Consider the following 46,280-nt stretch of genomic DNA (forward strand, 5'->3'; position numbering starts at 1 on the left):
GCCGAGCCGGTGGTGGCGCGGCTGACCCAGCCGCCGCTCGACGTCTCCGCCATGGATGGCTGGGCGGTGCGGGCGGCCGACGTCGCTTCCGTCCCCGCGACCCTGCGCCGGATCGGCGAAGTGCCGGCCGGCGGCCGCTTCGAGGGCACGGTCGGTCCCGGGCAATGCGTCCGCATCTTCACCGGCGCGCCGCTGCCCGACGGCGCCGACGCCGTGGTGCTGCAGGAGGACACCGATTCCGAGGGCGAGCGGGTCACCGTGCGCGAGGGCGTCGCCGCCGGTCGCCATGTGCGCAAGGCCGGACTCGATTTCCGCGCCGGCGACGTGCTGCTGCAGCCCGGCCGGCGCCTGACCGCGCGCGACATCGGCATCGCCGCCTCGGCCAACCATCCCTGGCTGCATGTGCGCCGCCGGCCGCGCGTGGCGGTGCTGGCGACCGGCGACGAGATCGTGCTGCCGGGCGAGGCGCTGGGGCCGAGCCAGATCGTCAGCTCCAACAGCCATGCGCTGGCCGCCCTGATCCGCAGCTGCGGCGGCGACCCGGTCGATCTCGGCATCGCCCGCGACAATGCCGAATCGCTGGCGGCGCTGGCCGCGGGCGCCCGCGGCGCCGACCTGATCGTCACCACCGGCGGCGCTTCGGTCGGCGAGCACGACCTGATCCGCTCGGTGCTTGGGGAGCGCGGCCTGGCGCTCGATTTCTGGACGATCGCGATGCGGCCGGGCAAGCCGCTGATGTTCGGCCGACTCGGCGACACGCCGCTGCTCGGCCTGCCCGGCAACCCGGTCTCGACCATGGTCTGCGGCTGGCTGTTCCTGCGCCCGGCGATCTGGGCCTTGCAGGGGGCCGCGGCGCCGGACAATCGCGTGACTGCGGCGCTGGGCCGCGACCTGCCGGCCAATGACCGGCGCGAGGATTATCTGCGGGCGCGGATTGAGCGGAGCGGTTCCGGCTATGTCGCCACTCCGTTCCCGGCCCAGGACAGCTCGATGCTGTCGCTCCTGGCGGCCGCCGACGGGCTGGTAGTCCGCCCGCCTCATGCGCTCGCCGCGGCGCGCGGCGAGGCGGTCGAGGCGGTGCTGTTCGGCGACGGGATCTGACGCGGCGATCGTTACAAGGAAGTAAAGAACCGAGGGTGCCACAGTTAGGCGCTTGTGTTTTTGTTTTGTTCCTCCTAATGTTCTCTCCAGGGATTCGGCCGCGCCGCGGCCCCTGCGAACGGAGGATGCCTTGCTGACGCGAAAGCAACAGGAGTTGTTGTTGTTCGTTCACCGCCGTCTGGAGGCGGACGGCGTCAGTCCTTCCTTCGACGAGATGAAGGATGCCCTGGCCCTGAAGTCGAAGTCCGGCATCCATCGACTGATCACCGGCCTCGAAGAGCGCGGATTTATTCGGCGACTGCCGCATCGGGCGCGGGCGCTGGAGGTGCTTCGTCTGCCGGACTGCCTGAAGTCGGACGCACCGACGGCGGCGCCGGCCGAGGATGACAACGTTGTCCCTTTCCGGCCGCTGCGCTCTGATGCCGTTCTGCCCGGCCGCAAGCTGGAACGCGCCGATCTCAACAACCCCGAGCTCGGCGTCCGCCTGCCGCTCTACGGCCGGATCGCCGCCGGCATGCCGATCGAGGCGCTGCGGGACCAGTCCAACTACGCCGAGGTGCCGGCCTCGCTGCTCGGACCCGGCGAGCACTACGCGCTCGAAGTCGCCGGCGACAGCATGGTCGAGGCCGGAATCCTGGACGGCGACACCGTCATCATCCGGCGCTGCGACGCGGCCGATCCCGGCACCATCGTCGTCGCCCTGGTCGACGACAACGAGGTGACGCTGAAGCGGCTGCGCAAGAAGGGCGCCTCGGTCGGGCTGGAGGCCGCCAATCCGGCCTACGAGACCCGCTACCTGCCCACCGACCGCGTTCGCATCCAGGGGCGCCTGATCGGGTTGCTGCGGACCTATTCTTAGGCTCCTGCTCCCCTGCTCGGGTGGATCGTGATCGCGTGAGGCGCTCCAGCAGCGGCCGGGCCGGCGGCGCCGAACGGGTCACGGCGCAGCAGGTCGCGGCGGCAGCCGGCGTGTCGATCTCCGCCGTCTCCCGTACCTTCACCAAGGACGCCAGCGTCTCGCCCCGGATGCGGGCCCGGGTCCTGGCGGCGGCGGAGGCGCTGGGCTACCGCCCCAACCAGCTGGCGCGCAGCCTGATGACCGGCCGGACCGAGCTGGTCGGGCTGGTCTCGAGCCATTTTGCCAATCCCGCCTTCATGGATGTGTTCGACCTGTTCACGCGGGAGCTGCAGCGCCGCGGGCTGCGGCCGCTGATCGCCAACCTGTCGGAGGATGGCGGCGCCGATTCCGCTCTCGACATGATGCTACAATACAATGTCGACGCCGTGCTGATCGCCACCTCCGCACCGCCCGAAGGCTTCGCCGACTCCTGCGCCCGCGCCGGGCTGCCGGTGGTGCATGTGTTCGGCCGGGCGGGGGCGGCAGTGCCGGTGGTGACGGTCGACAATGTCGCCGGCGGCCGCCTGGTCGCCGGAGCGATGCTGGCGCGCGGCCTGCGGCAGTTGGCCTTCCTCGGCGGGGCCGAAACCGATTCGTCGTCGATCGACCGTGCCGCGGGCTTCGCCCAGGGGCTGGCGGCGGCCGGCCTGCGGCCCTTGGCCGTGGACTTCGCCGGCGATTATTCGCATGAGCATGGCCGCCGCGGCATGCACGCTTTGCTCGACCGGCTCCGGCCGCAGGCGGTGTTCTGCGGCGACGACATCCTGGCGCTCGGCGCCCTCGACGCCTGCCGCGAACGCGGCCTGGCGGTGCCGGGAGAGATCGGCATCGTCGGCTTCGACGACATGCCCTTGGCCGCCTGGCCCGGCTACCGCCTGACCACGGTCCGCCAGCCGATGGCCGAGATGGTGCGCCACGCCATCGACCAGATCGCCGCCCGCCTGGCCGATTCCGACCACCCGATCCAGGGCCGGCTGTTCGACATCGCCCTGGTGGAACGGGACAGCCTTTAGGCGCCGGTCCGCAGCCCCTCCAGGTACCGCATCAGCTGCCGCGCGCAGGCCTCCAGCGGCGTGACGTCCTGCTGCGCCTTGGCCTGGGCCATTGCCCCGGAATAGGTGGCGACGATGAAGGCGGCGAGGTCGTCGGCATCTGCTTCGGCCAGCCGGCCGGCTGCCTGGTCGGCGCGCAGCCGGGCCGCGATCGCCGCTCGCCACTCCTCGAACACCGCCTGCATTGCCGAACGGAACTCCGGATCGGCCAGGGACAGCTCCAGCGCCAGGTTGTTCAGCGGGCAGCCGGACACGGCGCCACGCTGCCGCAACCCAGCGGCAATGCCGTCGAGCACACCGGCGATACCGTCGAGGGCATCCGGCGCCGTGCGCACCGGTTCGATCCAGGTCTCGTCCACCGCCGCCGCCACCCGGTCGCGGATCACGGCGAGGCCGAGCGCCTTCTTGGTCGGAAAGTGATGGTACAGCGCGCCGCCCGTCACCCCGGCCTCGCGCATCAGCTCATGCATGCCGGTGGCCTGGTAGCCGCGAGTCTGGAACGCCTGCGCCGCCACGTCCAGCAGGCGCCGGCGCATGCCTTCGGGGTCGTAGCTGCGCTTTTGCCTGCTCTCGGTCATTGCCCATCATACCATATTGACTCAACCGGACAATCAGTCTGTTTTAGAACAGGACAACCAGTCTGTTTCGACGATGGGAGGCGATCATGCAAGCTGGGACCTTCAGTCCGATCGTGGAGCTGCGGCGCTACACGCTGCATCCCGGACAGCGCGACGTTCTGATCACGCTGTTCGACCGCGAGTTCGTCGAGACGCAGGAGGCGGTCGGGATCGAGGTCATCGGCCAGTTCCGCGATCTCGATGCGCCCGACCACTTCGTCTGGCTGCGCGGCTTTCCGGACCTGCGGTCGCGGACCGAGTCGCTGCGCGCCTTCTATGGCGGGCCGGTGTGGCAGGCGCATCGCAGCGCCGCCAACGCCACCATGATCGATTCGGACGACGTGCTGCTGCTGCGGCCGGCGCATCCGGATTCGGGCTTCCGGCTCGGCCGCGACCGCCCTGCCCCGGGCGGCGAAGCGGGCGGGATCATCGTCGCCACCACCTGGCATCTTCGGCCCGAGGCCGAGGCCGGATTCCCCGCGATCTTCGAGACCATGCTGGTGCCGATGCTGGGCGATGCCGGCGTGCCGATCCTGGCGAGCTTCGTCAGCGAGCATGGCGAGAACGGCTTCCCGGCCCTGCCGGTGCGCAAGGATGCACGGGTCTTCGTCTGGTTCTCGCGCCTCCCGGACCGGGCCGCCCATGAGCGCCGCGCGGCAGTTCCCGGCTTCGCCGAGGCGCTGCGGCCGCATCTCGCCCGGCCGCCGGAGGTCGCGCTGCTGTCGCCGACGGCCCGGTCGCGCCTGTGCGGCTGAACCTCACACATCCGCGATCCGCACCCAGGCCCGCTCGCGGGCCGAGCGCAGAGCGGCGGCGGTGACGCGGTCGACCTCCCAGCCGTCGCGGAAGGTCGGCCAGACCCGGCGGCCAGTCGCCACCGCCTCGAGGAAATCGCGCGCCTCGATCGCGATCTGCTCGTTGTAGCCCGTGCCGTGGCCGACGCCCTGGTTGAAGGCCAGGTAATCGGGATGCGCCGGGCCGGTGAGCAGGCGCTGAAACCCCTGGCGTGCCGCCGGCCGCGCGGAACCGTACAGCCAGAGCTCGTTCTGGTTCTCCTGGTCGAAGGCCAGGGCGCCCTTGGTGCCGGTGATGCGGTAGGTGTAGCCCATCTTCCGCCCGGCGGCGACGCGGCTGAAACTGAGCGAACCGGTGGCGCCATTGGCGAAGCGCAGCAGCATCTGGCCCTGGTCGTCATTCTCCACCCGCTCCTCGCCTTCGGGCCCTGGCCGCGTCGTCCGGACGATATTCAGGTCGGCGACCAACGATTCGATCGGCCCGACCAGCCGCAGGCAGGCGTTGACGATGTGCGGCCCGACATCGCCCAGCGCCCCGGCCTCGGTGCCGGTGGCGATCCGGGTGCGCCAGGAGGCCGGCGCCCGCGGATCGTGCAGATAGTCCTCGACATGCTCGGCGGTGACCTGGATCACCTCGCCGATCTCGCCGGCATCGATGATCTGCTTCGCCAGCTGACTGGCCGGGGTGCGGATGTAGTTGAAGCCGACCATGGTGGCGACGCCCGCGTCCTCCGCCGCGTCGACCATGGCCTTGGATTCGGCCGGGTCGCAGCCCAGCGGCTTCTCGCAGAGCACCGGCTTGCCCAGGCGCAGCGCCTCGGTCGCCATCGCCAGATGGGTGCGCGGCGGGGTGGCTATGATCACGGCGTCGACCGCCGGATCGGCCACCAGCGCCTGCCAGTCGGCGGTCGACCGGTTCCAGCCCCAGGCTCTCGCATGCGCCGCGGCGCCATCTTCCGTGGTGCTGCAGATCATCTCGCAGACCGGGACCAGCGGCGGCTGGAACGCCGTGCGCACCAGTTGCAGCCCGATGCTGTGCGCCTTGCCCATGTAGCCGGCGCCGATCAGCCCGATCCGAAGCGTCCCCGTCATTCGCCGTCCTCCCTCGGTGGCATCTTACCCGACCTTAACGGCCTCCATCCGATTTGCAAGCGCTTGCAAATCGGATTACGCTGCTTCATCCGACAGGGAGGAACGGCATGAAGATCTACACACCGGAGACGCTCGACCCGGCCGCGATCGCGGCGGAGCTGCTGGACGGCTCGGGCGCGGTGCTGCTGCGCGGCCTGTTCACGCCGGCGGAGATCGCCGATGCGCGGGCCGTGGTGATGCGCGAATCCGAAGGTGCTGCCCCCAAGGTCACGCATTTCCAGGGCGCGGCCGAGCAGGAGGGCAAGATCGCTTTGCAGCGCCGGGTGTGGAACCTGCTGGCCAAGGGCGAGGTGTTCTCGCGCATGGCGGCGCATCCGGCGCTGATGGCGGTGATGCGCGCCTTCCTCGGCAGCGAGTTCATCATGGGCTCGATCGCGGCCAACCGAATCCTGCCCGGCGGCCCAGGCCAGGAACCGCATATCGATTACCCCTACTGGGACCTGCACAAGCCGGAATCGCATCCGGTCAGGATCAATGCGTCCTTCCCGCTGAACGCCCAGGCGACCATCCTGCTCGACCCCTTCACCGAAGAGACCGGCGCCACCGCTTATGTGCCGGGCACGCAGAAGGAGTTGCGCTACCCGGCCGAGAGCGACCGCTTCCACGAGCGCTGCACCCGCATGCTGGGCGAGCCGGGCGACACGGTGGTGTTCTTCGGCGCGGTCTGGCACTGCGCCATGCCGAACCGGTCGCGGCAGGACCGGTCGGCGATCCTGATCCAGTACCTGCCGAAATTCGTGAAGCCGATGGAGGACATGCCGGCCGCCCTGCCCCGCGCCTTCGTCGAGCAGGCCAGCCCCGACCTGCGCCAGCTGCTGGGGCTGAACTACCCCTATCCGGAGGTGCTGGACGCAGCCAAGGCCGGCAATGCCGAGGGCCGCACGATGGCGACGGCGCGCTGACCGGTCACTCGGGCGCCGCCGCCCGGAACGGGGCCGGCGCCCAGGGGCGGTCGCCGACGGCCTCCGCCACCGTGGCGATCTCCGGCTCCGGGCCGGACAAGTCGACCGCGATGCTGCCGCTGCGGCGCAGGTCGAAGCGATCCCAGACGCCGAAGCGCGGCCGGCACCAGCGCGGCGCCACCAGACCGGTGATCACCAGATCGGCCGCGGCGCAGTCGTCGTCGAAGCCCTCGCCGCTACGGGTGAAAGCCACCGTGGCGTCGCCGAAGCGGTAGAGGCAGCCGCGCGGGTCGCAGGCCAGCCGCCCGCCGGCGGCCGTCCCCTGCTGCGGCCAGGGCTCGTCCTCCGCCGCGGCCTCGACCCGCAGCCAGATCTCGCGGATAAAGCGCTCGCTGCGGCGGGTCGAGAAGGCCAGGCCGCCCTCCGGCACCCGCACCGCCGCCAGCCGGCCGGTGCCGTCGACCAGGATCTGCGGCGACGGCGCGGTCAGCGCCGCGACCAGCACCAACGGCAGCGCCAGCAGGCCCAGCAGGCGCAGTCGTCCTCCGGCCAGGCACAGCCACAGCCCGCCGACGGCGCCGGCGACCAGCCCCCAGGCCGGAATCGCCGGCACCGCGAAGGCGGCCAACGGCCAGGACGAGACGGTGTTCGCCACCCACAGCATCGCCTCGATGCCCCAGCCCAGCAGCGGCAGCACCCAACCGTCGAGGCCCAGCAGCATGGCCGGATAGGCCAGCAGCACGCAGGGCATGATCCACAGCGATGTCAGCGGGATCGCCATCAGGTTGGCCGCCACGGCCAGCGGGGCGAAGCGCTGGAAATGGAAGATGGCGAAGGGCGTGGTCGCGACGGTGGCGACCAGCGTGGTCAGCACGATGCCGCCAAGATAGAACAGGACCCGGCGCATCGGCCCGGCCTCCGCCCGCCAGCCGGCGAGATGCGGCCGCAGCGCCTCATAGGCGGCGATCAGCGCGATCACGGCGGCGAAGGACATCTGGAAGCTCGGCCCGGGCAGCGCCTCCGGCACCACCAGCAGCACGGCGGTGGCGGCCAGGGCGACCAGCCGCATCGAGATCGCGACCCGGTCGGCCATCACCGCCAGCAGCACCACGCCGGTCATGACGCAGGACCGCACCGTCGGCACTGAGGCGCCGACCAGGATGGTGTAGCCGACGATGCCGAGCAGGGCGATTCCGGCCGCCCATTTCTTGATCGGCCGGCGCAGCGCCACGGGCTCGATCAGCGCCAGGCCCAGTCGGATGCCGCCGAGCAGCAGGATCGCCACCAGGCTGATATGGATGCCGGAGATCGACAGCAGATGGGCCAGGCCGGAATCGCGCATCGCCTGATTGGCCTGATCGCTGATCCCGGCGCGCTCCCCGGTCAGGAAGGCGACGGCGATGGCCCCGGCGTCGCCTTCCACCTGGGCCCGCACCCGGGCGGCGATCCCGTCCTGCAGCCGGGCCAAGCTGGACGGCGCTGCATCGTCGTCGTTCAGCCGCTCGACCGCGCCCATGGCGAAGCCGGTGCCGCCGATGCCCTGGAAGAACAACTGCCGCCGGAAGTCGAAGCCGCCCGGATAGGCCGGCCCATCGACCGGCGCCAACGTCGCCCGCACCCGGATCCGCTCCCCGGCCGCGGGCACCTCCTGGGCTCCGAGCAGCCGCAGCCGTACGGCCGCCGGCGTCGCCTCGGGTACCAGCCCCTCCAGCGTCAGGTCGCCGAGCACGACGCGCACGCCCTGCGGCAGCAGATCGACCGTCTCGACCGTGCCGGTCACCAGGCCGCGCCGCTCGCGGTCGAGCAGCGGCGCCGCCACCGCCCGGGTGCGCAGCTCCGCCGCCAGGAACCCCACAGCGACGGCCAGCAGCAGCGCGGCGAAGCACAGCGCCCGCGGCCGGCGGCGCAGCAGCAGGGTGAGCAGGCCGGACAGGACCAGCGCGCCCAGCCCCGCCGCCAGCGGCGGCTCCGACGGCAGCGCGAAATAGACGCCGATGCCGGTGCCGAGGCCACAGGGCACCAGCAGCACCAGCCGGCGCCGCACGCCGCCTGCCAGGGCGTCGAGCGCCCCCGCCCAGTCGATCCCGTCCGAACCCAGGCGGCGCAGCGACGCCCGCACAGCCTCCGGGATGCCGACCGATGCCCCCGCATTAGCCATCGCCCGAAGGCCTATGCTATGGACCTGTCGCACTGATCCTAGCAGCCCTTCTGGAATTTGGCCCATGACGGTCGTGACCCGCTTCGCTCCCTCCCCGACCGGCTACCTGCATATCGGCGGGGCCCGGACGGCCCTGTACAACTGGCTCTATGCCCGCCATCACGGCGGCGTCTTCCGCCTGCGCATCGAAGACACCGACCGCGCCCGCTCCAGCGAGGATGCGGTGCGCAAGATCATCGACGGGCTGGCCTGGTTCGGGCTGGATTGGGACGAGGAGATCGTGTCGCAATTCGAGCGGCGGGAGCGGCACGCCGAGGTGGCGCGCAAGCTGCTGGCCGAGGGCAAGGCCTATCACTGCTGGCTGCAGCCGGCCGAGCTGGAGGCGCTGCGCGAGAAGGCCAAGGCCGAGGGCAAGCCCTGGGCGTACTACACCAGCTATTGGCGCGATCGCGACCCGGCCGAGGCGCCGAAGGGCCTCGACCCGGTGATCCGGCTGCGCGCGCCGCGCACCGGCGAGACCACGGTCGAGGATAAGGTCCAGGGCCCGGTCACGGTGCAGAACGACCAGCTCGACGACATGGTGCTGCTGCGCGCCGACGGCACGCCGGTCTACATGCTGTCGGTGGTGGTCGACGACATCGACATGGGCATCACCCAGATCATCCGCGGCGACGACCACCTGACCAACACCTTCCGCCAGGTGCAACTGTACAACGCCATCGGCACGACCCCGCCGGACTTCGCCCATATCCCGCTGATCCACGGGCCGGACGGGGCCAAGCTGTCGAAGCGGCATGGCGCGCTCGGCATCGAGGCCTATCGCGACATGGGCTATTTGCCGGCGGCGCTGCGCAACTATCTGCTGCGGCTCGGCTGGGGCCATGGCGACGAGGAGGTGATCCCGACCGAGAAGGCGATCGAGTGGTTCGACCTCGACGGCGTCGGCCGGTCGCCCTCGCGGCTCGACTTCGCCAAGCTCGAGAACCTGAACGGCATCTACATGCGCGAGACGCCGGACGCCGAGCTGCTGGAGCGGATCACGCCGAATCTGGAGACGGCGCTGAGCCGGTCGCTGGTCGATGCAGACCGCGCCATCCTGCTGTTGGCCATGACCGGGCTGAAGCAGCGTGCCAAGACGCTGGTCGAGCTGGCGGACAGCGCGCTGTTCTATCTCCGCTCCGGCCCGCTGCCGATCAACGAGGCGGCGCAGAAGATCTTGGCCGGCGATGCCCGGGCCCTGCTCGGGCGGCTGCTGGCGGCGCTGTCCGGCCTGAACGACTGGACCGAGGCGGCGCTGGAGGCCGAGGTCAACCGCGTCGCCGAGGCCGAGGGGCTGAAGCTCGGCAAAGTGGCGCAGCCGCTGCGCGCGGCATTGACCGGATCCAACGTGTCACCAGGTATCTTCGAGGTGGCCGCGATCCTCGGCCGGGACGAGACGCTGCGGCGGATCCGCGATGCTGCCGACGCTCATTAAGGAGCTTCGGCAACTCATTGATCCGGTTTCGAAATTCTGAAAAAGCCTAAAAAACAGGCGATCGAAATCTGTCGTCGGGAGGGCCCAAGTCGCGTTGATCTTGCTCCGCCGCGCGACTATCCTCGCGGCCGACGGAGCGGATGACCTGCGTTTCCAGTACGAAGCCCCCGCTCAAGGACATCGTCATGCCCGATACGAAGACCCCCGTGGCGCAGAAGACCGTCACGCTGACCGACAACTCGACCGGTAAGTCGGTGGAGTTGCCCGTGATCGACGGGACCATGGGCCCGAGCGTCATCGACATCCGCAAGCTTTACGCCGAAACCGGGATGTTCACCTACGACCCCGGCTTCACCTCGACCGGCTCCTGCGACAGCCAGATCACCTTCATCGACGGCGACGAGGGCATCCTGCTGCACCGCGGCTACGCCATCGACGACCTGGCGGAGAAGAGCAACTTCCTCGAGGTCTGCTATCTGCTGCTGCATGGCGAGCTGCCGAATCCGGCCCAGGCGGCGGAGTTCGAGCACACCATCACCCGCCACACGATGGTGCATGAGCAGATCCACCATTTCTACCGCGGCTTCCGCCGCGACGCCCATCCGATGGCGGTGCTGTGCGGCGTCACCGGCGCGCTGTCGGCCTTCTATCACGACTCGACCGACATCCATGACCCGCGCCAGCGCGAGGTCGCGTCGCACCGGCTGATCGCCAAGCTGCCGACCCTGGCCGCCATGGCCTACAAGTACTCGGTCGGCCAGCCCTTCATGTATCCGCGGAACGATCTCAGCTTCGCCGAGAACTTCCTGTACATGACCTTCGCCGTCCCGGCCGAGCCGTACAAGGTCAGCCCGGTGCTGTCCCGCGCCATGGACCGCATCCTGATCCTGCACGCCGACCACGAGCAGAACGCCTCGACCTCGACCGTGCGGCTCGCCGGCTCCAGCGGCGCCAACCCCTTCGCCTGTATCGCTGCCGGCATCGCCTCGCTGTGGGGCCCGGCCCATGGCGGCGCCAACGAGGCGGTGCTGAAGATGCTGGGCGAGATCGGCACGAAGGACCGCGTCGGCGAATTCGTCAAGCGGGCCAAGGACAAGGACGACCCGTTCCGGCTGATGGGCTTCGGCCACCGCGTCTACAAGAACTACGACCCGCGCGCCAAGGTGATGCGCGCCACCTGCTACGAGGTGCTCGAGGAGCTCGGGGTCAAGGACCCGCTGCTCGACCTGGCCATGGAGCTGGAGAAGATCGCGCTCGAGGACGAGTACTTCGTCGAGCGGAAGCTATATCCGAATGTCGATTTCTATTCGGGCATCATCCTGAAGGCGATGGGCTTCCCGACCAGCATGTTCACCGTGCTGTTCGCCGTGGCCCGCACCGTCGGCTGGATCGCGCAGTGGACCGAGATGATCGGCGACCCGCACCAGAAGATCGGGCGGCCGCGCCAGCTGTTCACCGGGCACACGCAGCGAGACTTCGTTCCGCTGAGCGAGCGTGGCTAAGCGAGGCGCCCAGATCGACCGCACCGGCCCGCGCGCCCCAGGGCGCCCGGGCCGGCCCGTCGGCATTTCGACCATGCCCCGGCAGGTGCCCCGGGCCGCGAACGCGAACCGGGCGCCGCTGCGCGTCAAGCTCCGCACCGCCGCCGCAATCGCCGCGGTTCTGGCCGGGGCGGCATTGCTGACTTGGCTGTTCTCCTGAACTTCAGCCTTCCGCGGGCTGGATCGGGAACAAATCCGCCCCCCCGGCCTTGACGGTGCACAGCCATCCGGCGTCGTCGCGGAGAGCCCCATGACAAAGCTGATCTGCCTCTTGTTGGTCGCGGCAGGCCTTGTGAGCGGCTGCGTCTATGCCGGGGACGGCCATCCGCGCGGCGGCTACGGCAACAATTTCTGCCCGCCCGGACAGGCCAAGAAGGGCAATTGCTGACCGGCTGCGATCAGGCTCGCTTTCGCCCCCGCCGGATCACGTCGAGCACCACCTGGGCGGCCCGATCGCCGGGCACGGCGCCGTCCGGCAACAGCATCATCCGCGCCACCTCGTCATAGGCCGCGCGCTGCGCCGCGACCGCCGTCGGATCGGTAAGCAGCGTGTCGATCGCCGCCGTCAGCTTCTCCGGCGTGCAGTTCTCCTGCAGCAGCTCCGGCACCGCAGGGCGGTCCAGCATGATGTTGACCAGGTTGGCGTATTTGGTCGTGAGCATGCGCCGCACGACGAAGGCCGAGACCGGGTTGACGCGATAGGCGATCACGCTTGGCACCCGGGCCAGCCCCAGCTCCAGCGCCACGGTGCCGGAGGCAGCGAGGGCCGCGTCGCTGGCGGCGAAGGCGTCGTATTTCTCGCCGTCGCCCTCGATCACGATCGGCGCGCCGGGCCAGGACGCAACCGCCTCGCGCACCGGTGCCGCCACGGTGTCGACCGTGGGCACGGCCAGGCGCAGCCCGGGATGGCGGGACGCCAGCGCCCGCGCCGTCTCGCCGAACACCGGCAGCAGCCGCTGGATCTCGCCGCGCCGGCTGCCGGGCAGCACGGTCAGCAGCTTCGCGTCCGGCGCGATGCCGTGCGCCTGGCGGAAGCGGGCGCCGTCGCCCTGCCCCGCCGCGGTCTCGATGATCGGATGGCCGACATAGGTGGTGGCGAGGCCGTGGCGCTCGAACCAGGGCGGCTCGAAGGGCAGCTGCACCATCAGATGGTCGACGAGATTGGCCAGCTTGCGCGCCCGGCCCGGCCGCCAGGCCCAGACCTTGGGGGCGACGAAATGCACGATCGGGAAGGTCCGGCCGGCCAGCCTTGCCGCGACCCGGGCGTTGAAGGCCAGGCCGTCGATCGACACCAGCGCATCCGGCTTGGCCGCCAGCGCCGCCTCGGCAGTGCGGCGGATCCGGTCGAACAGCCGCGGCAGCTGCGGCACCAGTTCGACCGCGCCCATCACCGCGATATCGGCCAGCGGGAACAGGCTGTGCAGCCCCTCCGCCGCCATCCGGGCGCCGCCGACGCCGCTGAAGCGCACGCCGTCGCCGCAGCGCCGCTTCAGCGCTGCCATCAGGCTGGCGCCCATCAGGTCGCCGGACGGCTCGGTCGCCACCAGGAAGATGTGCGGCGCGTTCATTCGCCCTCCGCCAGGCAGAGCACGAACAGGCCGTGCCGGTCGGCCGTCTGCCGCACCGCCTCGGCGTCGATGATCATGGCGCCGCCGGCCTCGACCACGATGCCGCGCAGCCCGGCGGCGGCAGCGAGCTCGACAGTGGTGACGCCGATCGTCGGCGGGTCCAGCCGGATGTCCTGCTGCGGCTTCTTGGCCTTGACCAGCACGCCGCCGGGGCCGGGCCGGGCCAGCGGGCCGCAGCGGCGCAGCATCGCGTCGGTGCCCTCCGCCGCCTCGACCGCCAGGACATAGCCGTGCTGCACCACCGCGCCCTGGCCGATGTCGAGCCGGCCGATCTCGCGCGCGATCTCGCGGGCCTTGGCGATGTCGGCCTGGGCGATCTCGTCCGGCGCCGTGCTGGTCAGCAGGCCGGGCCGGGCCAGGAAGTCGTCGATCACCTCATGCAGGGCGACGAGGCGGAATCCCTCCTCCTGCAGCACCCGGCGCAGCGCGGTCAGCAGCGCGTCGTCGCCGAGCGAGGAGAAGCCGATGCGGGTCAGGATCCGCACCGCCTTGAAGTCGGGCATCAGCTCGAACAGGCTCGGCCGGCGGATGTTGCCGACCGGGCACAGCGTGTGGGCGCCCTGGCGCTTCAGCTCGTCGATCCAGCGGCCGGCGGCGCCGAGACGGGTCCAGAAATGCGGCACCTGTCCGCCCTCGACCAGAGCCGGATCGGTCATGCCGCGATAGGCGACGACGACGAAGTCCCGCCCGGCCTGGCGGCACGCCTCGACCAGCCGCCCGGGCAGCGGGCCTGCGGCCGCCAGGATCCCGAGCTTATCCGGCATGCCGTCGGCGGGCCGGCTGCATCACATTGCGACCGGCATCGGCGTCGATGAAGGCGAGGATGCGCTGCACCACCTCGTTGTCGCCGAATCCCTGCCGCGTCGCCTCGATGCGTTCGGCGAACTGCGCCTCGCCGTCGAACAGGGTGCGGTAGGCGGCGAGCAGCGACTGGATCTGCGGCTTGGTGAAGCCGCGGCGCTTCAGCCCGACCAGGTTCAGCCCGTTCAGCGTCGCGGTCTCGCCGATCGCCAGCCCGAAGGGGATGATGTCGTTGCGCACCGGCGTCATGCCGCCGACGAAGCAGTGCGCGCCCAGCCGAAGGTGCTGGTGGATGGCGCTGTTGCCGCCGATGATGACGTGGTCCTCGATCGTCACATGCCCGGCCAGCACAGCGTTGTTGGCCATGATGATGTGGCTGCCGAGGATGCAGTCATGGGCGACATGCGTGTTCACCATGAACATGCAGTTGTCGCCGACCACGGTCTTCATCTTGTCGCCATGCGTGCCCGGATTCATGGTCACATGCTCGCGGATGACGTTGTTGGCGCCGATGATCAGCTGCGACTTCTCGCCGGAGAATTTGAGGTCCTGGGGCGGCAGGCCGAGCGAGACGAAGGGGAACACCTTGGTCTTCGGGCCGATGCTGGTGCGGCCGGCGACCACGACATGCGAGATCAGCTCGACCTCGTCGCCGAGCTCGACCTCCGGGCCGACGGTGCAGAACGGACCGATCCTGACCCCGGCCCCGAGCTTCGCGGCGGGGTCGACCAGGGCCATCGGGTGGATGGTGGCAGAACTCATAGATCGTCCATGATCATGGCGGCGAACTCGGCCTCCGCCACCAGCGTGCCGTCGACCTTGGCCTCGCCCATGAACTTCCAGACGTTGCGGCGCTGCTGCAGCTTGCGGACATGGACCCGCAGGCTGTCGCCCGGCGTCACCGGCCGGCGGAACCGGGCATTGTCGACGGTCATGAAATAGACCAGCTTGCCCTTGGCGCTCTCGCCCAGCGTCGCGACGACCAGAACGGCCGCCGTCTGCGCCATGGATTCGACGATCATCACGCCCGGCATCACCGGATAGCGCGGGAAGTGGCCCTGGAAGAAGCCCTCATTGATGGTGACGTTCTTGATCCCGGTGCAGCTTTCGTCCGGCACCACATCGATCACGCGATCCACCAGGATCATCGGATAACGATGCGGGATCAACTCCATGATCTTGAGGATGTCCAGCTGCGACACATTCTTCTTGTCGCCGGCGGCTCCGTCCATCTCAGTCGCCCTTCCCTTCGGCTAGACGCGCTAGCATGACCTGCTGCCGGAAAAACTGCCGCTTCGGGATCGCGGGCGCGCCCACGACCTCGGCACCGGGATCGACATCGCGCATCACCCCCGCATTCGCGGCGATCTTCGCCCCCGCACCGATGGTGAGATGGCCCGCGACACCAGCCTTGGCAGCCAGAACGGCGAAATCGCCCAACTTGGTGCTCCCCGCCACGCCAGCCTGCGCGACGATCACGGCGCCTCGTCCGACCTGCACGTTGTGCCCGATCTGCACCAGATTATCAATCATCGCCCCCCGGCCGATCACCGTATCCGGGCCGGCCCCGCGGTCGATGGTGGAGTTGGCGCCGACCTCGACATCGTCCTCGATGATGACGCGGCCCAGTTGCGGCAGCCGGACATGGCCTTCGGCATCCATGGCGAAGCCGAAGCCGTCCTGGCCGACGCGGGCCCCGGGATAGATCGTGACTCGCGCGCCGACCAGGCAATGCGTCAGCGAAGCGTTGGGGCCGACCACGCTGCGCTCGCCCAGCACCACGCCGGCGCCGATCACCGCGTTCGGGCCGATGCGGCAGCCGGCGCCGATCTCCGCCCCCGCCTCGATCACGGCGCCGGGTCCGATCTCCACGCCCTCGCCGATCACCGCCGTCGGGTCGACCGCAGCCGTGGCGGCGATGCCGGGCCGCGCCGCCGGCGCCGGGAAGAAGGCCTGGGCGATCAGCGCATAGCCCTTGTAGGGCTTCGGCGTCAGCAGCAGCGCCATGCCGGAAGGTGCCCGGTCGGCCAGGGCCGGGGCGATCACGCAAGCGCCCGCCTTGCTGGCGGCGAAGGCGTCGACATATTTGCGGTTGTCGAGGAAGCTGATGTCGTCGGGCCCGGCGGCGTCGAGCGGCGCCACGCTGGCGACGGGCCGGTCCGGGTCAGCCCCGGGCGCGAGGGTCGCGCCGGCGATCTCGGCGAGGCGACCGAGCCGGAACGGACCGGCGCTGCGAAAGAATCGCGGATCGGGCATAGGCGCACTCTCTGTTCACGGCTTGCGGGCAGCGGCGATCCCGCGCCGATCAACGAAAGCGGCGCCGGCCTTCGCCGGCGCCGAGGATAGTCGCGCGACCGCGGAAGCGGACGGCGCCGCACCAATCAGAATCTGGTGCCGAAGCTGATGTGCAACTGCTCCTGCTTGTCGTAGTCGCGCTTGGCGAAGGGATAGGCGTAGTCGAGCCGGATCGGGCCGAAGGGCGAGGCCCAGGATACGCCCATGCCGGCCGAGGCACGCAGCGCCGCGTCGTCGACGACACCGGAGCCGCTCTCATCCGACCCCCAGAGGGTGCCGACATCGGTGAAGGCGTGGCCCTGCAGGGCGAATTCGCTGGGCAGGCCGAGCGGGAAGCTGAGCTCGACCGAGCCGAGGGCGAAGTTGTTGCCGCCCAGCGCGTCCTTGTCGTTGGAGCTGAGATCGCGGGGGCCGAGGCCGCCGGTCCGGAAGCCGCGGAACGAGTTGCCGCCCAGGAAGAAGCGGTCGTTGATCCGGACATCCTCGCCCAGGCCGATGATGTTGCCGAGCTGGCCGCCGACATTCAGCACCATGGAGTCGGTGACCGGGTAGTACCAATCGGCGCTGAGCTGGGTCTTGAGGTAGTGCACGTCGCCGCCGAGGCCGGCGATCTCGTTCGAGAGCGTGATGCGGTAGCCGTCGGTCGGGTTGATCCGACTGTCCAGGCGATCATAGGTCATCGTCTGCTGCACCGCGGAGGACAGGGTGTTGCCTTCCTGCTCCTTGATGAAACGCGAGGCGTCGTCCTCGACGTCCGAGATCTGGCGGTAGTTCAGGCGATAGCGCAGGGTCTGCCGCAGGTTCTCGGACAGCGGATAGCCCATGCGCAGCGCGAAACCGGTGTTGGTCTCGTCGTAGGAGCTGAAGCTCTGGTTGTCGCGGGTGGTGCGGAACAGATCGAAGCCCGCCGCAAGGTTGCGACCGAGGAAATACGGCTCGGTGAAGCTCAGGTCGATCTGCGAGGACACGCCGCTGAGCGAGGTCGACAGCCGCAGGTCCTGGCCACGTCCGAGCAGGTTGCGCTCGCGGATCGTGACATCGCCGAGCGGACCGTCGCTGGTCGAGTAGCCGACGCCGAGCTGCACTTCGCCGGTCGACTGCTCGGCCACGGCGGCCTGGATCACCGTCTGGTCCGGAGCGGTGCCCGGAGTCGGCTTGATGTCGACCTTGCTGAAGAAGCCGAGGTTGCGGATGTTGGTCTCGGACTTCTTCAGCCGCGAGGCGTTGAACGGATCGCCTTCGGCCAGCTCGAACTCGCGGCGGATCACCTCGTCCGCGGTGCGGACGTTGCCGCTGATGTCGATCCGCTCGACGAAGACGCGCGGGCCTTCCGAGATCTCGTAGGTGATCGCGATCAGCTGCTCGTCGCGGTTGCGCTGCACCGAGGGCTGGATATCGACGAAGGCATATTGCCGGTCGCCGAGATAGGTGGTCAGGGCCTGGATCGAATCCTCGACCGCCTTGCTGGAATACCAGTCGCCCTCATCGCTGACGATGACGGTCTTCAGCTCCTCAGGGGTCACGCCCGGCAGGGCGCTGTTGACGTCGATCTTGCCGAATTTGTAGCGCTCGCCCTCATCGACCGTGAAGGTGATGAAGAAGCCCTCGCCGTCGGGCGCCAGCTCCGACACCGCCGAGATCACGCGGAAATCCGCATAGCCGCGGTTCAGGTAGTAGCGGCGCAGCATCTCCTGGTCGACAGCCAGGCGATCCGGGTCATAGGTGTCGTTGGAGGCGAGGATGTTCCACCACTCGGTCTCCTTGGTCAGGATCTCGTCGCGCAGCTCGCTGTTGGAGAAGGCGCGGTTGCCGACGAAGTTGATCCGCTCGATCTTGGCGAGGTCGCCTTCCCGGATCTCGAACACCAGGTTCACGCGATTCTGGTCGAGCTTGATGATCTTCGGCTCGACCGCGACGGCGAAGCGGCCGCTGCGGCGGTACAGCTGCTGGATGCGGTCGGCGTCGCTCTGCGCCTTGGTCCGGGTGTAGACCTGCCGCGGCCGCTCCTCGATCTCCGCCGTCAGCTTGGTGTCGTCGAAGCGGTCATTTCCCTCGAACGCGATCTCGTTGATGATCGGGTTCTCTTCGACCGTCACCACCAGGCTCGAGCCCTGGCGCCGGATCTGGACGTTGGCGAACAGGCCGGTGGCGAACAAGCTCTTGACGGATTCGTCCACGGCGCGGTCGCTGTACTCGTCGCCCGGCTTGAGCGCCATGTAGGAGATCACGGTCGCGGGCTCGATCCGCTGCGACCCCTCGACCTTGACGTCGGCGATGGTTCCGGCACCGCGGGTCTGCGCTGGCGCCGTCATCGGCGCCGTACTGAGAGCGACAGCCGCCACGGCCGCGAGCCAGAGTCGGGAGGTCACGGTCGACATCGGTTTTTGCTTTCCCCTCAAACTCACACCCATGCCTCTTGCCCCCGTCCGACCGGGCGCAAGAGGTTTGACGAACGACCGCCGCCCCCACCAACAGCGGCTGCGGATCGCGGCGAATCCCTGCCGCCGTGATCCGGTAACACGTCCCGGCTCAGGACACCAAGCCTTTGAAAAAGGCCACTACCTTGAGTTGGACCAGGTCGTTCCAGGTCGCGAAGAGCATCAGGGTTAATACCAAAGCGAGCCCAAGGCGGAAACCGTATTCTTGGGCACGCGCGCCGAGCGGACGGCCGCGGATCGCTTCGATCGCGCAGAACAGCAGGTGACCGCCGTCCAGCATCGGGATCGGCACCAGGTTGATCAGGCCGAGATTGATCGACAGGATCGCCATGAACCAGAGCAGCGCCACGATGCCGACCTGATAGACCTCGCCGGACATCTGGGCGATCCGGAGCGGGCCGCCGAGATCCTCGGTGCCGCGCTGGCCGGAGACCATCTGGCCGAGCGCGGAGGCGGTCATCGAAACGATCGCCCAGCTCTCGCTGACCGACATCCGCGCCGCCTCGACGACGCCGTAGGGACCGGTGTCGGCGGCGATGCCGAGACGCCAGATCGTGGCGGAACCGCCATCGGCCGTCGGCACCGTATCCTGCCGCGGCGTCAGCGCGACGCTCAGCGCCTCGTCGCCGCGCTCGACGCCGAGCGTGACCGCCTTGCCGTTGCCGCCGCGGACCGCGACGCCGAGCTCGGCGAAGCGGTCAACCGCGGTGCCGTCGATGCTGGTGATCCGGTCCCCCGGCCGGATCCCGGCCTCGGCCGCGGCGCCGCCGGCCGAGACATCGCCCACCACCGCCGGCGGGAAGGGATGGCCGCCGATCAGGAACAGCAAGAACAGGGCGACGATCGAGAACAGGAAATTCGCGATCGGCCCCGCGGCGGCGATGGCGGCGCGCTGGCCGACCGGCTTGTGATGGAACGACACCGACCGCTGGTCTTCGGTCATGCCGTCCAGCGCCGACGACGGGCTCGAGGCCGCGTCGGCGTCGCCGAACATCTTCACATAACCGCCGAGCGGCACGGCGCTGAACTTCCAGCGGGTGCCGTGCCGGTCGTTGAAGCCGAACAGCTCGGGCCCGAAGCCGATCGAGAAGGTCTCGACCCGCACCCCGTTGCGGCGGGCGACCCAGTAGTGGCCGAACTCGTGCACGAAGACGAGGACGGTCAGCACGACCAGGAACGGGATCAGATAGGTGAACAGCGTCATACGTACCTCTCGGCCAGAGGGCCTATGTAGGCCCGCTTGCCCGCGAATTCAAAGCGCAGCGGCGTGCCGTCGCGCCGCGGCGTCGATGGCGAACACCTCATCCAGAGTCGCCACAGCTTGTGCCGGAATCATGGCAAGGGTGGCCTCGACGATCCGCTCGATGTCGAGGAAGCCGATCCGCCCCTCCAGGAAGGCCGCCACCGCCACCTCGTTGGCGGCGTTCAGCACGGTCGCGGCTGAGCCACCTTGCCGCAGGCATTCCCGGGTCAGCCGCAGCGCCGGGAACCGCTCCGCATCCGGCGGCTGGAAGTCGAGCCGGGCGATCTTGGCCAGATCCAGCGCGGCGCAGGGCGTCTCCATCCGCTCCGGCCAGGCCAGGGTGTAGGCGATCGGCACCCGCATGTCGGGCACGCCGAGCTGGGCCAGCACCGAGCCGTCGGCATAGTCGACCAGGCTGTGGATCACCGATTGCGGGTGGACCACGATCTCGATCCTGTCTTCCGGCATGGCGAACAGATGCGAGGCCTCGATCAGCTCGAGCCCCTTGTTCATCAGGGTGGCGCTGTCGACCGAGATCTTGGCGCCCATGCTCCAGTTCGGATGGGCGACCGCCTGGGCCGGCGTCGCCGCCGCCATCTGCTCGCGGCTCCATTCCCGGAACGGGCCGCCCGAGGCGGTCAGGATCAGCCGCCGCACCTTGGCGCCGGGCTGGAGCACCTGGAAGATCGCGTTGTGCTCGCTGTCCACCGGCAGCAGCGTGGCGCCGTGCCGCCGCACCTCGGCCATCATCAGATCGCCGGCGCAGACCAGGCACTCCTTGTTGGCGAAGGCGACCATGGCGCCGCGCCGGACCGCGGTCAGGATCGGCGGCAGCCCGGCGGCGCCGACGATGGCGGCCATCACCCAGTCCGCCGGACGCGCCGCCGCCGCCACCACCGCCTCGGCGCCGCCCGCCGCCTCGATGCCGCTGCCGGACAGCGCCGCCTTCAGCGCCGGATAAGCCGCGTCATCCGCCACCGCGGCGTAGCGGGCGCCGAGCTGCCGCGCGATCGCCGCCAGCCGCTCGGCATCCTTGTTGGCGGTCACCGCCTCGACCGTGAAGCGCTCCGGCGACCGGCTGATCAGATCGACGGTGCTGGCGCCGACCGAGCCGGTGGCGCCGAGGATGGTGACGGAGCGCGGGGCGTCCGCGGACGGGGCCGAAATCATCTGAACGATGCATCCAAAAGGGCTGTGAACAAGGCAAAGACCGGCGCGGCGGCCAGCAGGCCGTCGATCCGGTCGAGCACGCCGCCATGGCCGGGGATCAGGTCGCCGCTGTCCTTGACGCCATAGTGGCGCTTGATCGCGGATTCGGCGAGATCGCCGGCTTGGGCCAGGAGGGCCAGCAGCGCCGCGCCCGGGACGGCGAGAAGGGCCGCGCCGGCCCGGTGCAGCACCGCGATCGCGGCCGCACCGGCCACCGCCGCCAGGCCGGCCCCGCCGATCAGCCCGGCCCAGGTCTTCTTCGGGCTCAGCCGCGGCGCCAGCTTCGGCCCGCCGATCCAGCGGCCGAAGATGTAGCCGCCGATATCGGTCGCCCAGACCACCAGCAGCAGCCAGAGCACTGGCTGCCAGCCGTCCTGGCGCAGATGCAGCAGCGCGACCACGGTCAGGCCGAGATAGGGCAGCCCCAGCGCCGGCATACGGCCGGGCGTGCCGAGGCGCAGATTGACCGCGACGTCGAAGGCCACCGTCGCCGCGGCCAGCACGACCAGGCCGGCGACGGCGCCGGCGCAGCCCGTGGCGATGGTCACGGCGAGGATGCCGAGGCCGGCCAGGAGCCGGACCCAGCCGGGCGGCGGCCGCCGCAGCACCAGCCGCAGCCATTCGTCGACACCGAGCACGCCGAGCAGCGCGACGATGACCGCGAATTCCCACCGGCCGACATAGACGGCGGCGAGGATCAGCGGTCCGAGAACGAGGCTGGAGAGGATCCGCAGCGTCAGGTTGCTGCGGTTACTGGCCACCGACCGCGCCATAGCGACGTTCCCGGCGCCGGAACTCGGCGAGGGCGGCCTCGAGGTCGGCGTGGCCGAAATCCGGCCACAGCGTGTCGATGAAGATCAGTTCGGCATAGGCCGCCTGCCACAGCAGGAAGTTGCTGATCCGCTGCTCGCCGCTGGTGCGGATGATCAGGTCGGGGTCGGGCAGGTCGGCGGTGAACAGCCGGTCGGCGAACAGCCGCTCGTCGACCGCCTCCGGCGACAGGGCGCCCGATGCGACCTCGCGCGCCACCCGGCGCGCCGCCTCGGTGATCTCCTGCCGGGCGCCGTAACTCAGCGCGACGGTGAGGTTGAGCCGGGTGTTGCCGCAGGTCAGCGCCTCGCTTTCGGCCAGCAGGTCGACGATGTCCGGGGCCAGCCGCTCACGGTCGCCGATGAAGCGCAGCCGCACGCCCTTCTTGTGCAGGGTCCTCAGCTCGCCGCGCAGGAAGAAGCGCAGCAGCTTCATCAGCTCGCCGACCTCGAGGATCGGCCGGCGCCAGTTCTCGGTCGAGAAGCCGAACAGCGTCAGATAGCCGACGCCGAGCTCGATCGAGGCGTCGATCGTGCGCTGCACGGCGTCGATGCCCTTGCGATGGCCCAGCGTGCGCGGCAGGCCGCGACCGGTCGCCCAGCGACCGTTGCCGTCCATGATGATCGCGACATGGAGCGCGGGCTGGTCCTCGGCCTTGGGGGCGAAACGGTGCATCCCGGTGCTCAGACCTGGAGGATCTCTTTTTCCTTTTGCGCCGCCGCCTCGTCGACCTTGCGGACGTGGCTGTCGGTCAGGGACTGGATCTCGTCGGCCAGGCGCTTGTGCTCGTCCTCGGAGATCTCGTGATCCTTTTCGGAGCGCTTCAGCGCGTCCATGCCGTCGCGGCGGACGTTGCGCACCGCGACGCGGGCGGCCTCGGCGTATTTGCCGGCGACCTTGGTCAGCTCGCGGCGGCGCTCCTCGCTCAGCTCCGGCAGCGGCACGCGCACGGTCTGGCCTTCGGTCTGCGGATTGAGGCCGAGGCCGGAATCGCGGATCGCCTTCTCCACCGCCTTGACCGCGCTGCGGTCCCAGACCGAGACGGTCAGCAGCCGCGGCTCCGGCACGCCGATGGTGCCGACCTGGTTCAGCGGCATCTGGGCGCCGTAGACGTCGACCGTGATCGGCTCGAGCAAGCTGATGCTGGCGCGGCCGGTGCGGAGACCGGCGAGATCCTTGCGCAGGGACTCCAGAGCACCCGCCATGCGGCGGGAGATGTCGTCGAGATCGGCTTTGGCCACGCTCAGCCCTCCTCGGTCACGATAGTGTAGCGCCCCTGCCCTGCGACCACCTCCGCGAACGCGCCATGCTCGTTGATGGAGAAGACCAGGATCGGGATCTTGTTCTCACGGGCCAGCGAGATCGCCGCATGATCCATGACGCGGAGATCTTTCGCCAGCACATCCATGTAGGTCAAGCGGTCGAAACGCTTGGCCCCCGCGACCCGCAGCGGGTCGGCGTCGTAGACGCCGTCGACCTGCTTGCCCATGAGCAGGGCGTCGCAACCCATCTCGGAGGCACGCAGCGCGGCGCCGGTGTCCGTGGTGAAGAACGGGTTGCCGGTGCCACCGACGAAAATGACGACGCGGCCCTTCTCCATGTGCCGGATCGCCCGGCGCCGGATATAGGGCTCGCACACCGTCTGCATCGGGATGGCCGAGACCACGCGAGTGTGCAGGCCCTTGTGCTCGCAGGCGCTCTGCAGCGCCAGGCCGTTCATCACCGTGGCCAGCATGCCCATGTAGTCGGCGGTCGCCCGTTCGATGCCGGACGCGGCGCCGCTCATGCCGCGGAAGATGTTGCCGCCGCCGACCACCATGCAGATCTCGACGCCGAGGGCGTGGACCTGGGCGACATCATCGGCGATGCGCTCCACCATCTTCGGGTCGATGCCGTAATCCTGGTCGCCCATCAGGGCTTCCCCGGAAATCTTCAACAGCACCCGTCGATACTGGGCCGCTTTCGCCATGTCGCTCCACTCCCTCAGCGCCGCTGATCTTGGTCCAGCTCAGCGACCCAGCGTGGCCGCCACTTCCGCCGCGAAGTCGCCCTGCTCCTTCTCGATGCCCTCGCCGAGCACGAAGCGGACGAAGCCGGTCACCGTGACCGGGGCGCCGGCCTCCTTGGCCGCAGCCTCGATCGCCGCGCGGACCTTGGTCTCGCCGTCCAGCACCCAGACCTGCTCGTGCAGCACCACTTCCTCGTAGTACTTGCGAATCCGGCCATCGACCATCTTCTCGATGATCGTCTCGGGCTTGCCGCTGGCGCGGGCCTGCTCGACCAGCACGGCGCGCTCGCGCTCGAGATTGCTGGCTTCGACATCGGCGATGTGCAGCGCGTCCGGCCGGGCCGCCGCGACATGCATCGCGACCTGCTTGCCGAAAGCCTCGAGCTTGGCCTTGTCGCCGGTCGATTCCAGCGCCACCAGCACGCCGATCTTGCCCAGGCCGGCGGTCACCGGGCTGTGGACATAGGCGGCGACGACGCCGTCCGACACCGACAGCGCGACGCTGCGGCGCAGGCTGATGTTCTCGCCGATGGTGGCGACCAGATGGGTCACCTCCTCGGCAGCGGTGCGGCCGGTGCCGGGATAGGCGCTGGCAGCCAGCGCCTCGATGTCGCCGTTCGCCTTGAGCGCGAGACCGGCCAGGGTCGAGACGAGGCCCTGGAACTTGTCGTTGCGCGACACGAAGTCGGTCTCGGAATTGACCTCGACCAGCGCGCCCCGGTTGCCCTCGACGGCGGCGCCGACCAGGCCCTCGGCCGCGACGCGGCCGGCCTTCTTGGCGGCCGCCGCCAGGCCCTTCTTGCGCAGCCAGTCGACCGCGGCCTCGATGTCGCCGCCGCTCTCGCCGAGCGCCTTCTTGCAATCCATCATGCCGGCGCCGGTCTTCTCACGAAGCTCCTTCACCAGCGCTGCGGTGATCTCCGCCATATCGTCCTCGCATTCCGTTCGTTCGGCGCCGCGCCCATGCGGTCGCAGGCGCCCTCATCGACAGAAAGGGGCGGCTTTCTGGGCCGCCCCTGGTTCGCTCTCGGCTCAGGCGGCCGGCTGCTCCGCCTCGCCGGTCTCGGCCGGCGGCGGCAACGCCTCCTCGGCCGGGGCCTCCTCCATGGCGCCGACATCGGCGCCGCTCGCGCTCATCTCGGCCTGGATGCCGGCGATGACCGAGCCGGAGAACAGCTCGCAGTAGAGCTCGATCGCGCGCAGCGCGTCGTCGTTGCCCGGCACCGGGAAGGTGATGCCGTCAGGGCTGGAATTGCTGTCCAGCACGGCCACGACCGGAATGCCGAGCTTGGCGGCTTCCAGCACCGCGATCGACTCCTTGTTGGTGTCGATGATCACCAGGATGTCGGGCAGGCCGCCCATGTCGCGGATGCCGCCCAGCGCCTTCTCGAGCTTGTCGCGCTCGCGGGTCAGGGTCAGCTGCTCCTTCTTGGTCAGGCCGACCGCGCCCTGGTTGAGCTGCTCGTCCATCTCCTTCAGGCGCTTGATCGACTGCGACACCGTCTTCCAGTTGGTCAGCATGCCGCCGAGCCAGCGATGGTTGACGTAGTACTGGCCACAGCGCTTGGCCGCGTCGGCGATCTTGTCCTGCGCCTGGCGCTTGGTGCCGACGAACAGGACGCGGCCGCCATTGGCGACGACGTCACGGACCGCGTCGAGCGCCCGGTGCAGCATCGGCACGGTCTGCTCGAGGTCGATGATGTGCACGCCGTTGCGCACGCCGAAGATGAACGGCGCCATCTTCGGGTTCCAGCGGCGGGTGTGGTGGCCGAAATGCGCGCCGGCTTCGAGGAGCTGGCGCATGGTGAAGGTCGGCGTAGCCATGGGTCGGAAGGTCCTTTTTCCGGTTGTTCCGCCGCGGGCCTTGCCTCTCGCCGCACCGCGGATTGCGGATATGGCGAAAGGCACCGGAGCGACCGAGCCACTGCCGTGGCAGGCCGCGATGCCCGCGTGTGGGATTGACGACGGCGCGGTTGATACGCCCTGCGCCCGGGAAATGCAAGCCGAGCGATCGGTCGCAGCTCGGCGCCGCGGCTCAGGCGCTGCGGCGGTCAGGCCAGACGAAGCGCGAGCGGTAGCGCTGCGCCCGGCTGGCGCGGTGCTCGGCCAGGTCGTCGACCGGCATGGCGGGCTGGGTGGAGGCCGGGGCGGCCGGCTCGTCCCAGCGGGCGGCGAGCTTGCCGGTCTCGGGGTCGCGGATCCAGCGCAGCAGCACCTTGTCCTCGTCCCGGACCGGGTCGTGGCGCAGGTCGCGGTTGCGGAAGCGCGGCAATGCCGCCAGGGCCTCGGTCCGCGGGGAGATCACGCCGCCCAGCGCCAGGCGCAGGCGGCGATCGAAGCAGGAGAGAAAAGCGAGGTTCATCGTTCGCTCCGTTCCCGCACGCGGCGGAAGCGGGGCGAACGGCGCTCCGACCCTAGGTCCGGCTCACGCCATCCACCCGGCCGAGGCCGAGTGCGATCCAGTGATGTTCGGGCGACGTCACCGCGGCCAGATCGGCCTTGGCGACGCCACGACTAGGGTGGTCGTCCATCTGTCTCTCGTTGTGAGATCGACGCCGGGCGGGCCTGGGCTCGTCCGGCGTCAACGGCCATGTATGCCTGCACCCCCGCAGAGTCAAGGCGAAAGCGGAAGCCGCGGAATGCCTGGGCCAGAGCGGGCTCGGAACCGGTCGAGATCGGGGTTTTCGGATCTCCGCCGCAGCCGGAGTCGCCGTTATCGGCAGGCACGACAGAGCGGAGCGGGACCCATCCCATGGTTCAATGGCCCGGAGTCGAATGGAACGAAGATGCAGGTAAGTTCCGTTGTTCCTTCTGCACGGTCCGCTGCAGACGGACGCAACGGGCCGGCCGACCAGGTGCCGAGCCCGGTCGCCCTCAACCCTCGCAGGAGGTCGCGCGATGCGCATCCTCTTCCCGTTCGCGGCCGCGCTCGCCATCGCCGCCGGCAGCGCGGCCGCGCATGGACCAGCGGCGTGGATCCAGAACGGCCAATACCGCAACCTGACCGGCACGCATGAGCATTGCTGCGGACCAAACGACTGTGCCGTGTACCCCTCCCGCGACGTCCAGGTTCGCCCCGACGGCTATATGGTGCGGCCGGCCGGTGTGCTGGTTCCGACCGACCAGGCCCAGTTCAGCGAAGACGACAAATACTGGCTCTGCCGCAAGCCGGACGGGTCGATGCGCTGCTTCTTCATCCCGAACATGGGCGCCTGAGGCAAGGGCCCGACGAGGAGGCATGACATGACCCCATCTCCTCCCGGTCCCCGTCATCGCATCGCGGCCGCCGGCGTGGCGGCGCTGCTGCTCGTCGGCATCGCGGCCGAAGCCCAAGCGGCGCTGCCGCCCTACTGGCAGCGCCTGCGGGAGATCCAGGCGATCGTGGACAGCAACGACCTGGCCCAGAAGCTGCACGACACGCCGATCGACCGGATCGAGCGGGCCGGCGAGGATCTCTACCGGATCCAGGCCGGTCCCTGCACGCTGGACATCCGCATCGTCGACGACCCCACCGGCGGCACGCAGCCGGCGATGCCGGGCCCGCGCCGCTTCCACATCGAGACCGGCGAGTCCGCCTGCCGCTGACCCGCGGAACCGGCGCGGACACCGCCGCGTTGGCCGGGTGTGACAAGGAGGCCCCCATGCACGCCTATTCCGTCCGGATCAATCCCGCCCGCCGCCAGGATCCGCTGTGGCGCATCGTCGATCCCGAGAACGGCGCCGACTTCGTGAAGGACATGATGGTGTTCGCGGAAAGCCCCGAGGATGCGCGCCGCTATCTCGACGCGACCTTCCTGGCCACCGGCTTCTCGCCCGACAAGCCGCCCCTGCGGGACACCGGATCGCCCTGGCACGAACCCGAACTCGTCCGCATCGAGCCGGCGCCGGACTACGACGCGATCGCGGAGGCCGCCGGTCACAACCATGTGGCCCGGCGCGAAGGCCTGCTCAGCAATCCGAGGCCCGATCCGCTCCTGGGCTAAGAGGCCATTTGGTGCGGCCGTCTGATGGCGTTTTCTGCGCTTTCGGTGCTCACGGACCCAAACGTCCGCTGCGCTCCGGTTCTCGAAACCACCGCCAGCCGACTCACACCAGCGCATTTCCAAACGACCTCTAGGCGGACGCGAAGGTCGCCTTGTACTGCTCGCGCAGGGCGGCCTTCTGCACCTTGCCCATGGCGTTGCGCGGGATCTCCGTCACCACGAACACCGCCTTGGGCTGCTTGAACCGGGCCAGCTGGTCCTGCAGCGCCGCCTGGATCGTGGCGGGGTCGAGCGGCGCGGCCCCGGCCCGCATCTTCACCACCGCCGCCACCGCCTCGCCGAAATCCGGATGGGGCAGGCCGATCACCGCCGCTTCCTCGACGCCGGGGATGGCGTCGATCAGGCTCTCGACCTCCTTCGGGTAGACATTGAAGCCGCCGGTGATGATCAGGTCCTTGGCCCGGCCGACGATCGAGACGTAGCCGCGGTCGTCCACCACGCCGACATCGCCGGTGATGAAGAAGCCGTCGGCCCGGAACTCGGTCGCGGTCTTCTCCGGCATCCGCCAATAGCCCTGGAACACGTTCGGGCCCTTGACCTCGATCACGCCGATCTCGCCCTGCGGCAGCGGCGTCGCATCCTCGCCCACCACCCGCAGCGACACGCCGGGCAGCGGCAGGCCGACCGTCCCCGCCCGCCGCTCGCCGTCGAGCGGGTTCGAGGTGTTCATGTTGGTCTCGGTCATGCCGTAGCGTTCGAGGATGGTGTGGCCGGTGCGCTGCCGGAACTGCTCGAAGGTATCGGCCAGCAGCGGCGCCGAGCCCGAGATGAACAGCCGCATGTGAGCGCTCGCCTCGGCGGTGAGGCCGGGCTGCTCCAGCAACCGGGTGTAGAAGGTCGGCACCCCCATCATGACGCTGGCCCTGGGCAGCAGGCGCAGCACCTCGGCGGCGTCGAATTTCGGCAGGAACAGCATGGTCGCGCCGGCCAGCAGGGCGCAGTTGGTGGCGACGAACAGGCCGTGGGTGTGGAAGATCGGCAAGGCGTGCAGCAGCACATCATCCGGCCGGAAGCCCCAATGATCGTGCAGGGTCAGCGCGTTCGACAGCAGGTTGTCGTGGCTGAGCATCGCCCCCTTGGAGCGGCCGGTGGTGCCGGAGGTGTAGAGGATCGCCGCCAAGTCGTCCGGCGCGCGCGGCAGCGTCTCGAAGCTTTCCGCCTCCCCCGCCGCGGCCTCGGCCAGGGTCCCCTCCCCGTCTGCCCCGAGCGTCAGCGCCGCCTTGGCACCGGTCGACCGGGCCACCGCTTCGATCTCCTCCAGCCGCGCGGGCTGGCACACCACCAGCGCCGGCTCGGCGTCGCCGGCGAAATAGGCGACCTCGCCCTTGGTGTAGGCAGTGTTGAGCGGCAGGTAGACGGCGCCGGCGCGCAAGCAGCCGAGATACAGCGCCACCACCTCCGGCGACTTGTCGACCTGCACCATCACCCGGTCGCCCGGCGCCACGCCCAGCCGCCGCAACAAGTTGGCGTAACGGGCGCTGGCAGCATCCAGCCCGGCATAGGAGATGGCGCGGCCGTCGGCGAGCGCCAGCGCCGGCCTGGAGCGGTCGGCGGGAAACCGGGCGGACAGGGCGTGGTAGAGATTGGTCATGCGGCTCGGCGGGTCAGAGATAGGGTTTCAGCTGGCGCGCCACCGCGCGGCTCGTCGCCACCTTCCCGGCATTGACGAAAGCCTCGTGGTTCCGCTCCAGCTCGGCCGGATCATAGAGGTAGTTGACCAGAAGTCCCCAGCCCTGCTCCAGCCCCTTCGGTGAGGCGTCGCCGGCCCAGTTCAGCCGCTCCAGCCTGGCGCCGTTGCCGAGATGGAAGCGCGCCACCGGATCGGTCGGCCGCCCGTTCGGCCGCAGCTCGGCGGCGAGGTATCGGGCGCAGAGGCCGGTCAGCGCCGCCTTCAGCGTCCTGTCCGCGCCGACCGCATCGATCCCGCCCGTCGCCAGCACCGGCAGCAGATCCTCGGCCGCCGCCCGGACCGCGGGAAGCTGGTGCTGTGGCGCCGAGGTCTGCAGCCAGCGCCGGAAGCCGGGAATCGGCGACAGGGTCGAGAAGGTCGACAGGCTCGGCAGCGTCTGCTGCAGGTCGGCCACGACCTGCTTCAGCAGGAAGCTGCCGAAGGAGATGCCGCGCAGCCCCTTCAGCGTGTTGGTGATCGAATAGAAGATCGCGGTGTCGGCCGCCGCCGGATCGCCGACCGCCGCTTTCGGGTCGAGCAGCGGCGCGATCTCGCCCGACAGGCCGCGCACCAGCGCCACCTGAACGAAGATCACCGGCTCGTTCGGCAGGGCCGGGTGGAAGAAGGCGTAGCAGCGTCGGTCCTCGGCCAGGCGCCGGCGCAGGAACTCCCAGCCCGGGATGGCGTGCACTGCCTCGTACTGGATCAGCTTCTCCAGGATGATCGCCGGCGTCTCCCAGGTGATCCGGCGCAGCTCCAGGAAGCCACCGGAGAACCAGTCGGTCAGGACATGCTTCAGATCGGCATCCACGATCCGCAACTCCGGCTTCTCGTCGGCGAGGTCGAGCGCATCGGCACGCAGCCCGATCACGAACTCCGTGCCCTCGGGCAGCATGTTGATGCGGCGCAGCAACTCCCGCCGCGGCGGTTCCGCTGCCTCCGCCAGCGCCAGGGCACCGGCCGCGCTGGGCTCGGCGACGAAGGCCCCGGCGGCGGCGGCGATCGCCGCGTGGTCGGGCCCGAACTCGCGCGCCAGCAGGATAAAGAACGCCTCGCGCCCGGCGGCGTCCAGGACGCGATAGAGGGCGACCAGCTCGCGCGCCAGAGCGATGCCGGATGCTTCCCCCTGTTCCGACAACAATGCGCGGCAGATGCCGCCGAGATCCTGCGGCAAGGGCCGGCCGCGGCCGAAGGCGAAGAGCTCGAGGCCGCGATCGGCGATCGAGTTGATGAGATCGGTGATCTGCATAAGGCGCCCGTTCCGCTTCCACCAGACCGGGTCAGGTTAGCGCGTTGCGCCCGCGGGACAATCTCGCCGGGTGCATGCCTGGCGCACCCAAACAAAGAGGGCGGTGCCGACGGCACCGCCCTTTGCCGATCCGGCCGGCGTCAGTTCTTGTTGTTGCCGATGACCACCAGCGAGGCAGCGGAGATGGCCAGGCTCTGCACGATCGAGCCGACATCCCGCACCAGCCGGTACAGGTCGAACGGCGTCAGGTCGCGCGGCACGATGATGACCGACCCCGGCGGCACCCTGACCGAGCTGTAGCTCCAGGACGACAGGTCGAGCGGCTGCGCCTGGCCGTTCGGCATGATGACGAAGGTGCGGCCGGTATCCGCCGCCTCGGTCGTGCCGCCGGCGAAGTCGACATAGTCGTCGGCGGTCAGCTTGCCGTCATACTGGACCGTGCCCGGATTGAGCACTTCGCCCGAGACGGTGACGAACAGCGGCCGCTTCGGCACGAAGAGCTGGTCGCCCGCATCCAGGCTGAAGTCGAGCACGGGATTGGCCGCCAGCACCGTCGGATCGGCCTCGATCACCACCCGGCCGGCGGCCGGGATGCTCTTCAGCTCGGCGACCAGGCTCTGGATCGCCGGCAAGGCCGCGGCGGGGCTCTTGTTGGCACTGTCGCTCTGGGCCTCCTGGATGAGCTGCGGCAGCCCTGCCTGGATTTCGCGGGCCGTGCGCTCATAGCCTTGCTGCTGCTGCTTCCGAACGGCCTCGCGGGTGAACACCGCGCCATAGGGGAAGGCCTGGTTGGTGTAGCCGCCGGACCGCTGGATCAGTTGCAGCAGCGTCTCGCCGCGGCGGATCACATAGCGGCCGGGATGGGTGAACTCGCCGGCCAGGGTGACCGCCCCGTCCTCACGCAGCTGCGGGTTCTGCGGGATGCGGACGCTGTCGCCGGGGTTCAGCTTGATCGACGCGGTGGTGGCGCCGAGGCTCTGCACCGAGCGCCAGGACCCGCTGAGATTGGACGGCGACAGGGTGGAGAAGTAGCCGACCTCGATGGCGCGGCGGTCGGCCTCGATCGTCGTGCCGCCGGCAATGTCGAGGACGGTGGCGAGCGTGGTGCCCGGGATGATCGGGTAGCTGCCCGGCACCCGCACCTGGCCTTCGAGCGAGACGACATGCTCGATCACGAACGGCAGCAGGTCCGGAAAGTCATCGAAGATCTGCGGGCAGGCACGGCTGACCTGAAGGGAGCCGGCGGCTTCGGTGTTCTGGAAGGTCTGCCGGGCGTTGCGGAAACGGCCGGTCGAATCGTTGCGCACTGCCTCCGCCAGGGATCGCAGGCCGAGGCAGCTACCGCTGACCGCCACCGCCCCCGGCAGGCTGGAGGTGAGCGTTGCGTTCTGGGCCTGGCCATTCTGGGACACGTCCGACGCCGACGAGCGGGCCTGCCCCGGCTGGAGTCCGGACAGCATCATCTGGACATCGTCGCCGCCGAGATAGCGGATATCTTCGCGCGACAGCACGATCAGCTTGTCGCGGTCGCGAAGGCGGAGATTGCCGCCGCCCCGCAGCGCCACGCCCAGGTTCACCGGGACGAATTTGCGGATCCGCGTGGTCGGATCGGTGGTCTGGATCACTCCGAAGGGCAGATAGGCGTCATCCGCCAGGATCGGCGGATCGGCCAGCAGGGCGCGGAGCGTCGGCGCGCTGCTCAACGGCCGGACGCCGGCGACGGTGACGTTGCCGGTGATCGAGACGCTGCCGACGCGCAGATCCTGCGACAGCGTGATCTGGATGATGTCGTTGGTCTGCACCGGCACCGCGGTCTGGCCCGACAGGTTCTGCACCTGGTCCTGGCCGTTGCGGTCGAGCCGCAGCAGGTTGAACCGGTTGCCAGCGGGGCGGATCGGCCCGCCGGCATAGTCCAGCATCTCGGCGACGCTGAGCGGGCCGGCGGCGTCGGGCGGCATCTCGAAGATGCCCGGCCGGACCACGTCGCCGGCGACCGCGACGGTGCGCCCGATCGTCGGGATCGAGATCCGGTCGCCGTCCTGCAGCAGGAGGTCGGCCTCGTTGCTGTAGCCCATCAGGAAGCCGTAGAGGTCGATGACCTTGGTCTGGCCCTGCCGGATCAGCGCGACCGTGCGCAGCGAGCCGGTCTTGCGGATGCCGCCGCCGGCGGTCAGGGCGTCGACCAGGGTCGAGAAGCTGGTCAGCGTCTGGGTGCCGGGCTTGACGACCTCGCCGGTCAGGGTCACCGAGATCGCCCGCACGTCGCCGAGCGACACGAAGGCCTCGGTGCTGACATAGTTCTCCCGGACCCGGGTCTCGATCTCGCGGCGCAGGTCGCCGAAGGAGCGGCCGGCCGACGGGATCGGCGGCAGATCCTGCAGGATCAGCCGGCCCTCGCGGTCGACCGTGGCGCTGATGCCCTGGTTCACCTGGCCGCGCAGGGTGACCACGATCTGATCGCCGATGCCGACGACATAGTTCTCGCTGACGGCGCCGCTGACCACCTGGCTGGCCACGGCACCGCCGCCGAAGACGTCATAGCCGAACTGGCTGATGTCGCCGCCCAGCCGCCGCTGGTAGTCGGCCTCGATGCGCGAGACGGGCGCGGCGGAGATGGTCGATGACGGCAGGCCGGGCGAGACCACCGTCGGCTCGGTGACCTGGGCGGGTGTCGTCGTCGGGACGCGCGGCCCGCTGGGGATCGTGATGCCGTCGGGCTGGATGCCCTGCTGCTGCAGCTGCGACGGGCTGATGCCGAGTTGCTGGAGTTGGTCGACCAGCGCGTTCATCTGGGCATGACCGGCGATCGGGGTGAGGATCAGAACGCCGCAGGCCAGGAGAGCCGGGCCGATGCCGTAGCGAAGGGTCCATCGGAGTCGACGCGCCTCGCCCTCTCGGTCTCGGCGACGGTCACTGTGCACAGGCTTCATGGTCCCCCGCTTCTGACATCTCAAATGGCCGATCGCAGCGCTGATCGAGCCAACGCCCCCAATGTTCCATCTTCTGAACGATCTGGGCGATAAAGAAAACCCGAATCAATTCGTTGTCCCCTCAACCTGACACGCAGGCTTCAATCGGACCGCCCCCCTGGCCGCGGATTTTCTTCAGCCGTTCCAGCACCCGACAGGCATAGGCGAATTGCCGATCCGGATCGCTCGAATGATAATGCGCGATCGCCTGCAGCCAGTTTCCGTAACGGTTAAACAGTCGCCGCAGGAAATACGCGCCATAGATCACATTGTATTGTGGCTCGAAGATGAGCGTGTAGTCCGGCAGCGTCTGCTTGTGGTAACGTAGCGAGATCTGCATGCAGCCGACATCGATATTGGGGCTTTCGCCGCCGCCGTTATCCTCGATCGCCGCCTTCATGGCGGCGAGATTGCTCGGGAACAGCGGGGTCCCGCCGACATTCAAGGCCCAGGGGTAAGGATCGCCCTTGCCGCCCGATTCGGTCTGCGCGATCGCCAGCAGCATGCCGCGGGGAATGCCGAAGGCCCCCTCCATCGCCAGGATGTAAGGCGTGCAGCTGTCCTGCGCCCGCGCCGGCCCGGCCGCTGAAGCCAAGCCGAGCAGGAGCATCGCGATCCCCGCGATCCGACCGAATCCCCTCACCAACGCAACCGGCTTCCCCCGCCAATCGATGCGACGCTTCTACCACACGGCGCCGATTCGGTAGAATACCCGGAAAATCAGACCTGCCGGCCGGCGCGAATCACGGCGCGGCACGGGTTGTAGGCGATGCGGTAGGACAGCTCGGCCGGGTCGGCCACGTCCCAGAACGCCAGGTCGGCCGCGAGCCCGGGAACCAACCGGCCGCATTCCTCGGCCAGGCCCAGCGCCCGCGCGGCGTTGCGAGTGACGCCGGCCAGCGCCTCCTCCGGCGTCAGCCGGAACAGGGTGCAGCCCATGTTCAGCATCAGCAGCAGCGAGGTCGCCGGCGAGGTGCCGGGATTGTTGTCGGTCGCCAACGCCATCGGCACGCCGTGCCGCCGGAACGCCGCCACCGGCGGCAACTGGGTCTCGCGCAGGAAGTAGAAGGCGCCGGGCAGCAGCACCGCGACGGTGCCGGCCCGCCCCATCTCCTTCGCCCCGGATTCGCTGGTGTATTCGAGATGGTCGGCCGACAGCGCCCCGAACCGGGCCGCCAGCGCCGCCCCGTCCTGGTCGGACAGCTGGTCGGCATGCAGCTTCACCGGCAGGCCGAGCGCCTTGGCCGCGCGGAACACGCGCTCGACCTCGACCGGCGAGAAGGCGATCTTCTCGCCGAAGGCGTCGACCGCATCGGCGAGGCCGTCCCGGGCGATCGCCGGCAGCATCTCCTCGACCACACGGTCGAGATAGCGCTCGGGCTGGCCGCGATCCTCCGGCGGCACCGCATGGGCACCGAGGAAGCTGCGCCGGACCCGCAGGCCGCTTTCCCGCCCCAGCCGGCCGGCAACGCGCAGCATCTTGGCCTCGGTCGCGAGGTCGAGCCCGTAGCCGGACTTGATCTCGACGGTGGTGACGCCCTCGGCCGCCAGCGCGTCGAGCCGCTTCCGGGCCGAGGCCAGCAGGTCCTCCTCCCCTGCGGCACGGGTGGCGGCGACGGTCGAGACGATGCCGCCGCCGGCCCGCGCGATCTCCTCATAGCTGGCGCCGTGCAGCCGCATCGCGAATTCGCGGGCCCGGTCGCCGCCATGCACCAGATGGGTATGACAGTCGATCAGCCCGGGCGTGACCCAGGCGCCGGCGGCATCCTCGACCATGGCGGCCAGCTGGTCCGGCGCACCCGGCAGGTCGGCCTGGCGCCCGACCCAGGCGATGCGGTCGCCCTGGGTCGCGATCGCGCCCTCGGGAATGGCGCCATAGCCCTCCCCGTCCATGGTCGCCAGACGCGCGTTGATCCACAGCCGATCCCACATGCCGCTCTCCGTCAGGGCAGATGTTTTATAATTTGAGTTTCGCTATAAAACATTGTCATGCGCGTGTCCCATCACCGACACGCTGTGCGCCTCACCAACGGCCCCAATCCGCCGCCCGACGAGTTCATCCATCCGGTGGTCCGGACCGTCATCGTGCATTCCATCATCGGCGGTGACCATCCCTTCGTCGACAGCAACGGCCGGACGGCGCGGGCGTTGTTCTATTGGTCGGTTCTGCGCCAGAAATGCGCGCTGATGGAGTTCATCTCGATCGAGTGGCTGCAAGGAAAGAAGGGATGATCGTGACCACGCGCTATTTCGCCGAGACCGCCCTTCTGGCCGATGGCTGGGCCGACGACGTCCTGATCGAGGTCGACGCCCGGGGCGACATCGCCCTGGTCTCGGCCGGCGCGACACCCGGCGATGCGGAGCGGATCGCGGGCATCCTCCTGCCCGGCATGGCCAATCTGCACAGCCACGCCTTTCAGCGCGCCATGGCCGGGCTGGCCGAGACTGCCGCCGGCCCGGGCGACGATTTCTGGAGCTGGCGCGAGCAGATGTACCGCTTCGTCCGCGTGCTCGACCCGGACCAGGTCGAGGCGATCGCGGCCCAGCTGTATGTCGAGATGCTGAGGGCCGGCTACACCTGTGTCGCCGAGTTCCACTACCTGCACCACCAGCCGGACGGCACCCCCTATGCCGACCGGGCGGAGCTGTCGCGGCGGGCGATCGCGGCGGCGAAGGCCACCGGCATCGGCATCGCCCATCTGCCGGTGCTCTACAATACCGGCGGCTTTGGCGGACAGAAGGCCGGCGACGGTCAGCGGCGCTTCCTCAACGACGTCGACGGCATCCTCGACATCGTCGCCCGGCTGCGCGCCGACCATGCCGGCGATCCGGATGTGCGCATCGGCATCGCCCCGCATTCGCTGCGCGCGGTGCCCCCGGAGATGCTGGCGGCGACGGTCGACGGGATACACGCGGCCGACCCGGCGGCGCCGATCCACATCCACATCGCCGAGCAGGTCAAGGAGGTCGAGCAATGCGTCGCCTGGAGCGGCGCCCGGCCGGTCGAATGGCTGCTCGGCCACGCGGCGGTCGACGATCGCTGGTGCCTGGTCCACGCCACCCATCTGACCGAGGCCGAGACCGCGGCCCTGGCCGCCAGCGGCGCGGTCGCCGGGCTGTGCCCGACCACCGAGGCCAATCTCGGCGACGGGCTGTTCCCCCTCGCCCCCTACCTCGCCGCGGGTGGCGCGCTGGGCATCGGGTCGGACAGCCACATCTCGGTCGGGGTGATCGAAGAGCTGCGCTGGCTGGAATACGGCCAGCGCCTGTCGCACCGGAAGCGCGGCGTCGGCGCCGCGCCGGATCGCCCCTCGGTCGGCGCCACCCTGTTCCAGGCGGCGATCGACGGCGGCGCGCGGGCGGTCGGGCGCGCCACCGGCCGGATCGAGGCCGGCGCCCGGGCCGACCTCGTGGTGCTGGACCCGGATCATCCGGCGCTGATCGGCCGCAGCGGCGACACACTGCTGGACAGCTTCGTCTTCGCCGGCAACACCTCGCCGATCCGTGATGTCATGGCCGGCGGCCGCTGGCGGGTGCGCGACGGCCGCCATGCCGACGAGGCCGCCGTGGCGGCGCGTTACCGCACGGTGATGGCGGCGCTGCTGGGCTGACGGACAAAGACCTGGGGACAAAGAAAAGCGAGCCCTGGAAAACCGGGGCCCGCGAGGTGAACAGGGAGGCTGCTCGAGCGGGAGACGCTATCGAGCTGTCGCCACCTTATTCGGGCTTGCGCCGGCCTGCTGTGACGGTCGTCACGCCGGACGGATTTCGTCGTCAGCCGGGACGGGCCGCGGCCGCCGGGACCGCGAAGATCTGCCCTGGATAGATCAGGTCGGGGTCGCGGATCTGCTGCTGGTTCGCCTGATAGATCACGGTGTAGCGCGGCCCCTCGCCATAGACCCGGCGGGCGATCCGCCACAGGCTGTTGCCGGGCTGGACCACGACCCGTCCCTCGGCCACCGCGATCTCGGCCGGCGCCGCCCGCTGGAATGGGGTCTCGGCCCGGGCCGTGACCTTGCCGGCGGCGTCGAGCTGGTCGGCCCGCAGCCGGTAGACGCCCGGCGCGATCGCGCCTCCGGCCTGGATGCGGAACAGCCCGCGCAGGTCGGTCCGGCCCTCGCCGATCGGCCGGTTGTCGAGATAGAGCCGGATGGTGGCGTCGGCGCGGCCCCGGCCGCTGACGATGACGGCGCCGCCCTCGCCGTAGTCGATGACGTCGATCGAGAGAGCGGCAACGCGAGCGGCAGCTGTCTGGGGCGCGCCGCCGGTCGTCGGCGCCTGCAGCACGGTGGAGGCGCCCCGACCCTGCTCCGGCGTCAGCAGCACCAGGGGGCCGCCGCCGCTGCCGGTCGCCGGCCGGCCGGCGATGTCGCGGCCGCGCTCCGGCACCACCACCGTGGCGACCTCGCCGGAGGCGGCGCTGCCGTCGGCGAGGCGCAGCGACAGCTGATGGTCACCGGCCGCGATCGGCGCGTCGGACATGAAGAGCCAGCCGCCGGAGCTGTCGGCCTGAAACGATCCGATCTGCCGGTCGCCGTCCATCAGCAGGATGCGCGCCCCGGCCGGGCCGCGCCCGGCGATGGTGACGCCGCCATCCGAATTGACCCGGATCGCATCGAAACTCAGCGCGGCGGGACCGGCCGGATCTGCGGCTTGGGGGGATGGCGGGGCCGGAGGCTGCGACGGTTGGGTCGAAGCCTGCAGCTGAGCCGGAGCCTGGGGCTGGTCGGGAGCCTGCGGCGGCTGGGCCGCAGCTTGCGGCTGGGCTGGAGCCTGTGGCGGCTCGGTCGAAGCCTGGGGCTGGGCCGGAGCCTGAGGCGGCGGGGCCGCAGCCTGCGGCGGGGCTGGAGCCTGAGGTGGCTGGGTCGAAGTCTGGGCTGCAGCCTGCGGCGGCTGCGGTGCGTCCTGGCGCATGGCCGGTGCCAAGGCGGTCGCGGTCGGCGCTCCGGCGATCTGGGGAGGGGCGTCGAACCCGGTCCCCAGGACCCGCGGCGACGGCGGCGCGACGGGAGCCGAAGGCTCCGGGACCGTCGGCTTCGGCGCCGCAGGGGCCGGCGCTGCAGGCTTCGGCACGGCCGCCGCGGGCGGAGCTGCGGCGGGAGCCACCGCGGGGCTCGGCGGGACGGCATCGCGACGGGACTGTCCGGTGTATTCGACCACGGCGAGGATAGCCGCAAGCACAGCGACCGCGACGCCGCCGATCAGCAAGAGTTTCTTCAACGCCGGAACCGCCCCGATATAATTCGCGCCAAGGTATCCGCGTCGTCACCGACTCGCAACAAACCGCTGCGCCGGCTGCATCGAAACTTGCCCCGGCGGCGATCCCTTCCTAATGTCGCGCGCCGGCTGCGCCGGCCCTGCCCCGCCCACATCCGTGCGATCATGGCCGAACTCCGTTCCCTCTGCGTCTATTGCGGCTCCTCCTCCCGGGTCGACGAGCGCTACAAGACCGCCGCCGCCAACCTCGGCGCGCTGATTGCCGCCCGCGGCCTGCAGCTGGTCTATGGCGGCGGCCGGGTCGGGCTGATGGGCATCGTCGCCGACGCCGCGCTCGGCGCCGGTGCCCAGGTCGTCGGCATCATCCCGGAGCACATCCAGGCGCTGGAGGTCGAGCACACCGGCCTGACCGAGCTGCATGTCGTCGACAGCATGCACACCCGCAAGCGGATGATGTTCGACCGGTCCGACGCCTTCGTCGTGCTGCCCGGCGGCCTCGGCACGCTGGACGAGGCCTTCGAGATGCTGACCTGGCGGCAGCTGAAGCTGCACGAGAAGCCGGTCGTCTTCGTCGACATCGACGGCTTCTGGCGCCCGTTCCTGCGCCTGGTCGACCACATGGTCGCCCAGGGCTTCTGCCGGCCGGAGAACCGCGACCTGTTCCAGGTGGTCGAGACGGTCGAGGAGGTGTTCGGCGCGCTCGCCGCGCCGCAGCCGATCGCGGCCCCGGCCGGCGGCAAACGGGGGTAGCCCCCGCGCCTTTCGTCCCCGCCAACCGGGTGCTATAAGCCCGGCCATTCCTGTCCGAAGCGGAAAGATCCCGACATGGCCAAGATCAAGGTCAAGACCCCGGTCGTCGAGCTCGACGGCGACGAGATGACGCGCATCATCTGGCAGTTCATCAAGGACAAGCTGATCCTGCCGTATCTCGACATCGATCTTCGCTACTACGACCTCGGGGTCGAGTATCGCGACCAGACCGACGACCAGGTGACGATCGACGCGGCCGAGGCGATCAAGAAGTACGGCGTCGGCGTGAAATGCGCCACCATCACCCCGGACGAGGCGCGGGTGAAGGAGTTCAACCTCAAGAAGATGTGGAAGTCGCCGAACGGGACGATCCGCAACATTGTCGGCGGCACCATCTTCCGCGAGCCGATCATCTGCCGCAACGTGCCGCGGCTGGTGCCGGGCTGGCGCAAGCCGATCATCGTCGGCCGCCATGCCTTCGGCGACCAGTACCGCGCCACCGACCTGAAGGTGCCCGGCCCCGGCACGCTGACCATGACCTACACCCCGGCCGACGGCAGCCAGCCGATCGAGCTCGAGGTGTTCAAGTTCCCGGGCGCCGGCGTCGCGCTCAGCATGTACAACCTGGACGAGTCGATCCGCGGCTTCGCCCAGTCGTCGCTGAACTACGGCCTGCTGCGCCAGATGCCGGTCTACCTGTCGACCAAGAACACCATCCTCAAGGGCTATGACGGCCGGTTCAAGGACATCTTCGAGGAGGTCTACGAGGCCGAGTTCAAGGACCGGTTCCAGAAGGCCGGCCTGACCTACGAGCACCGTCTGATCGACGACATGGTCGCGTCGGCCATGAAGTGGGAGGGCGGCTTCGTCTGGGCCTGCAAGAACTACGACGGCGACGTGCAGTCGGATTCGGTGGCCCAGGGCTTCGGCTCGCTCGGCCTGATGACCTCGGTGCTGCTGACCCCCGACGGCAAGACCGTCGAGGCCGAGGCGGCGCACGGCACGGTGACGCGGCACTATCGCGAGCACCAGAAGGGCCGGGCGACCTCGACCAACCCGATCGCCTCGATCTTCGCCTGGACCCAGGGCCTGACCTACCGCGCCCGCTTCGACGAGACGCCGGAGCTGCTGCGCTTCGCCCAGACCCTGGAAAAGGTCTGCGTCGAGACGGTCGAGGCCGGCCACATGACCAAGGACCTCGCCATCCTGATCGGGCCGGACCAGCCCTGGATGACGACCGAGCAGTTCCTGGACAAGCTGGACCAGAACCTGCAGGCCCAGATGGGCTGACCGGCCGCCTCGGACGAAACGAAAGGCCGGCTCGCGCCGGCCTTTCTGCCGTCAGGGGCCGATCACGTTGTCGATCGACAGCCCCTGCAGCACTGCCATCAGCGGCGCCTCGCCTGCAGCCGCGCAGACCAGGCCCTGGATCAAATGGCTGCGGCGCTGCAGGTCGAAGACGCCGCAGCGCTCGCCCGAACCGGTCAGGCTGATCATCCGGTACCGCAGGCGATACCCGTTCACGGTCGTCTGGTCACCGCGCAGCACGGTGAACCCGCTCGCCTTGAACACGCGCTGAGCCATCTCGGAGAGGCTGGGCAGGCGGTCGCTGTCGCGCCAGGTATAGCCGCCGGGCAGCCGCGACCAGTCGACATAGGCGAGCAGCTCCCGGGTCGAAAAGACCGCCCTGTCCGCCCTGACGATGCCGCCGCCGTCGGCCTCCTGCACCTCGATATGCTTCGCGTCCTCGGCGGCGACGGCCACCAACGGCCCCGAGACGAAGCTGATCGGTGACTCCTCCGATCGGGCAGGCCCGGACGCCGCCACGAGCATGAGAAGCCCCGCGGCACACCGCATCACTCGATTGAACATGATCCCCCTCCGCCTCGCGGGCGGCTCCGCCCGCTGTCTTTGAACCGGTCGCTCAGGGCCCGATCACGCCGTCGATCGAGATGCCCTCCATGACCTGCTGCACCGTGAAGGCGCGGGCGGCCGGAGCGCAGGCGAAGCCCTGGACCATGTGGTTCCGGCGCATCAGCGCGAAGACGCCGCAGCGGCGGTCGATGCCGATCAAACTGATCTTCCGGTACCGCGCGGCATAGCCGTTCACCGTGATCGCGTCACTTTCCAGGATGGTGAAGCCGGTGGCGTCGAAGACGTCCTTCACCTCGTTCGACAGGGAACCGACGTCGTTGTCCTGCCACCGGTAGTGGCCGCCGAGGCGCGACCAGTTCACCCAGGCGAGCATCGGACCGGATTTGAACACCGCCGTGTCGGTCTTCACCGCGCCGAAGGCCGAATGGGCGAGAGATTCCTCGTCGTGCTTGACGTTCTCCGCCACGGCCCCCTGCAGCGGCCCCGAGACGAAGCTGATCGGAGACTCCTCGGCCAGCGCAGGCCAAGACAACACGGCCACGGCAAACACGCCCATGGCGCGCCGAAACATACGATCGAACATGATCCCCCTCCGCCCATGATGAACCGGTGCGGGCCGCGCGGGCCCGCGGATCCGCCCATTCGGTCATTCAGGAAGGGTTCAGGGCAAACAAAGCGCCGCCAGGGCAAGGAGCCCGGCGGCGCAGGATAAAATGCCTCGTTTCATGAAATTCCCTCCGAATATCCGGAAGGAATTAATGCCGGAGATGCGACCGGCTGGCGAGGAAATTCGTTAAAATCCTCGACAACTCACGCGCGCAGGATGGTGCGGTCGTCGTCGCGCCGCTTGCCGGGCGGTTGATAGGCGATCTGCGCGTGCTCGGTGCAGTACGGCAGGTTGCCGTGGGCGGCCTTGCCGCAGAAGTGGAAGTCCTTGTCGCGCGGATCGCCGATCGGCCATTTGCACATCCGCTCGGTCAGGTTGAGGATGGTGGCGCCGCCCGATTTGCGCTCCGGCACCGGCTTGGCCGGCACTTTCTGCACCGCCGGCGGCGAGGCCTCGACGGCAGCGACGGTGGTGGTGGTGGTGACGCCCTCGTCCTCGTCCTCGCCATCCTTGCGCTTGATCGGCGACGGCCGGCCGGACAGTTCCAGCCGATGGGCCTTGCCGATCACCGCGTTGCGAGAGACGCCTCCCAGGATCTCGGCGATCTCGCTTGCGCTCTTCCCGTTTCCCCAGAGCTGGCGCAGCTGCGCCACCCTTTCTTCGGTCCAAGACATCCGCTTCTCCCAAGATCACGCGCACTGGATGCGCGTACCACATATTGCGGCCTCATCCACGGACGCTACCACATCCGGGACAGCCACGACAGATCCTTTCAAGCCCCTCCGGTCAGGCGGCGAGTGCCGCCTCGACCGCCGCCAGTGCCTGGTCGGCGCGGGCCGCATCCGGCCCGCCCGCCTGCGCCATGTCCGGGCGACCCCCACCGCCCTTGCCGCCGGCCGCCTCGGCCGCGGCGCGCACCAGCGCCACGGCATCGAACCGCCCGGTCAGATCCTCGGTCACGCCGATGCAGACCGACAGCTTGCCCTCGGCCCGGCCAATCAGCGCCACGATGCCGGAGCCGAGCTGCTGCTTCAGCGCGTCGGCCATCGGCTTCAGCTCCCGCGCCGGCAGATCGTCGGTGACTCGGCCGATGAACTTGACCCCGCCGATGTCCTTGACCTCGGGCGCGGCCCCGCCGCTGCCCGCCGTCGCCAGCTTGCGCCGCAGGTCGGAGACCTCGCGCTCCAGCCGCCGCCGCTCCTCGACCAGGGCGGCCAGGCGCGCCGGCAGATCGTCCGGCGTCACCTTCAGCGCCGAAGCCGCATCGGCCAGCAGCGTGTCGCGATGCGCGGCATAGGACACCGCACCTTCGCCGGTCACCGCCTCGATCCGGCGGATCCCGGCGGCGACCGCGCCCTCGGACACCAGCCTGAAGGCGCCGATATCGCCGGTGCGGCCGACATGGGTGCCGCCGCACAGCTCCTGCGAATAGACCCTGTTGCCGTCCTGGCCCATGCCGACGACGCGCACCGTGTCGCCGTATTTCTCGCCGAACAGCGCCATGGCGCCGGCGGCGATCGCGTCCTCCGGCGTCATCAGCCGGGTGGTGACCTCTGCGTTCTCGCGGATCCGGGCATTGACCTCGGCCTCGACCGCGGCGATGTCCTCTGGCGTCAGCGGCCGCGGCTGGCTGACGTCGAAGCGCAGCCGCTCCGGCGCCACCAGCGACCCCTTCTGGGTGACGTGCTCGCCCAGCCGCCGGCGCAGCGCCGCGTGCAGCAGATGGGTGGCCGAATGATTGGCGCGGATGGCGCCGCGGCGGGCATGGTCGACCTTCAGCTCGACCGCGTCGCCGACCTTCAGCATGCCGCTCTCGACAGTGCCGATATGAGCCCAGAGGACCCCGGCCTGCTTCTGGGTGTCGCGCACCGCCACGGTGACGCCGCCGGTGCCCCCGGCCAGCGTGATCGTGCCGGCGTCGCCCATCTGGCCGCCGCTCTCGGCATAGAACGGGGTCTGGTTGACCACGACCACGACCTCGGCGCCCGGCCCGGCCTGGTCGACGACCTGGCCGTCGACCAGCAGCGCGGTGACGACGCCCTCGGCCGTCTCGGTCTCATAGCCAAGGAATTCAGTGGGTTCGAGCTTTTCCTTCAACTCGAACCACAAGGCGCCAGTGGCCGCCTCGCCGGAGCCGGCCCAGTTCTTCCGGGCCTCGGCGCGCTGCCGCTCCATCGCCGTGTCGAAGCCGGCGGTGTCGACCGTGCGGCCCTGGCCGCGCAGCACGTCCTGGGTCAGGTCGAGCGGGAAGCCATAGGTGTCGTACAGCTTGAATGCCACCTCGCCCGGCAGGGCCTGGCCGCCGCCGAGCCGGCCGGTCTCGTCCTCCAGGAGGCGCAGGCCGCGGTCGAGGGTCTGCTTGAAGCGGGATTCCTCCAGCTTCAGCGTCTCGGTGATCAGCGCCTCGGCCCGGACCAGCTCGGGATAGGCGGCGCCCATCTGGCGCACCAGCGCCGGCACCAGCCGGTACATCACCGGGTCGCGCGCGCCGATCAGATGGGCGTGGCGCATGGCCCGGCGCATGATCCGGCGCAGCACGTAGCCGCGGCCCTCGTTGGACGGCATGACGCCGTCGGCCATCAGGAAGGAGGTGGCGCGCAGGTGGTCGGCGATCACCCGGTGGCTGACCTTGTGCGGGCCGTCCGGGTCGCTGTTGGTGGCATCGGCCGAGGCCTCGATCAGGGCCCGCATCAAGTCGATGTCGTAATTGTCGTGCTTGCCCTGCAGCACGGCGGCGATACGCTCCAGCCCCATGCCGGTGTCGATCGACGGCCGCGGCAGGTCGACCCGCGTCTCCTTGGTGACCTGCTCGTACTGCATGAAGACCAGGTTCCAGATCTCGATGAACCGGTCGCCATCCTCGTCCGGGCTGCCCGGCGGGCCGCCGGCAATGCCGGGGCCGTGATCGAAGAAGATCTCCGAGCACGGGCCGCAGGGGCCGGTGTCGCCCATCGCCCAGAAATTGTCCGAGGTCGGGATGCGGATGATCCGGTCGTCCGGCAGGCCGGCGATCCGGCGCCACAACCCGGCCGCCTCGTCATCGGTATGATAGACCGTGACCAGCAGCTTGTCCTTGGGCAGGCCGTATTCCTTGGTGATCAGACCCCAGGCCAGGTCGATCGCCTGTTCCTTGAAATAGTCGCCAAAGGAGAAATTTCCCAGCATCTCGAAGAAGGTGTGGTGCCGGGCGGTGTAGCCGACATTCTCGAGATCATTGTGCTTGCCGCCGGCGCGCACGCATTTCTGCGAGGTGGTGGCGCGCTTGTAGGGCCGCGTCTCCATGCCGGTGAAGACGTTCTTGAACTGCACCATGCCGGCATTGGTGAACAGCAGAGTCGGGTCGTTCCTTGGCACCAGCGGGCTGGATGCCACCACCTCGTGGCCGTTCTCGCCGAAGAAGTCGAGGAAGGTCGAGCGGATGTCGTTGACGGTCTGCATCGGGGATGGTCGGCCTGGGCGTCTTTGGCGGTGCGGCCCCGGAGAACCCGACGACCGAGCCGACGCTTGTAGCGCGCCGGGGCGACCGCTGTCCAGGAAGGGACGCGGTTGAAACGTTGCCGATGCCATGCCTTTTGCCGACCGCACGGCAGATTCCCTGGGCTGCGCTTGTGGGCATGAGGCGAAAGTCATTTTTTGAGGCGAGACGATGGGCCAGCGTCGCCCCCTCGCCCTCCCGGCCCAACCGGGCCAGCTCCGCCCTCTCTCCGAGGAGAGGGAAAATGGATCCGACCGGCCCTCGGCCGTCACCCGGTGTCGGCGGCCTCCGGGTCGTCGGCATCG

43 protein-coding genes (1 of these 43 running past the window's edge) are annotated in these 46,280 nt (G+C 69.6%); 15 read left to right on the forward strand and 28 right to left on the reverse strand.

What is annotated here, in order from left to right; all coding sequences use genetic code 11:
* From glp to FFK22_RS14900, 3 genes are all read left to right on the forward strand, one after another.
* Positions 1-1,101, forward strand: partial view of a gephyrin-like molybdotransferase Glp gene (gene glp / locus FFK22_RS14890; RefSeq protein WP_138886267.1) — the 3' portion only. 99 nt of this gene lie to the left of the window's left edge; only the last 1,101 of its 1,200 coding nucleotides appear in the window; its start codon lies off the left edge, out of view; the stop codon is at positions 1,099-1,101.
* Between the two features lie 130 nt (positions 1,102-1,231).
* The gene (lexA, locus tag FFK22_RS14895) at positions 1,232-1,960 is read left to right on the forward strand and encodes a transcriptional repressor LexA (RefSeq protein WP_138886266.1); all 729 of its coding nucleotides are present in this window, start codon (positions 1,232-1,234) and stop codon (positions 1,958-1,960) included.
* Between the two features lie 35 nt (positions 1,961-1,995).
* Positions 1,996-3,012: a LacI family DNA-binding transcriptional regulator gene (locus FFK22_RS14900; RefSeq protein WP_221938607.1), complete on the forward strand. Its 1,017-nt coding sequence runs from the start codon at positions 1,996-1,998 to the stop codon at positions 3,010-3,012.
* Here FFK22_RS14900 and FFK22_RS14905 read toward each other — a convergent pair.
* The gene (locus tag FFK22_RS14905; protein WP_138886265.1) at positions 3,009-3,629 is read right to left on the reverse strand and encodes a TetR/AcrR family transcriptional regulator; all 621 of its coding nucleotides are present in this window, start codon (positions 3,627-3,629) and stop codon (positions 3,009-3,011) included. The genes FFK22_RS14900 and FFK22_RS14905 overlap by 4 nt on opposite strands.
* 86 nt (positions 3,630-3,715) lie before the next feature.
* Between FFK22_RS14905 and FFK22_RS14910 the strand changes: the two genes are divergently transcribed.
* Complete coding sequence (locus tag FFK22_RS14910) at positions 3,716-4,423, forward strand: NIPSNAP family protein (protein WP_138886264.1); 708 nt, start codon at positions 3,716-3,718, stop codon at positions 4,421-4,423.
* Between the two features lie 3 nt (positions 4,424-4,426).
* On the opposite strand, the gene FFK22_RS14915 is transcribed toward FFK22_RS14910, so the two are convergent.
* Positions 4,427-5,554: a Gfo/Idh/MocA family protein gene (locus tag FFK22_RS14915; RefSeq protein WP_138886263.1), complete on the reverse strand. Its 1,128-nt coding sequence runs from the start codon at positions 5,552-5,554 to the stop codon at positions 4,427-4,429.
* Positions 5,555-5,661: 107 nt separating this feature from the next.
* On the opposite strand from FFK22_RS14915, the gene FFK22_RS14920 reads away from it, so the two are divergent.
* The gene (locus tag FFK22_RS14920) at positions 5,662-6,516 is read left to right on the forward strand and encodes a phytanoyl-CoA dioxygenase family protein (protein ID WP_138886262.1); all 855 of its coding nucleotides are present in this window, start codon (positions 5,662-5,664) and stop codon (positions 6,514-6,516) included.
* A 4-nt stretch (positions 6,517-6,520) separates the two neighbouring features.
* Here the strand turns inward: FFK22_RS14920 and FFK22_RS14925 are convergent, their stop codons facing one another.
* On the reverse strand, positions 6,521-8,674 hold the full coding sequence (locus tag FFK22_RS14925; protein WP_186002473.1) for a ComEC/Rec2 family competence protein: 2,154 nt from the start codon (positions 8,672-8,674) through the stop codon (positions 6,521-6,523).
* A 64-nt stretch (positions 8,675-8,738) separates the two neighbouring features.
* On the opposite strand from FFK22_RS14925, the gene gltX reads away from it, so the two are divergent.
* From gltX to FFK22_RS42955, 3 genes are all read left to right on the forward strand, one after another.
* The gene (gene gltX, locus FFK22_RS14930) at positions 8,739-10,148 is read left to right on the forward strand and encodes a glutamate--tRNA ligase (RefSeq protein WP_138886260.1); all 1,410 of its coding nucleotides are present in this window, start codon (positions 8,739-8,741) and stop codon (positions 10,146-10,148) included.
* Between the two features lie 185 nt (positions 10,149-10,333).
* The gene (locus FFK22_RS14935; RefSeq protein ID WP_138886259.1) at positions 10,334-11,650 is read left to right on the forward strand and encodes a citrate synthase; all 1,317 of its coding nucleotides are present in this window, start codon (positions 10,334-10,336) and stop codon (positions 11,648-11,650) included.
* Between the two features lie 289 nt (positions 11,651-11,939).
* The gene (locus FFK22_RS42955; RefSeq protein WP_186002474.1) at positions 11,940-12,077 is read left to right on the forward strand and encodes a hypothetical protein; all 138 of its coding nucleotides are present in this window, start codon (positions 11,940-11,942) and stop codon (positions 12,075-12,077) included.
* A gap of 10 nt (positions 12,078-12,087) precedes the next feature.
* On the opposite strand, the gene lpxB is transcribed toward FFK22_RS42955, so the two are convergent.
* The 15 genes from lpxB to FFK22_RS15010 form a co-directional block, all read right to left on the reverse strand.
* Positions 12,088-13,257, reverse strand: coding sequence for a lipid-A-disaccharide synthase (gene lpxB, locus FFK22_RS14940; RefSeq protein WP_138886258.1), 1,170 nt, complete (start codon positions 13,255-13,257; stop codon positions 12,088-12,090).
* Positions 13,254-14,081 (reverse strand): LpxI family protein, encoded by an 828-nt coding sequence (locus tag FFK22_RS14945; protein WP_138886257.1) that lies wholly within the window; start codon positions 14,079-14,081, stop codon positions 13,254-13,256. The genes lpxB and FFK22_RS14945 overlap by 4 nt, the downstream gene beginning before the upstream one ends.
* On the reverse strand, positions 14,071-14,880 hold the full coding sequence (gene lpxA / locus FFK22_RS14950; protein WP_138886256.1) for an acyl-ACP--UDP-N-acetylglucosamine O-acyltransferase: 810 nt from the start codon (positions 14,878-14,880) through the stop codon (positions 14,071-14,073). Before lpxA ends, FFK22_RS14945 begins: the two co-directional genes overlap by 11 nt.
* Positions 14,877-15,350, reverse strand: coding sequence for a 3-hydroxyacyl-ACP dehydratase FabZ (gene fabZ, locus FFK22_RS14955; RefSeq protein WP_138886255.1), 474 nt, complete (start codon positions 15,348-15,350; stop codon positions 14,877-14,879). Before fabZ ends, lpxA begins: the two co-directional genes overlap by 4 nt.
* Position 15,351: 1 nt before the next feature.
* Positions 15,352-16,374 carry a UDP-3-O-(3-hydroxymyristoyl)glucosamine N-acyltransferase gene (gene lpxD, locus FFK22_RS14960; RefSeq protein WP_138886254.1) on the reverse strand — a complete coding sequence of 341 codons (1,023 nt, stop codon included), beginning with the start codon at positions 16,372-16,374 and terminating at the stop codon, positions 15,352-15,354.
* A 125-nt stretch (positions 16,375-16,499) separates the two neighbouring features.
* Positions 16,500-18,791, reverse strand: a complete 2,292-nt coding sequence (gene bamA / locus FFK22_RS14965; protein WP_221938608.1) for an outer membrane protein assembly factor BamA — start codon at positions 18,789-18,791, stop codon at positions 16,500-16,502.
* Positions 18,792-18,942: 151 nt separating this feature from the next.
* A complete protein-coding gene (gene rseP / locus FFK22_RS14970; RefSeq protein WP_138886253.1) occupies positions 18,943-20,055 on the reverse strand; it encodes an RIP metalloprotease RseP in 1,113 nt (370 codons plus the stop codon).
* Positions 20,056-20,103: 48 nt separating this feature from the next.
* Positions 20,104-21,264: a 1-deoxy-D-xylulose-5-phosphate reductoisomerase gene (locus tag FFK22_RS14975; protein WP_138886252.1), complete on the reverse strand. Its 1,161-nt coding sequence runs from the start codon at positions 21,262-21,264 to the stop codon at positions 20,104-20,106.
* Positions 21,261-22,076, reverse strand: a complete 816-nt coding sequence (locus FFK22_RS14980; protein ID WP_138886251.1) for a phosphatidate cytidylyltransferase — start codon at positions 22,074-22,076, stop codon at positions 21,261-21,263. Before FFK22_RS14980 ends, FFK22_RS14975 begins: the two co-directional genes overlap by 4 nt.
* The gene (locus FFK22_RS14985) at positions 22,054-22,788 is read right to left on the reverse strand and encodes an isoprenyl transferase (RefSeq protein WP_138886250.1); all 735 of its coding nucleotides are present in this window, start codon (positions 22,786-22,788) and stop codon (positions 22,054-22,056) included. The genes FFK22_RS14980 and FFK22_RS14985 overlap by 23 nt, the downstream gene beginning before the upstream one ends.
* An 8-nt stretch (positions 22,789-22,796) precedes the next feature.
* Complete coding sequence (gene frr, locus FFK22_RS14990) at positions 22,797-23,354, reverse strand: ribosome recycling factor (protein WP_138886249.1); 558 nt, start codon at positions 23,352-23,354, stop codon at positions 22,797-22,799.
* Between the two features lie 2 nt (positions 23,355-23,356).
* The gene (gene pyrH / locus FFK22_RS14995; protein ID WP_138886248.1) at positions 23,357-24,082 is read right to left on the reverse strand and encodes a UMP kinase; all 726 of its coding nucleotides are present in this window, start codon (positions 24,080-24,082) and stop codon (positions 23,357-23,359) included.
* A 39-nt stretch (positions 24,083-24,121) separates the two neighbouring features.
* Positions 24,122-25,048, reverse strand: coding sequence for a translation elongation factor Ts (gene tsf, locus FFK22_RS15000; protein WP_138886247.1), 927 nt, complete (start codon positions 25,046-25,048; stop codon positions 24,122-24,124).
* Between the two features lie 105 nt (positions 25,049-25,153).
* Entirely contained in the window at positions 25,154-25,945 is a 792-nt protein-coding gene (gene rpsB, locus FFK22_RS15005) for a 30S ribosomal protein S2 (protein ID WP_138886246.1), read from the reverse strand.
* A 211-nt stretch (positions 25,946-26,156) separates the two neighbouring features.
* Positions 26,157-26,483 carry a hypothetical protein gene (locus FFK22_RS15010; protein WP_138886245.1) on the reverse strand — a complete coding sequence of 109 codons (327 nt, stop codon included), beginning with the start codon at positions 26,481-26,483 and terminating at the stop codon, positions 26,157-26,159.
* 536 nt (positions 26,484-27,019) lie between these two features.
* Between FFK22_RS15010 and FFK22_RS15015 the strand changes: the two genes are divergently transcribed.
* The 3 genes from FFK22_RS15015 to FFK22_RS15025 are packed head-to-tail and all read left to right on the forward strand — an operon-like array spanning position 27,020 to position 28,104.
* Positions 27,020-27,337, forward strand: a complete 318-nt coding sequence (locus tag FFK22_RS15015; protein ID WP_138886244.1) for a hypothetical protein — start codon at positions 27,020-27,022, stop codon at positions 27,335-27,337.
* Positions 27,338-27,364: 27 nt separating this feature from the next.
* Positions 27,365-27,706: a hypothetical protein gene (locus FFK22_RS15020; RefSeq protein WP_138886243.1), complete on the forward strand. Its 342-nt coding sequence runs from the start codon at positions 27,365-27,367 to the stop codon at positions 27,704-27,706.
* A gap of 56 nt (positions 27,707-27,762) precedes the next feature.
* Positions 27,763-28,104: a hypothetical protein gene (locus FFK22_RS15025; RefSeq protein WP_138886242.1), complete on the forward strand. Its 342-nt coding sequence runs from the start codon at positions 27,763-27,765 to the stop codon at positions 28,102-28,104.
* Positions 28,105-28,234: 130 nt separating this feature from the next.
* Here FFK22_RS15025 and FFK22_RS15030 read toward each other — a convergent pair whose 3' ends face one another.
* The 5 genes from FFK22_RS15030 to hutI all read right to left on the reverse strand — a co-directional run bounded on the left by FFK22_RS15030 (position 28,235) and on the right by hutI (position 35,983).
* A complete protein-coding gene (locus FFK22_RS15030) occupies positions 28,235-29,755 on the reverse strand; it encodes a malonyl-CoA synthase (protein ID WP_138886241.1) in 1,521 nt (506 codons plus the stop codon).
* Positions 29,756-29,768: 13 nt separating this feature from the next.
* Positions 29,769-31,082: a malonyl-CoA decarboxylase domain-containing protein gene (locus tag FFK22_RS15035; protein ID WP_138886240.1), complete on the reverse strand. Its 1,314-nt coding sequence runs from the start codon at positions 31,080-31,082 to the stop codon at positions 29,769-29,771.
* A gap of 140 nt (positions 31,083-31,222) precedes the next feature.
* The gene (locus FFK22_RS15040) at positions 31,223-34,012 is read right to left on the reverse strand and encodes an SLBB domain-containing protein (RefSeq protein WP_138886239.1); all 2,790 of its coding nucleotides are present in this window, start codon (positions 34,010-34,012) and stop codon (positions 31,223-31,225) included.
* 121 nt (positions 34,013-34,133) lie between these two features.
* Positions 34,134-34,661 carry a lytic transglycosylase domain-containing protein gene (locus FFK22_RS15045; RefSeq protein WP_138886238.1) on the reverse strand — a complete coding sequence of 176 codons (528 nt, stop codon included), beginning with the start codon at positions 34,659-34,661 and terminating at the stop codon, positions 34,134-34,136.
* A gap of 110 nt (positions 34,662-34,771) precedes the next feature.
* The gene (gene hutI / locus FFK22_RS15050; RefSeq protein WP_138886237.1) at positions 34,772-35,983 is read right to left on the reverse strand and encodes an imidazolonepropionase; all 1,212 of its coding nucleotides are present in this window, start codon (positions 35,981-35,983) and stop codon (positions 34,772-34,774) included.
* Positions 35,984-36,067: 84 nt separating this feature from the next.
* Here hutI and FFK22_RS15055 point away from each other — a divergent pair, with 84 nt between their 5' ends.
* Both FFK22_RS15055 and FFK22_RS15060 read left to right on the forward strand, forming a co-directional pair.
* Positions 36,068-36,283: a Fic family protein gene (locus tag FFK22_RS15055; RefSeq protein WP_221938609.1), complete on the forward strand. Its 216-nt coding sequence runs from the start codon at positions 36,068-36,070 to the stop codon at positions 36,281-36,283.
* Entirely contained in the window at positions 36,280-37,662 is a 1,383-nt protein-coding gene (locus FFK22_RS15060; RefSeq protein ID WP_138886235.1) for a formimidoylglutamate deiminase, read from the forward strand. The genes FFK22_RS15055 and FFK22_RS15060 overlap by 4 nt, the downstream gene beginning before the upstream one ends.
* 163 nt (positions 37,663-37,825) lie before the next feature.
* Here FFK22_RS15060 and FFK22_RS15065 read toward each other — a convergent pair whose 3' ends face one another.
* A complete protein-coding gene (locus tag FFK22_RS15065; RefSeq protein WP_143956820.1) occupies positions 37,826-38,593 on the reverse strand; it encodes a LysM peptidoglycan-binding domain-containing protein in 768 nt (255 codons plus the stop codon).
* 840 nt (positions 38,594-39,433) lie between these two features.
* Here FFK22_RS15065 and FFK22_RS15070 point away from each other — a divergent pair.
* Both FFK22_RS15070 and FFK22_RS15075 read left to right on the forward strand, forming a co-directional pair.
* Positions 39,434-40,018 (forward strand): TIGR00730 family Rossman fold protein, encoded by a 585-nt coding sequence (locus FFK22_RS15070; protein WP_138886233.1) that lies wholly within the window; start codon positions 39,434-39,436, stop codon positions 40,016-40,018.
* A 75-nt stretch (positions 40,019-40,093) separates the two neighbouring features.
* Positions 40,094-41,308, forward strand: a complete 1,215-nt coding sequence (locus tag FFK22_RS15075) for an NADP-dependent isocitrate dehydrogenase (protein WP_138886232.1) — start codon at positions 40,094-40,096, stop codon at positions 41,306-41,308.
* Positions 41,309-41,359: 51 nt separating this feature from the next.
* Here the strand turns inward: FFK22_RS15075 and FFK22_RS15080 are convergent, their stop codons facing one another.
* The 4 genes from FFK22_RS15080 to alaS all read right to left on the reverse strand — a co-directional run bounded on the left by FFK22_RS15080 (position 41,360) and on the right by alaS (position 45,938).
* Entirely contained in the window at positions 41,360-41,782 is a 423-nt protein-coding gene (locus FFK22_RS15080) for a hypothetical protein (protein WP_138886231.1), read from the reverse strand.
* Between the two features lie 160 nt (positions 41,783-41,942).
* Positions 41,943-42,476, reverse strand: coding sequence for a hypothetical protein (locus FFK22_RS15085; RefSeq protein WP_138886230.1), 534 nt, complete (start codon positions 42,474-42,476; stop codon positions 41,943-41,945).
* A 227-nt stretch (positions 42,477-42,703) separates the two neighbouring features.
* Positions 42,704-43,174, reverse strand: coding sequence for a GcrA family cell cycle regulator (locus tag FFK22_RS15090; RefSeq protein ID WP_138886229.1), 471 nt, complete (start codon positions 43,172-43,174; stop codon positions 42,704-42,706).
* A 112-nt stretch (positions 43,175-43,286) separates the two neighbouring features.
* Positions 43,287-45,938, reverse strand: coding sequence for an alanine--tRNA ligase (alaS, locus tag FFK22_RS15095; RefSeq protein WP_138886228.1), 2,652 nt, complete (start codon positions 45,936-45,938; stop codon positions 43,287-43,289).
* Positions 45,939-46,280 lie beyond the last annotated feature (342 nt).

Source organism: Mycobacterium sp. KBS0706, from assembly GCF_005938675.2.
Classification (GTDB): Bacteria; Pseudomonadota; Alphaproteobacteria; order DSM-16000; family Inquilinaceae; genus Inquilinus.

Bases quoted from the DNA above. Each gene is read 5' to 3' on its own strand.
- FFK22_RS15015 (WP_138886244.1), top strand. From the start codon at position 27,020: ATGCGCATCCTCTTCCCGTTCGCGGCCGCGCTCGCCATCGCCGCCGGC.
- FFK22_RS15070 (WP_138886233.1), top strand. From the start codon at position 39,434: ATGGCCGAACTCCGTTCCCTCTGCGTCTATTGCGGCTCCTCCTCCCGG.
- FFK22_RS15030 (WP_138886241.1), bottom strand. From the start codon at position 29,755: ATGACCAATCTCTACCACGCCCTGTCCGCCCGGTTTCCCGCCGACCGC.
- FFK22_RS14985 (WP_138886250.1), bottom strand. From the start codon at position 22,788: ATGCACCGTTTCGCCCCCAAGGCCGAGGACCAGCCCGCGCTCCATGTC.
- FFK22_RS14935 (WP_138886259.1), top strand. From the start codon at position 10,334: ATGCCCGATACGAAGACCCCCGTGGCGCAGAAGACCGTCACGCTGACC.
- alaS (WP_138886228.1), bottom strand. From the start codon at position 45,938: ATGCAGACCGTCAACGACATCCGCTCGACCTTCCTCGACTTCTTCGGC.
- FFK22_RS14925 (WP_186002473.1), bottom strand. From the start codon at position 8,674: ATGGCTAATGCGGGGGCATCGGTCGGCATCCCGGAGGCTGTGCGGGCG.
- FFK22_RS14905 (WP_138886265.1), bottom strand. From the start codon at position 3,629: ATGACCGAGAGCAGGCAAAAGCGCAGCTACGACCCCGAAGGCATGCGC.
- FFK22_RS15065 (WP_143956820.1), bottom strand. From the start codon at position 38,593: ATGGACGGCGACCGGCAGATCGGATCGTTTCAGGCCGACAGCTCCGGC.
- bamA (WP_221938608.1), bottom strand. From the start codon at position 18,791: ATGTCGACCGTGACCTCCCGACTCTGGCTCGCGGCCGTGGCGGCTGTC.
- FFK22_RS42955 (WP_186002474.1), top strand. From the start codon at position 11,940: ATGACAAAGCTGATCTGCCTCTTGTTGGTCGCGGCAGGCCTTGTGAGC.
- FFK22_RS15075 (WP_138886232.1), top strand. From the start codon at position 40,094: ATGGCCAAGATCAAGGTCAAGACCCCGGTCGTCGAGCTCGACGGCGAC.
- FFK22_RS15060 (WP_138886235.1), top strand. From the start codon at position 36,280: ATGATCGTGACCACGCGCTATTTCGCCGAGACCGCCCTTCTGGCCGAT.
- FFK22_RS14975 (WP_138886252.1), bottom strand. From the start codon at position 21,264: ATGATTTCGGCCCCGTCCGCGGACGCCCCGCGCTCCGTCACCATCCTC.
- FFK22_RS15020 (WP_138886243.1), top strand. From the start codon at position 27,365: ATGACCCCATCTCCTCCCGGTCCCCGTCATCGCATCGCGGCCGCCGGC.
- FFK22_RS15035 (WP_138886240.1), bottom strand. From the start codon at position 31,082: ATGCAGATCACCGATCTCATCAACTCGATCGCCGATCGCGGCCTCGAG.
- rpsB (WP_138886246.1), bottom strand. From the start codon at position 25,945: ATGGCTACGCCGACCTTCACCATGCGCCAGCTCCTCGAAGCCGGCGCG.
- FFK22_RS14920 (WP_138886262.1), top strand. From the start codon at position 5,662: ATGAAGATCTACACACCGGAGACGCTCGACCCGGCCGCGATCGCGGCG.
- lpxD (WP_138886254.1), bottom strand. From the start codon at position 16,374: ATGCCCGATCCGCGATTCTTTCGCAGCGCCGGTCCGTTCCGGCTCGGT.
- FFK22_RS15010 (WP_138886245.1), bottom strand. From the start codon at position 26,483: ATGAACCTCGCTTTTCTCTCCTGCTTCGATCGCCGCCTGCGCCTGGCG.
- FFK22_RS14910 (WP_138886264.1), top strand. From the start codon at position 3,716: ATGCAAGCTGGGACCTTCAGTCCGATCGTGGAGCTGCGGCGCTACACG.
- fabZ (WP_138886255.1), bottom strand. From the start codon at position 15,350: ATGGACGGAGCCGCCGGCGACAAGAAGAATGTGTCGCAGCTGGACATC.
- lpxA (WP_138886256.1), bottom strand. From the start codon at position 14,880: ATGAGTTCTGCCACCATCCACCCGATGGCCCTGGTCGACCCCGCCGCG.
- tsf (WP_138886247.1), bottom strand. From the start codon at position 25,048: ATGGCGGAGATCACCGCAGCGCTGGTGAAGGAGCTTCGTGAGAAGACC.
- FFK22_RS15090 (WP_138886229.1), bottom strand. From the start codon at position 43,174: ATGTCTTGGACCGAAGAAAGGGTGGCGCAGCTGCGCCAGCTCTGGGGA.
- FFK22_RS14915 (WP_138886263.1), bottom strand. From the start codon at position 5,554: ATGACGGGGACGCTTCGGATCGGGCTGATCGGCGCCGGCTACATGGGC.
- gltX (WP_138886260.1), top strand. From the start codon at position 8,739: ATGACGGTCGTGACCCGCTTCGCTCCCTCCCCGACCGGCTACCTGCAT.
- FFK22_RS15085 (WP_138886230.1), bottom strand. From the start codon at position 42,476: ATGTTCGATCGTATGTTTCGGCGCGCCATGGGCGTGTTTGCCGTGGCC.
- FFK22_RS15040 (WP_138886239.1), bottom strand. From the start codon at position 34,012: ATGAAGCCTGTGCACAGTGACCGTCGCCGAGACCGAGAGGGCGAGGCG.
- lpxB (WP_138886258.1), bottom strand. From the start codon at position 13,257: ATGAACGCGCCGCACATCTTCCTGGTGGCGACCGAGCCGTCCGGCGAC.
- rseP (WP_138886253.1), bottom strand. From the start codon at position 20,055: ATGACGCTGTTCACCTATCTGATCCCGTTCCTGGTCGTGCTGACCGTC.
- FFK22_RS14945 (WP_138886257.1), bottom strand. From the start codon at position 14,081: ATGCCGGATAAGCTCGGGATCCTGGCGGCCGCAGGCCCGCTGCCCGGG.
- pyrH (WP_138886248.1), bottom strand. From the start codon at position 24,082: ATGGCGAAAGCGGCCCAGTATCGACGGGTGCTGTTGAAGATTTCCGGG.
- FFK22_RS15025 (WP_138886242.1), top strand. From the start codon at position 27,763: ATGCACGCCTATTCCGTCCGGATCAATCCCGCCCGCCGCCAGGATCCG.
- FFK22_RS15045 (WP_138886238.1), bottom strand. From the start codon at position 34,661: ATGCTCCTGCTCGGCTTGGCTTCAGCGGCCGGGCCGGCGCGGGCGCAG.
- FFK22_RS14980 (WP_138886251.1), bottom strand. From the start codon at position 22,076: ATGGCGCGGTCGGTGGCCAGTAACCGCAGCAACCTGACGCTGCGGATC.
- hutI (WP_138886237.1), bottom strand. From the start codon at position 35,983: ATGTGGGATCGGCTGTGGATCAACGCGCGTCTGGCGACCATGGACGGG.